Here is a 57,671-nt window from a genome sequence, read left to right as displayed (position 1 = left end):
GCTTTCCACGTCGGGCGTCGTGCCGATGATGGATCGTCTCGGGGCCGAACTGCCCGTGGCGCTCGCCGTTTCCTTGCATGCACCGAACGACGCGCTGCGTGACGAACTCGTGCCGCTCAACCGCAAGTACCCGCTTCGTGAGTTGATGGCGGCCTGCCAGCGTTATCTGGAGGTCGCGCCGCGCGATTTCATCACGTTCGAGTACTGCATGCTCGACGGCGTCAACGACACGGAAGAGCACGCACGCCAGTTGCTCGCCGTGACGCGTGACGTGCCGTGCAAGTTCAATCTGATCCCGTTCAATCCGTTCCCCGAGTCGGGCTTGCTGCGCTCGAAATCGGACCAGATCAAGCGCTTCGCGCAGATTCTGATGGATGCGGGCGTCGTCACGACCGTGCGCAAGACGCGCGGCGACGACATCGACGCGGCCTGCGGGCAACTCGCCGGCGAGGTGAAGGACCGCACGCGCCTTGCTGAGCGCACGGGCCGGGCCGCGGGCAAGGTCATCGAAGTACGGCCGGTTCAGCACTGAACCGGCATCAGGAGGGCCGACGGCGGCGTGCGGGGGAAACGCGCGGCCGTCGGCAGTAGTAAAAGAAACGTTGCAGAAGCGATCGGAAGCGGCACACTGGCCGCGCATTTTGTTATAAACGGTCTGCGAATCGGGTAGAGGCGGGGCGGGACGCGCCAACCGGTTGCAGTATTGAAAAGAATCGACGCAAGGACTTTGGGATGAGCGAGCCGCAGCACCCTTTCGGGACAGACGGAACTGACAGCAACGCAGGTCGTTCGGCGCCGGGCGCCACACCTTCGCCGGTGCAGGCAGTGCCCGACACGCTGGCCGCAGCCGGCGCGCGTCTTGCGCAACTGCGCGAGGCCAAGGGTTGGGCGATCGAAGACGTCTCGGCGCGCCTGAAGGTGTCGGTGTCGAAGCTGCGCGAACTCGAAGCGGGCGATATCAGCCATCTGCCGGACACGACGTTCGCGCTCGGCGTGGTGCGCGCCTACGCGAAGCTGCTCGGTACGGATTCCGCGCCGTTCACGCAGGCGCTGCGCCGCGAGCGCGGCATCGCGCAGCCGGATCTGTCGATGCCGGCTTCGGCGGGCTCCGATCTGCCGCGCGGCCGCGTTTCGCTCTCGCTCGGCGGCAGCGGCGCACGGGCTCCGCGCCGCCGCGCCTCGTGGTTGTGGGGCGTGGCGATCATCGTGATCGCGGTGCTTGCCATCTCCATGTGGCACACGAACAGCGGCGAATCGTCGGCGTGGTTTGCGCGCCTGAAGGCGATGGCCAACGGCGCGAGCGTGCAGACGGGCGCATCGTCGCCGACGGTCCAGCAGGGTGTTGCAACCGGCAGCGCGGATGCATCGGACGCGCAGGGCGCGGATCAGTCCGCAGCGCCGCGGACGGCTGACGCAAACGATGCAGGCGACAACGCCAACGCGGCGCCCGATCAAGGCGCTGCGGCGAGCGCACCGCAAGCTGCGCAACCGGCGCCTCAAGCTGCGCAACCCGCGCCGCAAGCGACGCCACCGGCACCGCAGGCCGCGAAGCCCGCGGCTGCAAGCGCTGCGCCGGCGGCGGCCGTCGCCAACGCGGCCAGCGCTGCGCGCGCTCAGGCGGCGAGCGCGCCGGCCGCAGCGGCAGCGCAGAGCGCGGCAGTCGACAACGGCGCTGACACCTCGACGTTCGCGATCCGCGTGACGCAGGACACCTGGGTCAGCGTGCGCCAGAAGGATGGGAAGGAAGTGTTCTCAGGCATGATCCACGGCAGCGACGCGCGTGAGATCAGCGGCACCGAGCCGCTCAAGGTCACCGTGGGCAACAAGGCCGGCATCGAGTCGATGACCATCGACGGCCAGCCGGTCGACACGTCGAAATACGCGTCGGCGCGTGGCAATGTCGCGCGCTTCGTGCTGCCCTGATCAGGACATGGCATGCGTCGCGGCCTGGCAAGTCTCATTGCCGGCCGCGACGCTTTTTCAATTCACGCAGTGCCGCCGCCGGCTAGCCGGCGCTAGTGCGCGTGAGGCGTAAATGGGTTTTTCGATGCAAAGCGAAACGCAATCCCCGACCAGCAACAGTCAGATCTGCTCGAACGAGCCGGTTCTCGGCGGCCACGCGCCGCGCCGCAAGTCGCATGCCGTGCATGTGCGCTGGGGCGGACAGCTGGTGACGATCGGCGGCGACGCGCCGGTGCGCGTGCAGTCGATGACCAACACCGACACCGCGGATCCCATCGGCACCGCGATCCAGATCAAGGAACTCGCGCAGGCGGGTTCGGAGCTCGTGCGTATCACGGTCAACACGCCGGAAGCGGCGGCGGCCGTCCCGCATATCCGCGAACAGCTCGACCGCATGGGCGTGATGGTGCCGCTCGTCGGCGACTTCCATTACAACGGCCATCTGCTGCTGCGCGACTATCCCGCCTGCGCAGAGTCGCTGTCGAAGTACCGCATCAACCCGGGCAACGTGGGCCAGGGCGCGAAGCGCGACACGCAGTACGCGCAGATGATCGAAGCGGCCATCAAGTACGACAAGCCGGTGCGTATCGGCGTGAACTGGGGCAGCCTCGACCAGGATCTGCTCGCGCGCATGATGGACGAGAACGGCGCGCGCAAGGAGCCGTGGGAAGCGCAAAGCGTGATGTACGAAGCGCTCATCCAGTCGGCCATCGGCTCGGCGGAACGCGCGGTCGAACTCGGCCTCGGTCGCGACAAGATCATCCTGTCGTGCAAGGTGAGCGGCGTGCAGGACCTGATCGCCGTCTACCAGGAACTCGCGAAGCGTTGCGATTTCGCGCTGCACCTGGGCCTCACGGAAGCGGGCATGGGCTCGAAGGGCATCGTCGCTTCGACGGCGGCGCTTTCCGTGCTGCTCCAGCAGGGCATCGGCGACACCATCCGCATCTCGCTCACGCCGGAACCGGGCGGTGCGCGTACGGGCGAAGTCGTGGTCGGCCAGGAAATCCTGCAGACCATGGGCCTGCGCTCGTTCACACCGATGGTCATCGCATGCCCCGGCTGCGGCCGCACGACCAGCACGCTGTTCCAGGAGCTGGCTTCGCAGATCCAGGGCTATCTGCGTGCGCAGATGCCGTTGTGGCGCGACGAGTATCCTGGCGTCGAGACGATGAACGTCGCCGTGATGGGCTGCATCGTGAACGGTCCGGGCGAGTCGAAGCACGCGAACATCGGCATCAGCCTGCCGGGCTCGGGCGAGAACCCCGCGGCGCCGGTTTTCATCGACGGCGAGAAGGTGAAGACGCTGCGCGGCGAGCACATCGCCGAAGAATTCCAGCAGATCGTGAGCGACTACGTCGCGCGCAAGTACGGCAAGGCCGAGGCGACGAACTGAGCAAGCCGGTCGATCCGCTTGTAGTTCGCATGTAGCCCGCTCGTCGCTCGATACGCACAACCGCATAAAGCCAATTCGCAACGCAATGACTGAACAAAAACGCAAGCCCGAAAAGCTCACGGGCGTGAAGGGCATGAACGACATCCTGCCGCAGGAGGCAGGCCTGTGGGAATTCTTCGAAACCACGGTGAAGTCGCTGCTTCGTTCGTACGGCTATCAAAATATCCGCACGCCGATCGTCGAACATACGCAACTCTTCACGCGCGGCATCGGCGAAGTGACCGACATCGTCGAGAAGGAGATGTACAGCTTCACCGACGCGCTCAACGGCGAGAACCTCACGCTGCGTCCGGAAGGCACGGCGGCTGCCGTGCGCGCGTCGATCGAGCACAACATGCTCTACGACGGTCCGAAGCGCCTGTGGTACATCGGCCCGATGTTCCGTCACGAGCGTCCGCAGCGCGGCCGCTATCGCCAGTTCCATCAGGTGGGCGTCGAGGCGCTCGGTTTCGCGGGCCCCGATGCGGACGCTGAAATCATCCTGATGTGCCAACGCCTCTGGGACGATCTCGGCCTGACCGGCATCAAGCTCGAGATCAACTCGCTCGGCGTGGCCGAAGAGCGTGCGGCGCATCGCGTCGAGCTCATCAAGTATCTCGAGCAGCACGTCGATCTGCTCGACGAAGACGGCAAGCGCCGCCTTTACACGAACCCGCTGCGCGTGCTCGACACGAAGAATCCCGCGCTGCAGGAGATCGCGGACAAGGCGCCGAAGTTGATCGACTTCCTCGGCGAAGACTCGCTCGCGCACTTCGAAGGGCTGCAGCGCATTCTCAAGTCGAACAACATTCCGTTCAAGATCAACCCGCGTCTCGTTCGTGGTCTCGATTACTACAATCTGACCGTGTTCGAGTGGGTGACCGACAAGCTCGGCGCGCAGGGCACCGTCGCGGCGGGCGGCCGTTACGATCCGCTGATCGAGCAGCTGGGCGGCAAGCCGACGGCGGCTTGCGGCTGGGCGATGGGCATCGAGCGCATTCTCGAACTGCTCAAGGAAGAAGACCTCGTGCCGGAAGAAGATGGTTGCGATGTCTACGTTGTCCACCAGGGCGAAGCCGCGCGTGAGAAGGCGTTCATCGTGGCGGAGCGTCTGCGCGATACGGGCCTCGACGTTATCTTGCATTGCAGCGCCGACGGTCAGAGCGCGAGCTTCAAGTCGCAGATGAAGCGCGCGGATGCCAGCGGCGCGGCCTTTGCCGTGGTACTCGGCGAGGACGAAGTGGCGAGAGGCGAGGCCGGTGTGAAGGCGCTGCGCGGCACGGCCGCGGAGGCCCGCAGCGAGCAACGAACGGTAGCGCTTGAGGACTTGACCGAATATCTGATCAATGCGATGGTTGCATCCGCCGAAGACGGCGACGATTAACAGGGCCGCCCTGGTGGGGCTGCCGAGGTCGCTGCGCATTCGAAAACAGGCTTCAGAATAAACGAGGAATCGCTACGCGATGAGTTACCACGACGAACAGGAATCGATCGAGAGCTTCAAGGCATGGTGGGGGCAGTGGGGTAACGCCACTACGTGGGTCGTGCTGATCGTTCTGCTCGCGCTCGCAGCGTGGAACGGCTGGAACTTCTGGCAGCGCCGCCAGGCGGCCGAAGCCGCCGTGCTGTACGACCAGGTGCAGCAGGCCGCGAACAGCAGCGACAAGGCCATGCTCACGCGCGTGGCGTCGGACATGGAAGATCGCTTCGGCGGCACGGCGTACGCGCAGATGACGGCGCTCGGCGTGGCCAAGGCGCTCTATATGGCGGGCGACACGGCTGGCGCGAAGGCGCAGCTGCAATGGGCCGCCGACCACGCGAAGGACGACGAATTCCGCCAGATCGCGAAGCTGCGTCTCGCATCGCTCCTGCTCGACGAAAAGGCCTACGATCAGGGCCTCGCGCTGATTCCGCAACCCGATTCGGGTCCGTTCAAGGGCATCGTGGCCGACGGCCGCGGCGATCTGCTGGCTGCGGCCGGCAAGCGTGACGACGCGCGCGCGGCCTACAAGCTGGCCCTCGACAGCCTGCCGAAGAGCGACGCTTCCGAGCGTCAGCTGATCCAGTTCAAGCTGGATGCGCTCGGCGGCTGAGTCGCTGGCTAAATTGCGAAGCGTGCCGGGCGTGCGCGCAGCGTTGCGAAACCATTCAAACCAACTTCATTCATGCGTCGTTCACCGATGAATCTGCTGAAACGAACCGTTGTGCCCGTCGCTCTGGCGATGACCGTCCTGGCTCTCGCAGCCTGCTCATCGACGAAAGACGTGCGCCGCGTGCCGGTGCCGCTGACCGAATTCAAGCCGGCGCTGGACGTCCAGCAGGTGTGGAAGTCGAGTGTCGGCAAGGCGGGGCGCTATCTGTTCGCGCCGGTCGCCGTGGGCGACGCCGTCTATGCGGCGGGCGAAAACGGCTCGGTCGCGAAAATCGACGCCGCATCGGGCAAGGACGTCTGGCGCACCAAGCTTAAGGACGACCTCTCGGCGGGCGTGGGCAGCGACGGCAATCTCACGGCCGTCGGCGGCCTGAAGGGCGACGTCTACGTGCTCGACGCGAACGGCAAGCTCTCGTGGCAAGCCAAGGCGCCGGGCGAAATCATCTCGCCGCCGCTCGTCGGCAACGGCCTCGTGGTCGTGCGCACGATCGACGGCCAGATCGTCGCCTTCAACGGCCAGACGGGCGAGCAGAAGTGGGTCTACCGCAACCGCGCCGTGCCGCTGAACCTGCGCGTTTCGGCGGGCATGACATTCGCGGGCGAACAGGCGGTGCTGGCCGGTTTCCCGGGCGGCTCGTTCGCGGCGATCAACCTGCAAAGCGGCGACGCTTTCTGGGAAACGCCGGTTTCGTATCCGAAGGGCGTGACGGAAGTCGAGCGCATCAATGACGTGAGCGGTCCGCCCACGCTGGTCGGCGCGACGACCTGCGCAGTCACGTTCCAGGGTCAGCTGGGTTGCTTCGACGCCAATTCGGGTCGTCCGATGTGGCAAAAGCCGTTCTCGAGCACGACCGGCATCGCTCAGGATGAAAGCACGGTGGTGGGCGGCGACGACTGGTCGGTCGTGAGGGCCTTCAGCGTGTCGACGGGCGAGCCGACCTGGACGAACGAAAAGCTCAAGAGCCGCGATGTGAGCGTGCCCGCATTGCTGGGCCATGCGGTCGTGCTCGGCGACTATCAGGGCTACGTGCATTTCCTCTCGCTCGACGACGGCAGCTTCGTCTCGCGCGTGAAGACCGACGGCAGCCCGATCATGGCCGCGCCGGTGCTCGCTGGCAATACGCTGGTTGTCCAGACGAAGGACGGCGACCTGTACGGTCTGCGTCCGCATTAAGCGTCGTCTGCGGCGGTGCGCCTCACGAGCGGCGCACCGAGCAGACGCAAGAGGCGCTGGAGCCGCCGGGTTCCGATGCCTCGCCCGCTGGCCGGCTCAAGCCGGCCATGCGCATTTTGGGACAGCGGCGTCCACGACCCCGCCGTTCACCGTTGCGCCACCCAGGCGTTCGCGCGGCGTCCCGCCCCGGCCGCGCCGCGCTTTCGGCGCTGGGCCGCGGCCCGGCTCGTGAATTTCGTGATAATTTGCAACTGATGCAGCCCCGCAGGCGCGGGACTTGCCGCGCAGCGCGCCGGACTCTCCGGCGCTGCGCCTTACTGTAGAAAAGATCAGATGAAACCCGTAATCGCCCTCGTTGGGCGCCCCAATGTGGGGAAATCCACGCTGTTCAACCGGCTCACGCGCTCGCGCGATGCGCTGGTGGCCGACCTGCCCGGCCTCACGCGCGACCGTCACTACGGTGAAGGGCGCACGGGCGATCGCCCGTATCTCGTGGTCGATACCGGCGGCTTCGAGCCCGTCGCGAAGGACGGCATCCTGCACGAGATGGCGCGCCAGACGCGCCAGGCCGTGGAAGAGGCCGATATCGTCGTGTTCATCTGCGACGGCCGCAATGGCCTCGCGCCGCAGGACAAGCACATCGCCGACTACCTGCGCAAGACCGGCCGGCCGATCTTCCTCGTCGTCAACAAGGCCGAAGGCATGAAGTACAGCGCTGTGGCCGCCGACTTCTACGAACTCGGTCTCGGCGACCCGCGCGCGATTTCCGCGGCGCACGGCGACGGCGTGACGGAAATGATCAACGAGGCGCTCGAAAAAGCGTACGCCGACCAGCCCGAGGAGAGCGAAGAGGACGCCGCGAAGCACGGCGTCAAGATCGCGATTGTCGGCCGCCCGAACGTGGGCAAGTCGACGCTCGTCAACACGCTGATCGGCGAAGACCGCGTAATCGCGTTCGACATGCCGGGCACGACGCGCGATTCGATCTATGTGGACTTCGAGCGCAACGGCAAGAAGTACACGCTGATCGACACGGCGGGTCTACGCCGCCGCGGCAAGGTGTTCGAAGCGATCGAAAAGTTCTCGGTGGTGAAGACGCTGCAGTCGATCGCCGATGCCAACGTGGTGATTCTGCTGCTCGATGCGCAGCAGGAAATCTCCGACCAGGACGCGCATATCGCGGGCTTCGTGGTGGAACAGGGCCGCGCGCTCGTGGTGGGCGTGAACAAGTGGGACGGCATGGACGACCACGCGCGCGAGCGCACCAAGCACCACCTTCAGCGCAAGCTGAAGTTCCTCGACTTCGCGGAAATGCGCTTCATCTCGGCGACTGAAAAGTTCGGCATCGGCCCGCTGATGCGCTCGGTCGACGACGCGTACGCCGCCGCCATGGCGAAACTGCCGACGCCGAAGCTCACGCGCGCACTCATCGAAGCTGTGGAGTTCCAGCAGCCGCGCCGCCGCGGCCCGGTGCGTCCGAAGCTGCGCTACGCGCACCAAGGGGGACAGAACCCGCCCATCATCGTCATTCACGGCAACGCACTCGACGCCGTGACGGAGACCTACAAGCGCTATCTGGAGAATCGCTTCCGGGAAACTTTCTCGCTCACCGGCACTCCATTGCGCATAGAGTTTCGCTCCTCGACGAATCCCTATACAGAGAAAAACTAGGCTGTTGCTGAATAGCGTTCGCTACCCCGCAAAGGCCTCCTGGCCGAACCGCCAGGAACCGCGCGGGGGAACGAGAATCGGCTATAGTGTAGCGATTGGTGGTGGATTTCTTTTTCTTCATCCCAATATAAGTTAAACCTGCAAAAAAATACGGAGTTTGCTATGAGCAACAAAGGGCAATTGTTACAAGACCCGTTTCTGAACGCGCTGCGCAAGGAGCACGTGCCTGTTTCGATCTATCTGGTCAACGGCATCAAGCTTCAAGGGAACATCGAATCGTTCGACCAGTACGTCGTGTTGCTCCGTAATACGGTTACGCAAATGGTTTACAAGCACGCCATCTCCACGGTGGTTCCGGCCCGTCCGGTGAACTTCCACCCGGATACGGAAGCGTCCTGACCCATGACGCGGCCGGCCCGGGGCGCCTCGCAGGCTGCTCTGGTCCGGCCGCTTTCATTTTGACATCCTCTAATTTGATCAACGCCGCACTCGTCGGCATCGACTTCGGCAAGACCGAGTTCGAAGCCAGTCTCGAAGAACTCAGCCTGCTCGCCAAAAGCGCGGGCGCCACTCCCGCTGTCACGCTCACCGGGCGACGCTCCAGCCCCGACGCCGCCATGTTCATCGGCAGCGGCAAGGCCGAGGAACTGCGTCTCGCCTGTGAGGCGAACGACATCGAAATCGTCATCTTCAATCACGCGCTGTCGCCCGCCCAGCAACGTAATCTGGAGCGCGCGCTCAATCGCCGCGTGGTCGATCGCACGAGCCTCATTCTAGATATCTTCGCCCAGCGCGCCCGCAGCCACGAAGGCAAGCTGCAGGTCGAACTCGCGCAGCTGCAATACCTCGCCACGCGCCTCGTGCGCGCCTGGACTCACCTCGAGCGCCAGAAGGGCGGTATCGGCCTGCGCGGTCCGGGTGAAACGCAGCTCGAAACCGACCGCCGGCTCATCGGCGAACGCATCAAGATGCTGCAAGGCAAGCTTGCGAAGCTGCGTCGCCAGCACGGCACGCAGCGGCGTCAGCGCGAGCGCAACCGTACGATGTCGGTGTCGCTCGTAGGCTATACGAACGCGGGCAAGTCCACGCTCTTCAATGCGCTCACGAAGGCGCAGGCCTACGCCGCCGACCAGCTGTTCGCGACGCTCGACACGACTTCGCGGCGCGTCTGGCTCGGCGACGCAGTGGGGCAGATCGTGCTGTCCGATACGGTCGGGTTCATCCGCGAACTGCCTCACCAGCTCGTCGCCGCGTTTCGCGCGACGCTGCAGGAAACGGTGCAGGCCGATCTGCTTCTGCACGTGGTGGACGCGTCGAGCGCCGTGCGCCTCGATCAGATCGATCAGGTGAACGGCGTGCTGCACGATATCGGCGCGGACACGATCCGTCAGGTGCTGGTCTTCAACAAGATCGACGCCGTGCCGGAACTGGCGGCCCGCGGCGGAACGGTCGAGCGTGATGAATATGGTAATATTTCGCGCGTCTTTTTGAGCGCCCGCACAGGTGTCGGACTGGATGCGCTGCGCTCCGTCATCGCCGAAATCGCGACTGCCGAGCCGCTTGCCGATGCGCCGCAGTCCCTGGCCGCAGACTGGAGCGCGGTACAGGAAGAACCTCACTGGGAACCTGAACACGAGCGCTGAGGCGCGCCCGGCACTGTCTTGCACGCAAGGCCGGCCCAGCGGCCCCGACGGAATTCGCACGCAATTGACCCGCTGTCTACTCTGGTGAACGAACACAGGTGAACGATTACAACAAGCGGACTGGCTGGCAGCGCGCGCGCGCCATTTTCTCGTTGAACGACCCGCGTTGGGGTCGAGGCGACGGCAATGGCCAGCGTTCTGACGACGGGCGCCGCCCGCCGGGCAATAACGGCAACAAGGGTGGCAACGGCGACAAGGGCGACGGTCCGCCGGATCTCGACGAAATGTGGCGCGACTTCAACCGCCGCGTGTCCGCTTTCTTCGGCCGCAAGGGCAAGGGCCCGGGCGGCTTCGGACCGCGCCCGGACAATGGTCATGGCGCGCGCATCGGCGTGGGTATCGTTCTCGGCGTGCTCATCGCGATCTACGTGGGCAGCGGCGTCTTCGTCGTGCAGGAAGGCCAGGCCGGCGTCGTGCTGCAGTTCGGCCAGTATCGCCACACGGTTGGCCAGGGCGTCCACTGGCGTATGCCGTATCCGTTCCAGACTCACGAAATCGTCAATGTCGGGCAGATCCGCACCGTCGAGATCGGCCGAAGCAACCTCGTGCGTCCGGCAAACGTGAAGGACGCCGCAGTCATCACGCATGACGGCGACATTCTCAACGTGCGCCTGACCGTGCAGTACCAGGTCAAGCAGCCGACCGACTATCTGTTCCGCAGCGTCGATCCCGACCTCACCGTCACGCAGGCTGCTCAGGCGGCGGTGCGCACCGTGGTGGGCGCGCGCAGCACGAACGACATGCTGTACGCGGACCGCGAGCCGATTCGCGCCCAGCTTGCCGACACGATCCAGCACTCGCTCGACGAGTACAAGACGGGCCTCGGCGTGACCGGCGTCGCGATCCAGAGCGTCTCCGCGCCCGATCAGGTGCAGGCCGCGCTCGACGACGAAGCCAAGGCGCGCCAGGACCGCGACCGCGCGAAGCGCGACGCGCAGGCCTATGCCGACCAGCTTCTGCCGCGCGCGCAGGCCGAGGCAGCGCGTCTCGTCGACGACGCGAAGGCTTATAGCGAGCGCGTGGTTTCGCAGGCGCAGGGCGACGCGCAACGCTTCACGCAGGTCTACGAACAGTATGCGAAGGCGCCGGCTGTGATTCGCGAGCGCATGTATCTCGAGACGATGCAACACATCTATTCGAATGCGACGAAGGTGTTCGTCGACAGCAAGTCGGGCAACAACGTGATTTATCTGCCGCTCGACAAGCTCGTCGATACGACGCGTCAGCGCGCCGCCGTGGCGGCGGGCGCAACGGGTGCGGCTGCGGCCTCGGGCGCCGGTGCGGCAACGGCAGGCGCGGCTTCGGACGCCAATGCGGCTTCCGCGCCGGCAGCCGGCAGCGAGCCACAGCAGGGTGCACAGGCAGGGCCTCAACCGGGCGCCCAGCAGCAAGACGCGCAGCAGCAGGGCGCGGCTCCCGCAACTACGGCCAGCGACGCGGCAGCCGCCGCGAGCGACGCCTTCCGTTCACGCGATGCGTTCCGCTCGCGCGGCCGCGAAAGCGACGTGCAATAAGGGGCGCGCCAATATGAACAAGATCATTGCGCTCGTCGTTGCCGTCGTGGTTGTCGTGCTGGTTGCGTCGTCGGCCGTCTTCATGGTCGATCCGCGCCACGTCGCCATCATTTCCTCGTCGGGCGGGGCCAATGCCACGCTCGCCGGTCCGGGGCTGCATGTGAAGCTGCCGCCGCCGTTCCAGACCGTCACGTTCATCGACACGCGCATTCAGGCGTTCGATGCGCCCGACGCCGACCGCTACACGACCTCGGACAAGACCGAGCTGCTCGTGAACCCGGTCGTGCGTTATCGCATTGCCGATCCAATCAAGCTCTTCGCGGCGACCAGGGGCGATGCGCAGACGCTTTCCGATCGTCTCGCCTCGCTGTCGCGCGACGCGCTTGGCGACGCGATTTCGAAAGTCACGCTCACCGAGGCGCTCGCGCAGCAGGAAGCCATCGCCAGCGGCGCGCGCGACGCGCTGAGGCAAACCGCGGCGCCGCTCGGCATCGACGTGATCGCCATCGAACTCACGCGCGTCGATTACCCGCCGGAGCTGGCGCAGACGGTCTTCAAGCGCATGAGCGCCGCACGCGAGCAGGCTGCTGCCGAGATTCGCGAGAAGGGCGCGGCCGAAGCGCAGCAGATCAAGGACGACGCGCAGCGCAAGCAGCAGGGCGTGCTGGCCGATGCCTACGCTCAGGCGCAAGCGATCAAGGGCGAAGGTGACGGCCGGGCCGCCGCGATTGCCGCGGAGGCGTTCGGGCGCGACCCGGACTTCTACCGGTTCTATCAGAGCATGCTCGCGTACCGCGAGAGCTTCCGGCCCGGCGACGTCATCGTGGTCGATTCGTCGAGCGACTTCTTCCGCTTCATGCGTGGTCCGAACGGCGGCGCGAATAGCGGGGATAACGCTCCCGCTTCCGCCACCCCGCGCAAACACTAGACAAAACGAGACACACGCGCCGCGCACTGCGCGGCGTATTTCTTCGCATGGACATAGCTGGCTCCTTCTTGCTCGCGATCGCGCTGATGCTGATTATCGAGGGCATGTTCCCGTTCGTCTTTCCGACGGCGTGGCGTGACACATTCCGTAAAATCGCGGAGCGGCCGCCACATCACATCAGGATCGGCGGGCTCATCGTGATGGGGCTCGGCCTCGTCCTGCTGATGCTGGCGACCTGACGGCCTCGTGCCGCAGTCGCCCTCAGAGGCGGTGTGCGATTGGCGTTTTTGACGGATTCCGAAATATCGGGCCGCGTGGCGTTTGGCCGCGCGCGGCCCTCATTGTGGTAGGACTCAACCGATGTCGACCTGGTTACTCCCCGAGAATATTGCGGACGTGCTGCCGTCCGAAGCGCGCAAGATCGAAGAGCTGCGCCGTCGCCTGCTGGACCGTTTCCGCGCCTATGGCTATGAGATGGTCATGCCGCCGTTGCTCGAGTATCTCGAGTCGCTGCTCGTGGGCAGCGGGCGCGACCTGAACCTGCGCACGTTCAAGCTCGTCGATCAGCTCTCGGGCCGCACGCTCGGCCTGCGCGCCGACATGACGCCGCAGGTCGCGCGCATCGACGCGCACCTCCTGAACCGCCAGGGCGTGACGCGCCTGTGCTACGCCGGCAACGTGCTGCATACGCTGCCGCGCGGTCTGCACGCCACGCGCGAACAGATCCAGACCGGCGCGGAAATCTACGGCCACGCGGGCCTCGAAGCGGACCTCGAAATCCAGCAGCTGATGCTCGATGCGCTGCGCCTCGCGGGCCTCGCGAAGGTGCGCCTCGACCTTTCGCACGCAGGTGTGCTCGCGGCGATCTTCGAAGCGGATCCCGCCGCGGCCGCGCTTGGCGATGCTTTGTATGAAGCGCTCGCTGGCAAGGACGTGCCGCGTCTCGCGGAACTCACGCAAAACCTCGGCGCTGCCACGCGCGACGCCTTGCGAGCGCTGCCGTCGCTTTACGGCGACGAGAGCGTGATCGACGAGGCGCGCACGCGTCTGCCGGCGCTGCCGGGCATTGCTCGTGCGCTCGACGACCTCGCGTTCCTCGTGCGCGAGATCGAGGGTGCGGAGCTGATGATCGACCTTGCGGATCTCGGCGGCTACGCGTACCACAGCGGCGTGATGTTCTCGGCCTACGTGGACGGCGTGCCGAACGCCGTCGCCCGCGGCGGCCGTTACGACAAGGTGGGCGAAGTGTATGGGCGTGCCCGCGCGGCAACCGGCTTCTCACTTGATTTGCGCGAAGTGGCGCGTATTTCACCGGTCGAGGCGCGCAGCAGCGCGATCCTCGCGCCGTGGCGCCATGACGAGGCGCTGCGCAGCGCGGTCTCCGCGCTGCGCGATGCAGGCGAGGTCGTGATCCAGGCGCTGCCGGGTCACGAGCACGACATGGACGAGTTCGCCTGCGACCGCGTGCTCGTCGAGCGCGACGGCGTCTGGGTCGTCGAAAAGCACGCCTGATACCGCACTTGGGGCGGCCGTTCGCGCCGCCCGGCAAGCCTGCGCGCGAGCGCGCCAAAGCACGCTTCGCATCGCGCATGCCGTTGAGTGCAAAAGGAAATTCCGCGAATTTCGGGAAAAAAAGGCGGCCTTGCCGCTGAACCCAGGTAGAATACGTTTTTAACCAGCTAACGAAACACCATGTCTGCCAGCGCAGTGAATGTAACCCCGGGGCGCAATGTCGTCGTCGTGGGCACCCAATGGGGCGATGAGGGCAAGGGCAAGATCGTCGACTGGCTGACGGATCACGCGCAAGGCGTGGTGCGTTTCCAGGGCGGTCACAACGCCGGCCATACGCTCATCATCGGCGGCAAGAAGACCATTCTCCGGCTGATCCCGTCGGGCATCATGCGCGCCGGCGTCGCCTGCTACATCGGCAACGGCGTGGTGCTTTCGCCCGAAGCGCTCTTCAAGGAAATCGGCGAGCTCGAAGATGCGGGCATCGACGTCCAGAAGCGTCTGTTCATCTCCGAAGCCACCACGCTCATCCTGCCGTACCACATCGCCATCGACCAGGCGCGCGAAGCCAGGCGCGGCGCCGCGAAGATCGGTACGACGGGTCGCGGCATCGGTCCGGCCTACGAAGACAAGGTGGCACGCCGCGGTCTGCGCGTGCAGGACCTGTTCGAGCCGGAAACCTTCGCCGAGCGCCTGCGCGAGAACCTCGACTACCACAACTTCGTGCTTACGCAGTACCTGGGCGCGCCGGCCGTCGACTATCAGCAAACCCTCGACACGATGCTCTCGTACGCCGATCGTCTGAAGCCGATGGTCACGGACGTCTCGCGTCGTCTGTATGACGTGAACCACGAAGGCGGCAACCTGCTGTTCGAAGGCGCGCAAGGCACGCTGCTCGACATCGACCACGGCACCTATCCGTTCGTCACGTCGAGCAACTGCGTCGCGGGTGCGGCGTCCGCTGGCGCGGGCGTGGGTCCGCAAAAGCTCAACTACGTGCTCGGCATCACCAAGGCGTACTGCACGCGCGTCGGTTCGGGCCCGTTCCCGAGCGAACTGTACGACGCCGACAACGCCGATCGCCAGGAAGAAGTGGGCCTCACGCTTGCGAAGGTCGGCAAGGAATTCGGTTCGGTCACCGGCCGTCCGCGCCGCACCGGCTGGCTCGACGCCGCCGCGCTGCGCCGCTCGATCCAGATCAACGGCGTGACGGGTCTGTGCATCACGAAGCTCGATGTGCTCGACGGTCTCGACGAAGTGAAGCTCTGCGTCGGCTACAAGGTGGCTGGCCAGGACGTGGACATTCTCCCGCGCGGCGCCTCGCAGGTGGCCGCGTGCGAGCCGGTCTACGAAACGTTTGAAGGCTGGAACGAGAGCACCATCGGCATCACGCAGTTCGACGCGCTGCCGAAGAGCGCGCAGGCGTATCTCACGCGCGTGCAGGAAGTCGCCGGTGTGCCGATCGACATGGTTTCGACCGGCCCGGATCGCGACGAAACGATCCTGCTGCGTCATCCGTTCAAGGTCTAAGTGGTAAGAAGGCAGAAGCAAAAATGATTCAAATGATGGACCCGCGCAACGACGAAAAGAACCTGTGGGTCGGCTGGGACGAGTATCACCGGCTGATCGAACTGCTCGCGCTCAAGGTGCACGAGTCGCGCTGGAAGTTCGACCAGATCCTGTGTCTCGCGCGCGGCGGTCTGCGCGTGGGCGACCAGCTCTCGCGCATCTATGACCTGCCGTTGGCAATCCTCGCGACCAGCTCGTACCGCGAAGCCGCCGGCACGGAGCAGGGCGAGCTCGACATCGCGCAGTACATCACGATGACGCGCGGCCACCTGGAAGGCAACGTGCTGCTCGTCGACGATCTCGTCGACTCGGGTGTCACGCTCGCACGCGTGCAGGAGCACCTCAAGGAGCGCTACCCGGCTGTGACCGGCGTGCGCTCGGCGGTGCTCTGGTACAAGGGCTGCTCGAAGGTGACGCCGGACTATTTCGTCCAGCATCTGCCGACCAATCCGTGGATCCACCAGCCGTTCGAGGAATGGGATACGGTGCGCCCGCACAATCTCAGTGCGTGGATCAAGCGTGGTCTGCAGCGAGCGCAAGACGCGCAGAAGTAAGCAGGGGTTGTGCCGCCGCCAGGGTTCCCATACCCGCGGCGGGCTGATCCAACGACGGAGCCTTCATGGCTCCGTTTTTTTTGTGCGTCGCCCACCGATTCGCCTGCGGCGGCGCAGGCGGGCAGACGGCATCTGGGGCCGGTGCTAAACTGCGCGGGGATCGGGGGATGTCGCAGTGCCGCGACGACCGCTCGGTTTCCGCCGCAGCCCGGTTTAGAATAGCGCTCGTTTTTTCCGCCTCGCAACGGATTACCGCGTATATGACAACTAGCACACACGTGGCCAAGCAGCCGCTACCTACTCTCGCCGTAGCGGCCATCGGCGTGGTGTTCGGCGACATCGGCACGAGCCCGCTGTATTCGCTGAAAGAGGCGTTCAGCCCATCGCACGGCATTCCGCTCAACGACACTTCCATTCTCGGCGTCATTTCCCTGCTGTTCTGGGCGATCGTGATCGTCGTGAGCGTCAAATATGTCCTTTTTGTGATGCGCGCCGACAACAACGGCGAGGGCGGCGTGCTCGCGCTCATGGCGCTCGCCATGCGCTCGTTCAGCCGCAAGAGCAGGTCCGCTGCGCTGCTCACGGCCTTGGGGATCTTCGGCGCGTGCATGTTCTACGGCGATGCCGTCATCACGCCGGCCATCTCGGTCATGTCGGCGGTGGAAGGCCTGGAAATCGCCGCGCCCAAGCTCTCGCATCTGGTGCTGCCGCTCACGATGGTGATCCTGATCCTGCTGTTCTGGATCCAGCGGCACGGCACTGCGCTGGTGGGCCGCCTGTTCGGCCCGATCATGGTGCTCTGGTTCATCACCATCGGTGTGCTCGGCGTCTCGCGCATCGTCCAGGCGCCTGGCGTCATCGCGGCGCTCAGCCCTTATTACGCGGTCAGTTTCATGGGCGCGCACATGCTGCAGGCCTACGTGGTGCTCGGCTCGGTCGTACTGGTGCTGACCGGCGCGGAAGCGCTCTACGCCGACATGGGCCACTTCGGCGCGAAGCCGATTCGCTTTGCCTGGTACGCGCTCGTGATGCCCTCGCTCGTGCTCAACTACTTTGGGCAGGGCGCGCTGCTGATGCAGGACCATCGCGCGATCGCGAATCCGTTCTTCCTGCTCGCGCCGCAATGGGCCTTGCTGCCGCTCGTCGTGCTTTCCACGGTGGCGACCGTGATCGCTTCGCAGGCCGTGATCTCCGGCGCGTATTCCCTGACGAGCCAGGCCATTCTGCTTGGCTACGTGCCGCGCATGAAAGTGCTGCACACGTCGGACCTCGCCATCGGCCAGATCTACGTGCCGGTCGTGAACTGGATGCTGCTCTTCATCATTCTGTGCATCGTGGTCGCCTTCAAGAGTTCGGACAATCTGGCGGCCGCATACGGTATCGCCGTGACCGCGACGATGGTGATCACCACGGTGCTCGTTGCCGTCGTGATGACGAAAGTGTGGAAGTGGAACAAGGCGCTCGTCACCTGCATCATCACGGTGCTGCTGGCCGTCGATCTGGGCTTCTTCGGCGCGAACCTGCTGAAGGTCGAGGAGGGCGGCTGGCTGCCGCTCGGCATCGGCGCGCTGCTGTTCTTCCTGCTGATGACCTGGTTCAAGGGCCGCATGATCGTGAAGGATCGCACGGCCGCCGACGGCATTCCGCTCATGCCTTTCCTGCAGGGGCTGCTCGCGCATCCGCCGCATCGCGTTTCGGGCACGGCGATCTATCTCACTGGCAGCGAATCGCTCGTGCCGGTGAGCCTGCTGCACAATCTCAAGCACAACAAGGTCCTTCACGAACGCACGATCTTCCTCACGTTCGTGATTCGCGACATTCCGTATGTGGGCGACGCAGAGCGCGTGACGGTCAAGGATATCGGCGGCGGGCTCTATCTCGTGAAGGCCGATTACGGCTTCAACGAAACGCCGGACGTGCAGGCCGTGCTCGACGAAATTTCGCGCACGCACAACATGATGTTCGAGATGATGGACACGTCGTTCTTCCTCGCACGCGAGACGGTCGTGCCGACGCAGCTTCCGGGCATGTCGATTTTCCGCGAGCGTGTCTTCGCGTGGATGCATCAGAATGCCGCGAAGCCCACCGACTTCTTCAGTATTCCTGCGAACCGCGTGGTCGAACTCGGGACGAAGATCGAAATCTGACCGCGTCGATTCGACCAGTAAAAAAGGCACCCGGGGTGCCTTTTTTTGTTGCGCACGCAACGTGAGCCGTTGCGGCCCACGTTGCGTCATGCGGACATCAGCGTTGCTTGAGCTTCGCGAATGCCGCCGCCATCGCGCCTGCCGGTTCCGCATCGCGCGAACGCTGGCCGCCGCGGTTATCGCGATTGCCGCCGCCGCGATTGTCGCGGTTGCCCGACTGGCCCGCGCTGCCGCCGCTGCGCGACGCGCCGGCGCTCGCGGGGTCGTCGTCCAGACGCATCGTGAGCGCGATACGCTGACGCTTCACGTCGACGTCGAGCACCTTCACTTTCACGACCTGGCCGGCCTTGACGACTTCGTGCGGGTCCTTGATGAACTTCGTCGACATGGCCGAGACGTGCACGAGCCCGTCCTGATGCACGCCCACGTCGATGAATGCGCCGAACGCGGCCACATTCGTCACGACGCCTTCGAGCAGCATGCCCGGCACGAGGTCGGACACCTTTTCGACGCCGTCGCGGAACGTCGCCGTCTTGAACTCGGGGCGCGGATCGCGGCCCGGCTTTTCCAGTTCGCTCAGGATGTCGCGCACCGTCGGCAGACCGAAACGTTCATCCACGAACTCGGTGGGCGCGAGGCCCGAAAGCGCTTCGCGGCTGCCGAGCACGTCGCCGATCGTACGCTTGATCTTCGCGAGCATGCGTTCGACGACGGGGTACGCTTCCGGGTGCACCGACGAGCGATCGAGCGGATTGTCGCCGCCGTTGATGCGCAGGAAACCGGCGGCCTGCTCGAAGGTCTTGTCGCCCAGACGCGGCACCTTCTTCAGATGCTCGCGCGAGGGGAACGGGCCGTTCGCATCGCGGTAATCGACGATATTGCGCGCGAGCGTCGAGTTCAGGCCCGACACGCGCGCGAGCAGGGCGACGGAGGCCGTGTTCGCGTCGACGCCCACAGCGTTCACGCAGTCCTCGACCACGGCGTCGAGTGAGCGTGCGAGTTCGCGCTGGTTCACGTCGTGCTGGTACTGCCCCACGCCAATCGCTTTCGGCTCGATCTTCACGAGTTCGGCGAGCGGGTCCTGCAGACGGCGCGCGATGGAAACCGCCCCGCGCAGCGACACGTCGAGCTCGGGGAATTCCTTTGCAGCCAGTTCGGATGCCGAATAAACCGAAGCGCCGGCTTCGGAAACCACGATCTTCTGCAGCTTCAGTTCGGGATGCTTCGAAATCAGCTCGCTCGCGAGCTTGTCGGTTTCACGCGAGGCCGTGCCGTTGCCGATGCTGATGAGTTCCGCTTGCGTCTGCGCGGCGATGCGCGCGAGCTTGGCGAGCGAGCCGTCCCAGTCGCGGCGCGGCTCGTGCGGGTAGATCGTGTCGGTGGCGAGCAGCTTGCCCGTGCGGTCGACCACTGCGACCTTCACGCCCGTGCGCAAGCCCGGATCGAGGCCGATCACGGCCTTGGGGCCGGCCGGCGCGGCAAGCAGCAGATCCTTGAGATTGCGCGCGAACACGCGAATCGCTTCGTTTTCCGCCTGCTCGCGCAGGTGGGTGAGCAGCTCGTTTTCGATATGCGGCTGCACCTTCACGCGCCAGCACCAGCGGCAGACATCGGATAGCCATTTGTCGGCCGGGCGATTCTGGTTCGCGATGCCGAAGTGGCGCGCGATCATCGCTTCGCCCGGATGCGGCACCTGCGCATCCAGCTCGCCGCCAAGGCCGAGCTTGACCATCAGCACACCGGCGTTGCGGCCGCGGAACAGCGCGAGCGCGCGGTGCGACGGCACGGTCTTGATGGTCTCGGAATAGTCGTAGTAGTCGCGGAACTTCTCGCCTTCCTCGTTTTCCTTGCCCTCGACCACGCTCGACATCACCACGCCCTGGTTGTGCAGCCAGTCACGCAGCTTGCCCAGCAGCTCGGCCGTTTCACCGAACTGCTCGGAGAGGATGTCGCGCGCGCCGTCGAGCGCAGCCTTGACGTCGGCGACACCCTTTTCGGCGTCGACGTACTGTGCGGCTTCCGTTTGCGGGTCGAGCAGCGGGTTCGCGAGCAGCGCCTCGGCGAGCGGCTGCAGGCCGGCTTCGCGCGCGATCTGCGCGCGCGTGCGGCGCTTGGGCTTGTAGGGCAGATAGAGGTCTTCGAGCACCTGCTTGCTGTCGGCCGCTTCGATGGCGCTGCGCAATTCGTCGGTGAGCTTGCCTTGTTCCTCGATGCTCGCGAGGATCGCCGCGCGGCGGTCTTCGAGTTCGCGCAGATAAAGCAGGCGCTCTTCGAGCGTACGCAGTTGCGTATCGTCGAGATTGCCCGTGACTTCCTTGCGGTAACGGGCGATGAACGGAACGGTCGAGCCTTCGTCGAGAAGCTGCACGGCGGCTGCGACCTGGCGCGGCTGCACGCTCAGTTCAGTGGCGATACGCTGGACGATCTTGAGTGCTACGGTTTCCGTCATAGGGTCTGGATATTCCTGCGAGGATCGGATTGCGGTCCGGGTTTGCGGTCCGGCGGCCGGTGCGGGCTCGAGCGCCCGGGGCGCCCGGTGTGCGAAAAGGCACGTCGCCGGGTGCCTGCGCCGGCCGGTGGAGCGGGGCATTTTGCCATAAATGGCCGAGCGCTCAACCCGGGGGGTGTTAGAATTTCCCCCATGTTCCGCTGCCCACAGAAGACGTTGACGACCTCCCGCTTCTCCCCTGATTTGCCCCTTGCCCGGTTTCGCACGCCTCATGGCGTCATGCGGCGGTTCCCCGCTCTTGGGGCAATTTGTGCCGTCGCGTTGAGCCTCGGTGCGAGCGTTCCGGCCCTCGCGCAGGCGGTCGGGGTGACAGGGCCGCTGCAGCAGCAAGGTGCGGCAACGGCGCCGGTGCAGCCGGCGCCTTCGGGCGACGCGCCGCTCGCAGCGTCCGACGCGGCTGGGGCCGCCGGCGCGCAACAGTCGCAGCAGAGCGACTTCGACGCGCGGCAGCAGGTGCTGGACCGTCGTACCGCGGAGAACGACTATCAGTTTGCAGTCGCGCAGCACAACTGCTACAGCACGTTCTTTGTGAATCATTGCATCGGCAAGGCGCGCGACAAGATGCGTGTCGTGCAGGCCGATATCCGCCGCGAGCAACTGGCGCTCGACGACGAAAAGCGCGCCGCGCATGCGCAGCAGCGCGACCAGCAGGCCGCCTTGCAGCGCGCGCAGGACGCAGCCAATGCGCCGCAGCGCGCCGCCAACGAAGCGGCCAGCGCGCAGGCGTACGAACAGAAGCAGCAGCAACACGCGCTCGATCAGGCGCAGCGCCAGGCCGAAGCGCCGCAGCGTGCGGCGAACGAGCAGGCGTATCAGGAAAAGCAGCGGCAGCATGCGCTGGCCCAGGCACAGCGTCAGGGCGAGCAATCGCAGCGCAACGCGAACCAGGCGGCGTACGACCAGAAGCAGGCGAACTACCAGAACCAGCTCGACGAAGCGCGCCGCCAGGGCGAACAAAAGGCTCAGGAGCGCGCCGACAAGGCCCAGCGCTACCAGCAGAAGCAGGAAGACGCGGCGAAGCACAAGGCCGATGTCGCCGAGCGTCAGAAACAGGCGGCCGAGAAGGCGCAGCAAAAGCAGCAACAAGAAGAACAGCAGAAGCAGCAGGAAAAACAGCAGCAGGAAGAACAGCAGGACCAGTAGCACGAGTAGCACGCTTTTTCAGCCGGACTGCAACCTCAGGCGCGTCGTCCTTCGCAAGCGCGCGCCGCATATGTCGAGGAGGCGAGCATGCGCGAGCATCGTGAAGTCAAGACCGAGGTCCTTCGTGACCGCATTCTGCAACTGGAATCGGAACATGGCGATCTGGACCGCCTGATAGACAGGATGTCCGACACCCCGGACTATGACGATCTCGAACTGCAGAGGCTGAAGAAGCGCAAGCTCAAGGTCAAGGACAACATCCTCCTGCTGCAACTGCAGCTGGACCCCGATTCAACGAAGACTTCGGACGGGCACGCCTGATTCCGGGTCCTGGCAGGCGCCGGGGCGCGGCAGTCGGCGCGTTGCGCCGTTCCGGACCGAGCAGGAACCGCTTGCCTTGAATTCAACGACCGTTTCCCGTTCCCGGCCCGCGCGCGAAGGCGGCGCGCCGGAGGCCGACGCGCGCGCGGCGCAAACAGCCGCTGCACCCATGTTGAGCGCACGCCGCGCCGCCGAGCTCGAGGAGCTCTTCGCGGCCGACGGCTTGCTCGCCCGCGAGATCGACGGCTATCGCCCACGCGCTGCGCAGATCGAAATGGCGCGCGCGGTCGCGGCCGCGATGGAAGCCGCCGCGCAATCCCTGCCCGATCCTGCGGCGTTCGAACTTCAGTCGCGCCCGGCGCGCCGGGTCGAACGTGGTGCGCCGGCGCAGCCCGCCGCCGGGGAAGCGGCGCGCGCCACAGCCGAAAACGGCGACAACACGCTGATCGTCGAGGCGGGCACGGGCACGGGCAAGACCTATGCGTACCTCGTGCCGGCCATGCTGTGGGGCGGCAAGGTGGTCGTCTCGACGGGCACGAAGCATTTGCAGGACCAGCTCTTCGCGCGCGACATCCCCACGGTGCGCGACGCCCTCGCGGTGCCCGTGAGCGTGGCGATGCTCAAGGGCCGCGCCAACTATCTGTGCCACTACTATCTGCAGCGCACGGCCGACAACGGTCGGCTGCCGTCGCGCCAGGAAACCGCGTATCTGCAGGAAATCGTGCGCTTCGCGAAGATCACGCGCTCGGGCGACAAGGCCGAGCTCGCGAGCGTGCCCGAGACGGCGGCCGTCTGGTCGATGGTCACATCGACGCGCGATAACTGTCTTGGCCAGGAGTGCCCGCATTACAAGGACTGCTTCGTGATGCAGGCGCGCCGCGAGGCGCAGCAGGCCGATATCGTGGTGGTCAATCACCATCTATTCTTCGCCGACATCATGCTGCGTGACACCGGCATGGCCGAACTGCTGCCGAGCGCGAATACGATCATCTTCGACGAAGCGCACCAGCTGCCCGAAACGGCGACGCTCTTTTTCGGCGAAACGCTCTCGACGGCGCAGTTCCTCGAGCTCGCGCGCGATTGCGTGGCCGAAGGCCTGAGCCACGCGCGCGACGCGGTAGAGTGGGTCAAGCTCGGCGCGGCGCTGGAGCGTGCTGCGCGCGACGTGCGGCTCGCGTTCAAGGAAGACTCGCTGCGCCTGTCGATTACGCAGTTGCCCGAGGATCACCCGCTCTTCGATGCGCTCGATGCGCTGCAGACCGAACTGGGCACGCTTGCCACGGCACTCGCCGGGCAGGCCGAGCGCGCCGAATCGATTGGTGCCTGCCTGCGCCGCGCGCGGGAGCTGCAGGGCATCCTCGCGGGCTGGACCGCGCCGCAGGGCGTCCCGCCAGCGCGCGAAACGCACGAGGCCGACGCGGACGGACAAGGCGATAACGCTCACGCGACCGACGACGCGGACGAGAAGGTCCGCTGGGTCGAGGTGTTCTCGCACACGGTGCAGTTGCACGAAACCCCGCTCTCCGTGGCGCCGATCTTCGCGAAGCAGCGCGCCGGTGTGCCGCGCACGTGGGTCTTCACGTCGGCCACGCTTTCGGTGCGTGGCGACTTTACGCACTACGCGGCGCAAATGGGCCTGAGTTCGCGCCGTTCGATGACGCTGCCGAGCCCGTTCGACTATCCCACGCAAGGGCTGCTTTACGTGCCGCGCAACATGCCGCAGCCGTCGTCGCCGCAGTTCACCGACGCCGTGTTCGAGGCGGCGTTGCCGGCGATCGAGGCGTCGGGCGGCGGTGTCTTCATGCTATGCACGACGTTGCGTGCCGTCGACCGTATTGCCCAGAAGCTGCGCGACACGATCGAGGCGCGTGGATGGAATACGCCGCTGCTCGTGCAGGGCGACGCGAGCCGTACGGAGCTGCTCGAGCGCTTCCGCGCCTATGGCAATGCGATCCTCGTGGGCAGCCAGAGCTTCTGGGAAGGGGTGGACGTGCGCGGCGACGCGCTCTCGCTCGTGGTCATCGACAAGCTGCCGTTCGCGCCGCCCGACGATCCGGTGCTGGCGGCGCGCCTTGACGCGCTGGCGAAGAAAGGTCTGAGCCCGTTCGCGGTCCACCAGCTCCCGCAGGCGGTGATCACGCTCAAGCAGGGTGCGGGGCGACTGATTCGCGCGGAAACTGACCGCGGTGTGTTGATGATTTGCGACACCCGTCTCGTCGACAAGCCGTATGGGCGACGTATCTGGCAAAGTCTGCCGCCGTTCAAGCGGACCCGGGAGATCGAAGTCGTGCAGGCGTTCTTCGAAGAGAAGAACGAGCAGGCAGGGGAGCCTGGCGAAGCGCATTGAGCTTCATGCGCGCCGCATAACAAAAAGCCACGAACGTGAGTTCGTGGCTTTTTTGCTTGCCCGCCGTATGTCTGAAGCGCGTTTGACGCAAGCAGCAGACCGTACGGCGATTCGCTGCGGTGCCCACTGGGACCGAGGTCCCGGGTGAGCGTCGCGCGAACGCAACTTACTGGCTTGCGCCCGAAGCAGCAGCCGGAGCCGAAGCGCCTGCGTCCGAAGCAGCAGCGCCAGCGTCCGAAGCAGCGGCGGTAGCCGAAGCAGCAGCGTCGCTCGCAGCAGCAGCAGCGCCCGAAGCAGCAGCTGCCGAATCCGAAGCAGCAGCAGCCGGTGCCGAAGCAGCAGCAGCATCGCTAGCCGGCGCAGCAGCTTGGTCGCTGCTCTTGTTGCACGCAGCGAGTGCAACAGCTGCCAGCAGGGATGCTACGAGGAGGGATTTCTTCATGATCACGTCCTTTTATGGTTAAAGGTAAGCAACAGCGCAAAATAATACCGGTAAATGTGCCCCAACACCGACCTGAGCCGCTGGTGGAGACGCACTGCAAGAGCGTGAATCTTCCCTACGGCCTGGCCGGAAATTATAGGCACTTTCGTATCGACCGTCGACAAATCCGGGGACAATACGTTGTCTTTCTCATACAAGCACTATTTTAGTACGGTATAACAGTCCGAAGCGCTTAGGCAAGCACCCCGGTCCGAATCCAGCCCGCACGATACCACTCGTGTAGCAACGCTGTCACACACGAATCGTGTGAGAGTGTTACAAAGCGTTTCCCGTCCATAGAGCGCCTGTCGGCCAGTGCCGGCAGCCACTTTCTCGCCTCTTTGAGCAAGTACTGTTCCCCATTCAGGTAATACGACCGCGAATCGTAAAGCAGGATTGTCCTGCGGTCGAGTGTTATCCCGTTTTTTGCCGCTTGCGCAACGAAACGGGCTTCGTCGAGCGGTTTTTCGGGGGTGTCGAAGACCACATTGGCTTTCGGTTCCGACAGCCACGAGCCCACGAACGAGGAGACGTCGGCGTCGCTCCAGCGCACTTTAGCAAGCACGCCGCCAACCCGCTCTACGAGTGCCACAGGAAGCTGCGCCGGGTGCGCCACGGCCGGCTGGTCGGGGTCGCGGTACAGTGTGTCCTTGCCGTTGCCGTTATCGGCGCCGCGCTCGGCAAGCCAGTAAAGAAACTGGCTCGTCAATTCGTTCGTGGAAGGAGAACGAAAGCCGATCGAGCAGGTCATGCATTCGCCTTCAGCGATGCCGTCGTGCGCGATGTGCGGCGGCAGGTAGAGCATGTCGCCCGGCTCCAGCACCCACTCCTCTTCAGGCTGGAAGTTCGCGAGAATCTTCAGCGGCAGGCCTTCCTGCAGCGAGAGGCCGCGCTGTGCGCCGATGCGCCAGCGGCGCTTGCCGTGCACCTGCAGCAGGAAGACGTCATACGAATCGAAGTGCGGGCCGACACCGCCGCCGTCCGATGCGTACGAGATCATGAGGTCGTCGAGCCGCGCGTCGGGCGCGAAGCGAAAGCGCTCGAGGAGGGCACGCGCGCGGTCGTCGTGCAGGTCGGCGCCCTGCACGAGGAGCGTCCACTGGCGGGTCTTCGGCGAAGGCAGTTCGTCCGGCGAGAACGGGCCGTGTTCGAGCGCCCAGCGGCGACGAAAATGTGTGATGAGACGCGATTCGACATCGTCGTTGTCTGCCAGCGCGAAGAGGGCTTCGCGCGAGAGCGGCGCTTCGATGTCGGGAATCGCCTGGCGGATCAACAGTGGCTTTTTCTGCCAGTATTTGCGCATGAACTGCGCCGGTGTCAGGCCGCCCAGAAGCGGCGTGGCAACATCGGGCGCGGGGCATGCCGGGGGGAGGGAGGCGCGCCGCTTGCGCGCGTCCACCGGGTGGTCTGGGGACCGCTTCGGCATCGTATAATGTGGTCTGTAATCTGGAGGATCGAATGAAAATTGCAAAGGACACCGTCGTGTCGGTCGCTTACAAGCTATCGGATGCGCAGGGCAATCTGATCGAGGAAAGCGACGAGCCGATGGTCTATCTGCACGGCGGCTATGATGGCACGTTCCCCAAGATCGAGGAAGTGCTGGACGGGCAGGAGCCGGGCTTCGAGACCCAGATCCAGCTTGATCCGCAGGACGCTTTCGGGGAGTACGATCCCGAGCTCGTGAAGATCGAGCCGCGCAACCGCTTCCCCGAGCCACTCGAAGTCGGCATGCAGTTCGAAGGTACGCCCGAAGAAGGCGACGAAGATCTCGACACGCTCATCTATACGGTCACGGATGTTGCCGAAGACAAGGTCGTGCTCGACGGCAACCATCCGCTAGCGGGCATGGCGCTGCGTTTCGCGCTGACGGTCAAGGAAGTGCGCACCGCCACCGAAGACGAAATCGAGCATGAGCACGCGCATGGCGCGGACGGCCTCGAAATCATCGACGAAGACGAAGAAGACGACGGCGATGAAGGCGCCTCGAAACCCACCCTGCACTAATCGCCGCTCAATGCGCGAAGCCGCCTGACGCCGGTGCGCCGGGCGGCTGCAGCTGGACTGGCGGCAGGCCATTGCCGCTGCTGCTTTCACCGCTGTTTGCACCACCCAGGCCGTTCTGGCCATTCGCATCATTCCGACCGTTTAAGCCATTCTGGCCACCCTGCGTGGGCCACGCCGGCACGAGCACGCCGTTGCCGGACGGCGGCAAGGCGGGAGGCACGGCAGTTCCCGATGCGCCAGGCGTGGCGGGCGCGACGTCAGGCGACTGCGGCATGCCGGGAATCTCGGTCACATCCGGCATCGACGACACTTCAGGCATTTCCGGCATCGCGGGCGACGAACCCGCGCCTGGCGTGAACGGCGACGGCTGCACGGGCAACAGCGGTAGATGCTTCGGCACATCGTGCACGCTCACGCGCAGCGGCGTGCGGCGCGCCATGTCGGCGTCCACCTGCAGCCATTGCGTAAGCGGATCGCGCAGTGAGAACGCGATGCGCGTGACGTTTTCTATCTTTGCGCCCTTGTCGTTGCGCAGCGGCTGATCGATCGTGAAGCCATGTGCGAGCTTCGAGTCGTCGGTATTCACGACGATGATCTGGCCGCGGAAAATCTCGGCGAGCTTCACGAGGCTGCGGCGCAGCTCGAGATAGCCGTCGCGCGGTGCGCGGTGAAAGCGCAGCCACGCGAAGCGGTCGGGACGCTCGTAATGCTCGGGCATCGCGTTGCCTTGCATGAAGATGACGATCGCGCGCGCGTTGCGGCGCTTCGCATACTCGGCTGCGTGTTCGAGCCAGAAGCCGTTGGCGATCACGCGATCTTCGAACTCGCCGTTGCGTCCACCCGCATTGAGATAGTGATTGTTGCCGTCCGGCACGTTCAACCCGATGAACACGGTGTCGCCGAGCTGCCAGCGCACGTTTTCCCGGTACGGCCGGAAGCGCGAGACTTCGCTCTCGCGCGTGAGCGTCAAGGGAGTTTGGCCGAGCGCGTTGGGATCGGAGAAGAAGTTCTGGCGCAGGAAGTCGAGCCGCTCAGCGGGATCGTAGGCGCCCGAGCCGTTCATGCCGCAGGTGACCCAGTCGCGTTCGCCGGGTACGAACACGAGCGGCGCACGTGACGCATCGAGCAGGTCGTGACGCTGCTCGTAAAGATGGTCGGCACAGGTTTCGCGTGCGCCTTTGAGATTGCCGTCGTAGACCGTGAACGCGATTTGCGGATCGCGTCCGATGGCGTCGATGAGCCGCTGCGCCGACGCTTCCTCGGACTGCGAGGTGAGCGCGTTCGCCACGACCGCGAAGGCATAGCGCGGTGCTTGCGCGAACGCCGCGAGCGATGAACCCAGTGACGCAACCAGCATCAACGTGCACGACGCACGGCGCATGATTTTCAGATAGCGCGAGCGGCGACTGCCGCGGCCCGCCGGTTGCGGCGGCCGCGGCAGCGTCGCGAGGCGACGCTTAGCGCTTGGCGTCCGGCGCTGTGGCCAGCTCATGCAGTTCGTACAACAGGTCGAGCGCGTCACGCGGGCGCAGTTCGTTCGGATCGAGTTCGCGCAGCCGCTGAGCGACGAGCGACGCGCCACGATCCTCTTCGACCGGCGCGGCGCGATCCTCCACGAAGGGCGCCACGTCGTCGTATTCGGCGGCGGGGGCGGCGAACAGGTCGAGTTGCGGCGTGGGCTGCCCCGCCGATTGCTGCTCGAGATGCACGAGATGTTTGCGCGCAGCGCGGATCACAGCGGCAGGCACCCCCGCGAGCTGTGCGACCTGCAGGCCGTAGCTCTGGTTCGCCGGGCCTTCCTGCACCGCGTGCAGGAACACGATGCCGTGGCCATGCTCGACTGCCGAAAGATGCACGTTCGCCGCCTGCGCAAATTCGGCCGGCAGTTGCGTGAGCTCGAAGTAGTGCGTGGCGAAGAGCGTGTGGCAACCGTTGTGCGCGAGCAGATGCCGCGCGATGGCCCACGCGAGCGCGAGGCCGTCGAACGTCGATGTGCCGCGCCCGATCTCGTCCATGAGCACGAGGCTTTGCGGCGTGGCGTCGTTGAGAATGGCCGCGGCTTCGGTCATCTCGACCATGAAGGTCGAGCGGCCGCCCGCGAGGTCGTCGGCGGCGCCGATGCGCGTGAAGATGCGGTCGATCGGCCCGAAGCTCGCGCGCTTTGCCGGCACGTAGCTGCCCACGTAAGCGAGCAGGGCGATGAGCGCGGTCTGTCGCATGAAAGTCGATTTACCGCCCATGTTCGGGCCGGTGATGAGCAGCAGCTTGCGCTCGGCCGAAAGCAGGCAGTCGTTGGCGATGAACTGCTCGACCTGCGCTTCGACCACGGGATGGCGGCCTTGCTCGATCTCGATGCCCGGCGCCTGCGCAAACGTGGGCGCATTCCAGTCCAGCGCGCGGGCGCGTTCCGCGAATGCAGCAAGCAGGTCGAGTTCCGCGAGTGCGGCAGCCACGCGCTGGCAATCGGGAATGAATGGCAGCAGCGACTGCAGCAGCGCGTCGTAGAGCGCCTTTTCGCGCGAAAGCGCGCGTTCCTGCGCCGACAGCGCCTTGTCTTCGAACGTCTTCAGTTCCGGCGTGATATAGCGCTCGGCGTTCTTGAGCGTCTGGCGACGGCGATAGTCGTCGGGAACCTTGTCGGTCTGGCCGCGTGTGACTTCGATATAGAAGCCGTGCACCTTGTTGTACTCGACGCGCAGATTGCCGATGCCGGTGCGCGTACGCTCGCGCGTTTCGAGGTCGAGCAGGAACTGACCGCAGTTCTCGGAGATGTCGCGCAGTTCGTCGAGATCCGCATCGTAGCCGCGTGCGATCACGCCGCCGTCGCGCACCATCGCCGCCGGTTCCGGCGCAACCGCGCGCTGCAGGAGCGCCGCGCACTCGGCGGGCGGTTCGAGCGCCTCGGCAATATGCGCGAGCGACGTGGCCGCGCCGCTTGCGGCTGCGACCTGTTCGCGCAGCGCGGGCAGTGCGGCAAAGGTGTCGCGCAGGCTGGACAGATCGCGCGGGCGCGCGGAAAGCAGCGCAAGGCGCCCGGTAATGCGCTCGACGTCGGCGATCTGGCGCAAGACGCTGCGCAAGGTATCGACGCTCGCGTGCGGCGGCGCCTCGAGCAAGGCGCCGATGGCCTGCTGGCGCATTTGCGCAATCGCGGCTTCGCGCGGCGGGTGATGCAGCCAGTGACGCAGCAAGCGGCTGCCCATGGCCGTGCTGCACGTGTCGAGCAGCGAGCAGAGCGTGGGCGATTCGGTGCCGCGCAGCGTTTCCGTGAGTTCGAGGTTGCGGCGCGTGGCCGGATCGAGTCCGATGTATTCCGATTCGGCTTCGACCTTCAGGCTGCGCACGTGGCGCAGTTGCTGGCCTTGTGTGGCCGCCGCGTAGAGCAGCAGCGCGCCCGCCGCGCCGCATGCGCTCGTGAGCGTTTGCGCGCCGAAGCCGTCGAGGCTTGCCACGTCGAGCTGGTCGCACAGGCGTTGCTTGCCCGAGCCGACGTCGAAGTGCCAGGCCGGCACGCGTGTGAGCGCGCCCGAACCGGCGGGCGGCGCCCAGGCAGCGGTTTCCGCCGGCATTTCCGCGACGAGGATTTCGGCAGGCCGAATGCGCTCGAACGCCGTGGCGACCTGTTCCGGCGCGACTTCCGCGAGACGCAAGGCGCCGCTGGCGAGATTGAGCCACGCGAGGCCCACGTTGACGGTCACGCCGCGCCGGTTGTGGCCGGGGCACACGGCCATCAGGTAGACGTCGTTCTTGTCGGAAAGGAGGGCGGCGTCGGTCAGCGTGCCGGGCGTCACCACGCGCACGACCTTGCGCTCGACCGGACCCTTGGAGGTGGCGGGGTCGCCGATCTGTTCGCAGATCGCCACCGACTCGCCCAGCTTCACGAGCTTCGCGAGATATTGCTCGACCGCGTGATGCGGCACGCCCGCCATCTTGATCGGATTGCCCGCAGATGCCCCGCGCTGCGTGAGCGTGAGGTCGAGCAGGCGCGCGGCCTTCTCGGCGTCTTCGAAGAAGAGCTCGTAGAAGTCGCCCATGCGGTAGAACACGAGCGTGCCCGGATGGTCGGCCTTGATGCGCAGATACTGCTGCATCATGGGGGTATGTTGCGCGATGTCGGCTGCGCCTGCGGTGTGTGTAGCCATCCTCGGTGTCTTGCTAGGGGTTCAGGGCGTGAGTTTAACGCGCGCCGATTGCATGTAAAGCCAGCCTTTCGGCTAACGCCGTCACAGTGGCTCCCGTCATTCGTCGACCAGCGCCTGCATGTCCACGGTGCGCGCGTTTGCCGCACTGTGCCGCATGGCGAGCCAGATCATCGTGGAAACGAACAGGCCGAACACGACGATGATCCACTGCACGGGAACCTTCGCGGTGAGCAGCAACGCATACGCGCCGAGCATGAGCAGCACCGCGAGATTCTGGTTGAAATTCTGCACCGCGATCGAGTGGCCCGCCGAAAGCAGCGTCGCGCCGCGATGCTGGAGCAGGGCGTTCATCGGCACAATGAAGAAACCGGCGAGCACGCCGAGCAGCACCATCAGCGGGTACGCGAAAAGCAGGTAGAAGGGCACGATGAACGCGCCGAAGCGCACGCCAACGCCTTGCGGGAAAAGGCCTTTGCTGTAGAACGCCATGCCGATCGCCACCGCGCCGCACAGTACGCCTACGGGCAGCACGCGCAACGAGGCGCGCAGCGACACCCATGCGGCTGCCGCGCCCGCGCCGAGCGCGATGCCGAGTCCGGTCACGCCCTGCATCACGGCGGCTTTCGAGAGCGAGAGTCCGAGATTCACGTCGGCCCACTTGAGCACGAGCAGTTGCAGCGTGACCGCCGCGCCCCACATCAGGGTCGTGACCCAGAGTGCGATCTGCGCGAGCTTGTCGGTCCAGAGCACGTTGAAGCTATGCGTGAAATCGCCCATGAGACGAGCCGGTTCGCTGAGCCGGTTCTCGTAGCGCGCGCCCGTGTCGGGAATGCCGATGTTGATGATCGCGGCGATCACATACGTGACCATGACGGCGAGCATCGCGAGGTCGGCGGCCGAATGGATCGCCGGCCACGGATGGCGCGTGACGAAACGGTCGGCGTAAGTGGAAACGAGTGCGCCGCCCATCATCGTGCCGACGATGGTGGAAAGCACCGTGGCCGATTCGAGCCACGCATTGGCGGCGATGAGCTTTTCGGCCGGCAGCAATTCCGTCAGGATTCCGTACTTTGCAGGCGAGTAAGCCGCCGCGCCGAAGCCGACCACGCCATACGCGATCATCGGATGCACGCCCGCGATCATCAGCAGACAGCCGCACGCCTTGAGCGCGTTCGAGACGAACATGACGTGGCGCTTTTGCAGGGCGTCGGCAAACGCACCCACGAAAGGCGCGAGCAGTACGTACGAGATCGTGAAAAAGATCTGCAGCAGTGGCGTCACCCAGGCGGGCGAAGCAATCACCGTGAGCAGCGCAATCGCCGCGATGAGGAGCGCGTTGTCGGCGAGCGACGACACGAACTGCGCGGCGATGATCGTGTAGAAGCCTTTTTTCATCGGATGCGTGCGTGGTCCTCTTGCAGCAGGGCGGCGGGCGAAACAAAAAAGCGGCCGAAGCCGCTCGATGCGCATGCGTGGGTCAGGCGTGACCTGGCGTGCGCTTTGCACGCATCGCGGCGGAGCCAGGCGTGCACCGCGACGCGCACGGGCGCTTACGCCGCCTTGGGCACGCGCGTGTACTTCGAGAGGATCGGCACCATCTGCGCGTAGATCTTCGGGTTGCCCGCGACGACTTCGCCCATGTGCAGGAAGTCCGAGTCGCCCGTGTAGTTGCCGATCAGGCCGCCGGCTTCCGTCACGAGCAGGCCGCCTGCGGCGACATCCCACGGGTTGAGGCCCTGCTCGAAGAAGCCGTCCATGCGGCCGGCGGCGACGTTGGCCAGATCGAGCGCGGCCGCGCCCGGGCGGCGCAGGCCCGCGCACGCGTTGGTCATTTCGGCGAACAGTTCGCAGTAGCTGTCGAGGCCGTCCTTTTCGCGGAACGGGAAGCCGGTGCCGATCAGGCCGTCGGCGAGACGGTCGCGGCGGCCCACGCGGATGCGGCGGTCGTTCAGGAACGCGCCGCGGCCGCGCGATGCGGTGAAGAGATCGTTGCGCGTCGGGTCATAGACCACGGCCTGCGTGACGAGGCCCTTGTGTGCGAGCGCGATCGAGACGCAGTAGTACTGGAAGCCGTGGATGAAGTTGGTGGTGCCGTCGAGCGGATCGATGATCCACTGGTACTCGGACTCGTTCTCCGACTGGCCCGATTCCTCGGCAAGGATGGCGTGGTCGGGGTAGGCGGTCTTGAGCGTTTCGATGATGGCGGCTTCAGCCGCCTTGTCGACTTCCGTGACGAAATCGTTGTGCTGCTTCTTCGCGACCTGCACGAGGTCGAGGTCGAGCGACGCACGGTTGATGATCTGTCCGGCGCGGCGCGCGGCCTTGACAGCGATGTTGAGCATGGGATGCATGAGCCAGGATCCTTGTTGTCCGGCGCTCGCGAAGGCGGGACGCGCGCCGGTGGTGCAAAAGATAAAAGCGTCTAACGATTGGACAGGGCGCGGGCCTCGAATGGACCTGCGGAACCTGTCCCGTCAACGGAGACGAATTGGATAAGAGCGGGGCGCGGCGGCGCTGTTGGCCAGCGACTTGCCGGGCGCCTGGCGGTCAGCAACACGGCTGCACGATTCGCCCGACGCGCGCGAAACCGCCATTTTACCCGAGTATCGGCGATTCCATGGCTTCTCTCGGGCGGGATATCGGGATTTCTATGGATATGACGTTCGCGGCAGGAAGCGCATGAGCACACATCGCCGCGGCGCCGGGCGCGCTAACATAGACATTTCAATCTCCTTTTCGCGGTTAGAGAACCATCTTGGCGCACCCCGATTCACCCGATTCCCACGCAACTTCCCACGCTGCGGCGCCGGCTTGCGGCGACGCCCACGAGCCGCTGCGCGGCGGCTTCACGTCTACCCGCTTCGTGCTCGTCGAGCCGAGCCACCCCGGCAACGTCGGCGCGGCCGCGCGCGCGCTGAAGACCATGGGATTCTCGCGCCTCGTGCTGGTGGCGCCGCGCGTGCCGCAGGTCCACTGCGACCCGGAAGCCATTGCCATGGCGAGCGGCGCCGACGACGTGCTCGCGGCCGCCCACATCGTGCCGACGCTTGCCGATGCGCTGGCGGGCGTGCAATGGTCGCTCGCGCTCACAGCGCGCACGCGCGAGTACGGGCCGCCGCCCGCAGCGCCGCGCGAGGCGGTGCAGGACGCCTGCCGCCAGGCGGTGCACGGCGGCGACATCGCGCTCGTGTTCGGCAACGAACGCACGGGCCTGTCGAACGACGACGTCGAGCGCTGCAGCGCGCTTGCGCATATTCCGGCCAATCCCGCCTATAGCTCGCTCAATCTGGCCCAGGCGGTTCAGGTGCTCGCCTATGAGCTGCGCCTCGCGTACCTCGGGGAGAGCGCACCCGCCGCCGCGCTGCCGGCGGCTGGCGGTGCGGGCGGCGCCGCCCCGCTTCCGGCCGGGTCGCCGCTCGCGACCAGCGACGACATCGAACGCATGTACGTGCACCTCGAGAACGCGCTCATCGCGCTCGAGTTTCTCGACCCCGCCAATCCGAAGAAGCTGATGTCGCGGCTGCGGCGGCTCTTCGCCCGCTCGGGGCTCGAGCGCGAGGAGGTCAATATCGTGCGTGGCATCGCCAAGCACATCCTCCTGCTCAAGGGCAAAGGCGACGGCAAGGGCGAGATCCGCTGATCCTCTGTGTCGGCGCGGCTGCGCGCGCCGGCGCAAACCTTGCCGCCGACGGGGGCTTCCGACCTCGAATCGGCTTTGCGCCTACAATCGGCTGAAAACCGGCGAAAAATTCATAAGCAAATGCGCGCGGCTGCAATAGCCGTTGCGTCGCTTGCACGCACGCTGCGGCGTCGCGCGGCCGCCATTCCCATGTTTCATCCGTTTTTAGCGTGACAGCCATGTTCAAGAGACTTCGCGAAGACATTGCCACGATCCGCGAGCGCGATCCCGCCGCCCGCAGCGCGTGGGAGGTCCTGACCTGTTATCCGGGTCTGCACGCGCTCGTGCTGCATCGCTTCGCGCATGCGTGCTGGCTCGCCAGGCGCCGCTGGCTCGCGCGCTACATTTCGCAGATCGCGCGTTTTCTGACGGGCATCGAGATCCATCCGGGCGCGACCGTCGGCAGGCGCGTGTTCATCGATCACGGCATGGGCGTGGTGATCGGCGAGACGGCCGAGGTCGGCGACGACTGCACGATCTACCAGGGCGTGACGCTCGGCGGCACGTCGCTCACGCGCGGCGCGAAGCGCCACCCGACGCTGGGGCCGGGCGTGATCGTCGGTGCGGGCGCAAAGGTGCTCGGCGGCTTCACGGTGGGCGCCGCGGCGAAAATCGGCTCGAACGCCGTGGTCGTGAAGCCGGTGCCGGAAGGGGCTACGGCGGTAGGCAACCCCGCACGCGTCGTCGCGCCCGCGAAGACCGCGCCGGTGCAGGCCAAACCGGCCTCGGCGCGAGAGGGCTTTTGCGCCTATGGCATCACGCCCAATGCCGACGACCCGGTTTCGCTCGCGATTCACGGCCTGATCGACCACGCGGCTACGCAGACGCAGCGCGTCGATGCGATCGTCGTCGCGCTCGAGCGTCTCGGCGCGCGACTCGAGGCGCTCCATGGCGCCGATGCGGCGCTCGCCGAATTGCGGCGTCTATCCGAGGGGCTCGAATGTGTCGGCCCGCAAGCCGAAGCGTCGAGCCGCGAAGAGGAGAAGGCGCCTGCGCGCGTTTGAGACGTGGCGCCAGGAGGGCGCTAAGAGCAAGCGCTAAAAGTAAAGGCGGCGCACCTCAGTCCAGCGGCAAGACCCTGAAGCCTTCGGCATCCACGCGCAGATAGCCGCCACGCGGCTTGCCGTGATCGAGATCCCAGTCGGGCAAGACCCAACGCGTGCCGCCGGGCTCCTGGTGGCGCGCCGGCCGGTGCGTGTGGCCGTGCACGATGGTGTTCGCGCGCGCACGCTTGAAGAGCGCCGCAACGCCTTTGACCGTGACGTCGTACTTCGGCAGGCGCGGGCCGCTGCGTTTGCTTTCGCTCGCGCGACGCGCGCGCTCGGCGATCGCTCGCCGCCAGCGAAACGGCCAGGCAAGAAACAGCAGCTGCACGAGCCGGTTGCGCGCGAGCTTGCGGAAGACCTGATAGCCGTGATCGTCGGTGCACATCGCGTCGCCGTGCGCGAGTGCGAGGCGCGTGCCGAACGCGGTGATCGCGATGGGGTCGGGCAGCCAGATCGCGCCCGCGGCTTTCATGAAGCGCTTGCCCATCAGAAAGTCGCGGTTGCCGTGCATGATGTAGAGCGCGATGCCGCGCTCGGAGAGCGTATGCATCAGCGCAGCCATGCGCGCGGGGAACGGATCGGTGAGCATGTCGTCACCGATCCAGTATTCGAAGAGGTCGCCGAGTATGAATACCGAGTCGGCCTGATCGGCCGTGACCCGGATGAAGCGCTCGAACGCGGCGACCGTACGCGGAATCCCTTCATTCAGATGCACATCGGAAATGAACAGAAACGGACGAGCCGCGTGGGGGCGCTTGCCCTCGCCGGGCACGCCCGCGGCAGCGTGTCGTAAAGCCTTTTCCTGCAGCATCGATGAAGGGTGTGCGTGAGAGTTGTACGAAGCTTATTCGACGACGACAGCCTTCTCGATCACGACGTCGTCGACCGGCACGTCCTGATGGAAGCCCTTCGAGCCCGTCTTGACCTTCTTGATCTTGTCGACCACTTCGAGGCCTTCCACGACCTTGCCGAACACGGCGTAGCCCCAGCCTTGCGGCGTCGGCGACGAGTGGTTCAGGAAGTCGTTGTCGGCGACGTTGATGAAGAACTGCGCCGACGCCGAGTGCGGGTCGTTGGTGCGCGCCATGGCGATGGAGCCGCGCTCGTTCTTCAGGCCGTTGTTCGCTTCGTTTTCGATCGGCGCTTCGGTCGGCTTTTGCTTCATGCCGGCGTCGAAGCCGCCGCCCTGGATCATGAACCCGTCGATGACGCGGTGAAACACCGTGCCGTCATAGTGGCCGCTCTTCACATAGTTGAGGAAGTTGGCGACCGTCTTCGGGGCCTTCTCGGCGTTCAGTTCGAGCTTGATGACGCCGTGGTTCGTGTGCAGTTCGACCATGATGGAATCCTTTGCCTGTGGCGGGGGGAATGAACGTCGCTGCATCGGCAAGAGGCGGGGCGTGTTGCCCAACGCGTGTGCCGGCGCCGCGACGTGCGACGGGTGAGGGCGGCGCTGCCGCCCGGTTAGTCGATGATTAACTGGCGTGTTGCCGGCGTGCTTACTTGCCGACGACGGTCGCCGACTCGATCACGATTTCCTTTTGCGGCACATCGGACATCGGGCCGCGCGAGGTGGTGGGCGCCGCTTCGATCTTCTTCACGACGTCCATGCCTTGCGTGACCTTGCCGAACACGGCATAGCCGTTGCCGTCCGGGTTCGGATAGTCGAGGCCGGCGTTATCCACCGTGTTGATGAAGAACTGAGCGGTGGCCGAATTCGGGTCGCTCGTGCGCGCCATCGCGATCGTGCCCGTGAGGTTCTTCAGGCCATTCCTGCTTTCGAGCGCGATCGGCGCGCGCGTGGGTTTCTCGACGAAGCTTTGCGTGTAGCCGCCGCCCTGGATCATGAAACCGCGAATGACGCGATGAAAGATCGTGCCGTTGTACTGGCCAGCCTTCACGTACTGCAGGAAATTGTCGACGGTCTTCGGCGCTTTCTCCGGATAGAGCTCGACGCGAATGTCGCCTTCACTGGTCTTGAAGAGCACTTGCGGATGCGCGGCGGCCGGCTGGCCGTTTTGTGCAAAGGCGGGTGCGTTCGCGATCAGGGCGGCGCTGCCGAGCGCCAACATCAACCATTTCATGAGTATCCTCGGAAGTGCGGGAAAAACGTGTCGCGGCGCGCACGCTGCGCGCCAGATGTTAGTTCGACGGCGCCACGAAAGGCGGCATCGCGAGCGATCCCGTCGAGCCGCCGAACTGGTACGCCGGGTTGCTGAGCGCGGGCACGATGGCCGACGGGCTCGCTGCCGATGCGCTTTCTGCCGCTGCCGCGGCCGACTTCTTTTGCGCGGGCGGCGGCGAGATGATCTTCGCGATGTCGGCCTGGCGCTGCTGCGTGGTGCCGCTTGCATGGCCAAGCGTTTGCGCGCGGCGGTATGACGCGTCGGCCAGACGCAGGTAAAGGTCGCCGAGATTTTCCCACGCGAGTCCGTACGACGGGTTTGCCTTCACCGCGGTTTCGAGCGCGACGCGCGCCTCGTCGTAGCGGCCATGCTTCGCGTAAAGCGCCGCGAGATTGTTGTAAGGCTCGGGCAATTCGGGGTAGAGCTGCGTGAGTTCGGTGAACGCCTCGATCGCGTCGTCGTCGCGGTTCAGGCGCGCGAGAATGGTCGCGCGCTTGAACTTCGCCTGCACGTCGCGCGGGTTCGTCTTGATGCGCGCGTCGAGCTGGCTGAGCGCGCCAGCCCAGTCGTGCTGGCTGATCGCGGCGTCGGCGCCGGGCGTGGCGTCGGAGGTCGCCGGAGGCGCGGCATGCGCGATGCTGACACTGCACAGCACGATCGCGACGCTCGAGAGAGCCGACGCGGCAAGGGTCGCAGCACGGGGCGCGCGGCCGCTGGAAGGTTTCATAGGGTGAGGTCGCGGTGTTATACTCCGAGCCATTCTAACAAAAGGTCTGTGCGTTTCGTCGCGCGCTTTGTCCCTCGCCCGTTTCATTCGTATTCCGGGCGCGCTGCGCGAGTCGCCGGGCTTTCCAACGCCACTCGTGGTCGTCTCCGCCCCGATAGCAACCTGGTTGCAGTCCGGTCGCCGACAGACAGCAGCCTGAGCAATGCGGGCATCACCCGCTGGCTGCGGTCGGCGCCGCCGCGGATTTCTTTCGACCCACGTATCCATCGCCTTTATGGAATCACTGCGCATCTACAACACGCTCGCGCGTGACAAGCAAAATTTCGTGCCACTCGAGCCCGGCGTCGTGCGTATGTACGTCTGCGGGATGACGGTGTACGACTATTGTCATGTCGGGCATGCGCGTGTGATGGTGGTGTTCGATATCGTGCAACGCTGGCTGCGCGCGCTCGGCTACAACGTGACCTATGTGCGCAACATTACCGATATCGACGACAAGATCATTCGTCGTGCGGTAGAAAACGGCGAGACGATCAAGCAGCTCACCGACCGTTTCATCGCAGCGCTGCACGAAGACGCGGACGCGCTCGGCATCGAGCGTCCCGATCACGAGCCGCGCGCGACGCAGTACATTGCGCAGATGCTCGACATGATCGGCAAGCTCGAGCGCAACGGCTACGCGTACCAGGGCGCGGACGGCGACGTGAACTACGCGGTGCGCAAGTTCGCGAACTATGGCGCGCTCTCCGGCAAGTCGATCGAAGACCTGCGCGCGGGCGAACGTGTGGCGACGAACGATGCCAAGCAGGATCCGCTTGACTTCGTGCTCTGGAAACAGGCAAAACCGCAAGAGCCGGCCGACACGAGCTGGGATTCGAAATATGGACGCGGGCGTCCGGGCTGGCATATCGAATGCTCGGCCATGGGCTGCACGTTGCTCGGCGAGCACTTCGACATTCACGGCGGCGGTCAGGATCTGCAGTTTCCGCACCATGAGAACGAGATTGCGCAGAGCGAAGGCGCGACCGGCAAGACGTTCGTCAATACGTGGATGCATAACGGCTTCGTGAATATCGACAACGAGAAGATGTCGAAGTCGCTCGGCAACTTCTTCACGATCCGCGAAGTGCTGGCGAAGTACGATGCCGAAGTGGTGCGCTTCTTCATGGCGCGCGCGCATTACCGCTCGCCGCTGAATCACAGCGACGCGCATCTCGACGACGCGCGCAACGCGCTCACCCGTCTTTACACGGCGTTGAAAGACGTGACGCCGGACGCGGGCGAGCTTGACTGGAACGAGCCGTACGCGCAACGTTTTCGTGCGGCAATGAACGACGATTTCAACACGCCGGTGGCGATCGCCGTGCTGTTCGAACTCGCGAGCGAGGTGAACCGTACGCGCGACGCCATGCTCGCGCGTCAGTTGCAGCGTCTCGCACGTGTGATCGGGCTGCTCGTGCGCGAGCCGCGCGTGTTCCTGCAACAGGCCGCGGGCGCACAAGATGCAGGCGCGCTCGACGTGGCAGCGATCGAAGCGAAGATCGCGGCGCGCACGGCGGCCAAGCAGGCGAAGCAATATGCGGAGGCGGACCGGATTCGGGCCGAACTGCTCGAAGCCGGTGTCGCGCTCGAAGACAAACCGGGCGGGTTGACCGAGTGGCGCCGCGTGTAAGCGGGCTGTCCAGTTTCCACTGATCGATTCGCGAGGCAGGAGGCAGGATGGCAACGGCCACGAAGACGCAGACCAGGCGGTCTGCGTCGCTAACGGGCGGAACTGCGGGCGCACCCGCAGGTGCAAAGCGTGCGCTCAATGGAGCGGGCGGCAAGGCAGCGACAAAGCCGGCTGCGAAGACGGCGCGCGGGAAAACCAACGGCGCGTCCGGCTCGCACGAAGTGCTCGACGGCGCGGCAATCGAGGCTGCGCTCTCCAATGGTCCGGCGGCACTCGAAGGCGTGGAGCCCGCGGCGAACGCGCTGGGCGATCTCGAATTCGAAGTGCAGCGTCCCGACTATTGGGACAAGGCGTGCGCGGACCTCGTCAAGCGCGACCGCATTCTCAAGAAGCTGATTCCGAAGTTCGGTCCCGTGCATTTGTTGAGCCGCGACGATCCGTTCGTCACGCTCGCACGCTCGGTGGTCGGCCAGCAGATTTCGACGGCGGCGGCGCAGGCGCTGTGGCAGCGTGTGGAAGCCGCATGCCCGAAGCTCATGCCGCAGCAGTTCCTGAAACTCGGTCACGAGAGGCTCGCCGCGTGTGGCCTCTCGAAACGCAAGACGGAATACATCCTCGATCTCGCGCAGCATTTCGTCTCGGGTGCGCTGCACGTCGGCAAGTGGACGTCGATGGACGACGAAGACGTGATCGCGGAGCTCACGGCGATTCGCGGCATTGGCCGCTGGACCGCCGAGATGTTCCTGATCTTCAATCTCGCACGCCCGAATGTGCTGCCGCTCGACGATCTGGGCCTGATCCGCGCGATCAGCGTCAACTATTTCAGTGGCGAGCCGGTGACGCGCAGCGAAGCGCGCGAAGTCGCGGCCAACTGGGAGCCGTGGCGTACCGTCGCGACCTGGTATATGTGGCGCAGCCTCGAGCCGTCGTGAGGCCCGGGGCTGTCGTCAGCGTCTGAGAAAAATGCTATCGATCGAAGAAATCGATAGTTCTGAGCCGATTTCGGCGCGGGCTGGCGCGGTTAGAATACGCGCTGCCGCAAAGTGAAGGATTCCCACACATGAAGACCACGTTTCTGGATTTCGAACAGCCGATCGCTGAACTGGAAGCGAAGATCGAAGAACTGCGCTTCGTTCAGGACGATTCGGCCGTCGATATTTCGGAAGAAATCGAGCGGCTGTCGAAGAAGAGCCAGCAACTCACGAAGGACCTCTATGCGAACCTGAGCCCGTGGCAGGTTTCGCAGATCGCGCGTCATCCGCAGCGTCCGTACACGCTCGATTACGTGCACGAGCTTTTTACCGATTTTCACGAACTCCATGGCGACCGCTCGTTCGCGGACGACCTTTCCGTCGTCGGCGGCCTCGCGCGCTTCAATGGCCAGGCCTGCATGGTGATCGGCCACCAGAAGGGCCGTGACACGAAGGAGCGCGCCGCGCGCAACTTCGGCATGCCGCGCCCGGAAGGCTATCGCAAGGCCGAACGCCTGATGCGTCTCGCCGAAAAATTTGGCCTGCCCATCTTCACGTTCGTCGACACGCCGGGCGCGTACCCGGGCATCGGCGCGGAAGAGCGCGGCCAGTCGGAAGCCATTGGCCGCAATCTCTATGTGATGGCCGAACTCAAGACGCCGATCATCACGACGATCATCGGCGAAGGCGGTTCGGGCGGCGCGCTCGCTGTGGCCGTGGCCGATACCGTCATGATGCTGCAGTTCTCGACCTACTCGGTGATTTCGCCGGAAGGCTGCGCGTCGATTCTCTGGAAGAGTGCCGCGAAGGCGCCGGAAGCTGCGGAAGCGCTGGGCCTCACGGCGCACCGTCTCAAGGCGCTGGGCCTCATCGACAAGATCGTGAACGAGCCGCTCGGCGGCGCGCATCGGGACCCGAAGGGCATGGCCGCGCTGCTGCGCCGCGCGCTCGCCGACTCGCTGCGCCAGTTTCAGGGCATGAGCATCGCCGATCTGAAGCAGCGCCGTTTCGAGCGCCTGATGGCCTACGGCAAGTTCAAGGAAACGACGCCGGGCGCCTAAGGCGCGCGACGTCAACGTTCCTCGACGTCTGCGGTCGTGCTGTGACCGACCATCCCGAATCCGACGCCGGGCGCATCGTTCTCGATGCGCTCGGCGTTGTGCTTTCCACGCTTGCCGACGACGCACGCATCGCGATCGCGTATAGCGGCGGGCTCGACTCGTCCGTGCTGCTGGACGCCGCGGTGCGGGCGGCGGGCGCACAGCGTCTCGTCGCACTGCATGTGCATCACGGCCTGAGCCCGAACGCCGACGCATGGCTTGCCCATTGCGAGGTAACCGCGCGCGCGTACGGCGTGACGTTCGACGCGAGGCGCGTAGAGTTGGCGCGCGACGACGCGGCCGGCGTCGAGGCGGCTGCCCGCGACGCGCGCTACCGCGCGCTCGACGCGATGTGCGCGGCGCACGGCGTGCAGGCGCTCTGGCTCGCGCAGCATGCGGACGATCAGGCGGAGACGGTGCTGCTGCAGTTGCTGCGCGGCGCCGGGCTCGCGGGGCTCGCGGCGATGGCGCCGGCACGTGCGAGCGCGAATGGCGTGGCGCGCATGCGGCCACTGCTCGCGCTGTTGCGCATGCAACTGGAGCGCTATGCGCGCGCGCACGGCCTGCACTGGATCGACGACGAATCGAACGACGACACGCGCTACGCGCGCAACGCCTTGCGTCACGACGTGATGCCGGCGCTTTCGGCTCATTTTCCTGGCTATCGCGATGCGCTCGCGCGCACGGCGGCGCATGCAGCTGCTTCGCAGCGTCTGCTCGACGATCTCGCGCGCATCGATTTGCGCGACGTCGGACGCGAGGGCGACCGCGCGCTTTCACATGCCGCGCTGCTCGCGCTCGACGATACACGCGCCCTCAATGTGCTGCGTTACTGGATGCGCTCGCTTGGCCTGCCGGCGGCGTCGACCGCGCGGCTTGCGGATCTGTTGCGGCAGTTGCGCGAGGTTGCGCGCGATGACCCGAATGGCCATGCGTTGCGCGTCGATCACGCCGGACATCGCTTGCGCGCGTATCGCGGCATCGTTTCGTGGGAAGCCATGCGGGCGCGCGACGAACGCGCAGGCGAGGGCGCCGCTCATGCACGCGCGCCCGTGTCGTTGAACTGGCGCGGCGAGGAAGTCTGGCGGCTGCCGTCATGGCGCGGGAGCTACGTTTTCGCGCCCGCCGCTCCTGACGATGCCGACGCCGTTCCCGAGCACGTGCTCGCGAGCGCGCCGCTCGTCGCGCGCGAGCGCAGCGGCGGCGAGCGCTTGCGCGACGAAGCCGCGCACGTGAGCCGCACGCTCAAGAACCTGTTCCAGACGCGCGGCGTGCCGGCATGGGAGCGCGACGTGCCGTTGCTCTATGTGGGCGAGACGCTGCTGTTCGTGCCCCGTATCGGCGTGAACCGGCCGGCGTTCGGCGCGACGCCCGGCGAGCCTGACGCGGCCTGGCGACGCATCGAATGGCGCAAGGATGTGCTGATCGCCTGAAGTCGCGTCGCCGTCATCGATCAATTCGCCGACTGGCATCGCGATCGTTCCCCCGCAAATCCTTGCCACACAAGCCTTTTTCGGCCTCTGCGAGCGTGTGCTGTCTTGTAATTTTGGCGTCAATCGGGTAGTGTAAGTCGTTTGTCCAGCCCGCTTTTTCGCGTTCACGGACGCCGTCAAAAGCGGCGTGTCTCGTGAAGGCGCGATTTTTCCTTCGAGCGGTATCCGACGGTTGCAGGGACGTCGTAGCGGCATGCGGGCAGGGCGCGAGTGCAAGGCACCAGCGCGCGTCGACACGATGCGCCGGCCTTCGCGCCCCTGAGGCAAAACCCCGCGCGTGCTGCACGCGCTGAAGCCGCCGCCGTGGCCCCAAGGCGTCCGGGCGGCCCGGTTCTTCAGTGCGCCAGCGCGGTAACATCTCCAGTTCAGAACGACAATGGCACTCATCGTACACAAATACGGCGGCACCTCGATGGGCTCGGTCGAGCGCATCAAGAACGTCGCCAAGCGCGTCGCCAAATGGCACAAGGCCGGCCACAAGATGGTCGTCGTGCCTTCGGCGATGTCCGGCGAAACCAATCGTCTGCTCGGTCTCGCGAAAGAAATTTCGCCGCAGCCCAGCCCGCGCGAGCTCGACATGATTGCGTCGACCGGTGAGCAGGTGAGCGTCGGTCTTTTGTCGATCGCCCTGCAGGAAGCAGGCGTCGACGCCATCAGCTACACCGGCTGGCAAGTGCCGGTCAAAACCGACAGCTCGTTCACCAAGGCCCGCATCAACGACATCGACGGCGAGCGCGTGCTGGCCGATCTCGACGAAGGCAAGGTGGTCGTGATCACGGGCTTCCAGGGCATCGACCCGGAAGGCCACATCACCACGCTCGGGCGCGGCGGCTCGGACACGTCGGCAGTTGCAGTCGCAGCGGCGCTGAAGGCCGACGAATGCCTGATCTATACGGACGTCGACGGCGTCTACACGACCGACCCGCGTGTGGTCGACGACGCACGCCGTCTCGACCGCATTACGTTCGAAGAGATGCTGGAAATGGCCAGCCTCGGCTCGAAAGTGCTGCAGATCCGCTCGGTGGAATTCGCGGGCAAGTATCAGGTGAAGACGCGTGTGCTCTCGAGCCTGACCGACCCGATGATGAACCTCGACGAGGAGATGTCCTCGGGCACCCTGATTACTTTTGAAGAAGACGAGACCATGGAAAAAGCAGTCATCTCGGGTATCGCGTTCCAGCGCGACGAGGCCCGCATCATCGTGATGGGCGTGCCCGACAAGCCCGGTATCGCGTATCAGATCCTCGGCCCGGTGGCGGACGCTAACATCGACGTCGACATGATCATCCAGAACCAGAGCGTGGCCGGCAAGACCGACTTCACGTTCACGGTGCCGCGCGGCGACTATCAGCGCGCCATCGACGTGCTGAACAACCAGGTGAAGGGTCACGTGAGCGCGGAGCAGGTGCTCGGCGACGCGAAGGTGTCGAAGGTTTCGGTGGTCGGCGTGGGCATGCGTTCGCACGTGGGCGTGGCGAGCAAGATGTTCCGCACGCTTTCGGAAGAGGGCATCAACATCCAGATGATCTCGACCTCGGAAATCAAGATTTCGGTACTGATCGACGAGAAGTACATGGAGCTGGCAGTGCGCGCGCTGCACAAGGCGTTCGACCTCGAGCACGCGTAAACCGTGCCGTGTTTGCGCGGCCATTGCGCCGCGTTTGTGTTGTGTGACGAGGATGTGACGCGGTTTTTCCGCTCGATTCCGATGCACGATGCCGCGCCCGAGGTTCGTTGTGCGCTTGCAGAAAAAACTTTGCAAAAAAGCGTCGTATGAATTGACCGGAAGGCGCTAACCCGCTATTATCTTGGCTTCGTTGCGCTGCCTCCCTGGCGCGAACGAAGTTTTTGGGAGACGTGGCCGAGAGGTCGAAGGCACTCCCCTGCTAAGGGAGCATCTGGGCCAAAACCTGGATCGAGGGTTCGAATCCCTCCGTCTCCGCCAGTAATGGCGGTGGAAACCCCGCAAGTCTCGGCTTGCGGGGTTTTTGTTTTTTGGGTCGCAAATTACTCGATGTGAGGAGGCAATAAGTCGTCGCTCGAAGGCAGGGAAGAAGCACTGCGAGAATCGTCAGGAATGCCAGGCAAATTGCGGTGGCGCACCGGAGCGCAAAGGTTTTGCATTGAGGCGCCGATAAATGGACTGGGGTTCGCGAGTCGTGCGAAGTCTCCTGCACACCGGCGCAAGCGATGCTATTCTGCCCGGCGCTGTTGGCCATCCGCCGCCCAGTGTAACGAGACGTAACGACATCGAACGCAGGCCAGGTTCGTGCATCAGTTATTACAAGTTTGAAATACGCGGGCGAAAGCCGTGCGTTATATTGGCTTGAACAAAACATCAAATCCGAAAGGTGAGTCCATGAAGTTCCCACGTGTTGTTGCAATGCTGCTCGGGGGCGTGGCTATCGGCGCATCGAGCGTTGCTATGGCTGGCGTGAGCGTTGGTGTCAACATCGGTATTCCGGCCCCGGTTTATGTCGCTCCGCAACCGGTCTACGCGCCGCCTCCGCCGCCGGTCGTCTATCAGCCGGCTCCTGTTTATGCCGCGCCGCCGGCCATCGTCATCGGCTGGCACGGTGACCGTTACTGGGACGGCCGCCGCTACTGGGGGCGCGACGACTGGTATCGCCACCACGGCGGCTATGACGGCCCGGGCCGCGGCCACTACGACCGCGGCCACTACGACCGCGACCACGGCGGTCCTCCGGGACACTGGCACTAAGCCGCGAGGCTCGTTGCCGGCGTGGTGCGCGTGACGCGGCGCGCATGGCACATCGAACGCCACGCCAAAAGAAAAGCCGCCCAGTGGGCGGCTTTTGCATTCTTGCCGTTGCGCGCGCAACGATGCGCGCGCAACGCGAAGAGAGGCTTACTCGAGGCCGGCCATGCCGCCAACCACCGCGTTGAAGCCGGAGTCGACGTGCATGATCTCGGCGGTCACGCCGGCTGCCAGATCGGAGAGCAGGAACGCGGCGGAATTGCCGACCTGCTCGATGGTCACGTTACGCTGCAGCGGGGCGTTCTGTGCGACGAAGTCGAGAATCTTGCCAAAGCCCTTGATACCGCTTGCCGCGAGCGTCTTGATCGGGCCGGCGGAGATGCCGTTCACGCGCACGCCTTGCGCACCGAGCGCCACCGCGAGATAACGCACGCTCGCTTCGAGTGCGGCTTTCGCGACGCCCATGGTGTTGTAGTTCGGGATCGCGCGCTCTGCGCCGAGATAGGTCAGCGTCAGCAGCGAAGCGTTCTGGGCGAGCATCGGCTTGGCGGCCTTGGCAAGCGCGGGGAAGCTGTATGCCGAAATGTCGTGCGCAATGCGGAAGTTCTCGCGCGTCATGCCGTCGAGGAAGTCACCCGCAATCGCCTCGCGCGGCGCGAAGCCGATCGAGTGGACGAGGCCGTCGAGCGTATCCCAGTGTTGCTTGAGGTCCGTGAAGAGCGCTTCGATTTGCGCGTCGTCGGCCACATCGCAAGGGAACACCAGGTTGCTGCCAAATTCCTGTGCGAACTCGGTGATACGGTCCTTGAAGCGGTCGCCGACGTACGTGAACGCCAGTTCCGCGCCTTCGCGCTTGCATGCCTGCGCGATGCCGTACGCGATCGAACGGTTCGACAGCAGGCCGGTCAACAGGATACGTTTGCCAGCGAGGAAGCCCATGAATTCTCCTAAATCAGGTCAATGCGCCAGCGCCTGTGGGGGCGGCGCCGCGTGGTTTGGGTAGAATTCTCTCACAACTGACAAGGCAGCCTGGACAATTACCGATCTATGACGACAGGAACGCGAGGCAGGACGGCGCTCGGCGCGCTTGGGGCAACCGTTCCTGCGGTTCGGTTCGCACTTGCCAAAAGGCTGGCGGCGATGTGTCTTGCGCTCGGATGCGGGCTGCTGGCCATGCCGAGCGCGCACGCGGTCTACGCCATTGCGCAGTACGGCGAGCCCAAATATCCGCAAGGATTCCCGCACTTCGACTACGTGAATCCGGATGCGCCCAAGGGCGGCACGCTCGTCCTCGCCAATCCCGACCGCCTCACGAGTTTCGACAAGTTCAACCCGTTCACGCTACGCGGCAACGCGGCCCCGGGGCTCGGCATGCTGTTGGAGAGCCTCACGACGGGGAGCCTCGACGAAGTGGCCTCGGCCTATGGTTTGCTCGCCGACGACATCCGCATCGCGCCCGACGGGCTTTCGGTGACCTTCCACATCAACCCGAAGGCGCGCTTCTCGAACGGCGACCCGGTGACTGCCGAAGACGTGAAGTTCTCGCTCGACACGCTCAAGAGCCGCCAGGCCGCGCCCTCCATGCAGGCGTATTTCAGCGAGATCACGCGCGCGGTGGTGGTCGATCCCGCGACGATCCGCTTCGAGTTCCGCAGTAACAACCGCGAGCTGCCGCTCATCGCGGGTGGCATGCCGGTGTTCTCGCACAAGTGGGGCTTGCGCCCGGACGGCAGCCGCGTCGCCTTCGATCAGCTCGCGTTCGAGCAGCCGATCGGCAGCGGCCCGTATGTGATCGACCGCTACTCGAACGGTCGCACGATCACCTACAAGCTCGACCCCAACTACTGGGGCAAGGACCTGCCGGTGCGCGTGGGCACCAACAACTTCGAGCGTGTTACCTACAAGCTCTATTCGGATGACGTGGCCCGCCTCGAGGCCTTCAAGGCGGGCGAGTACGACGCGCTCGTCGAATACGTCGCGCGCAACTGGGTGCGGCGCGATGTCGGCAAGCGCTTCGACAGCGGCGAGCTCATCAAGCGCGAGTTCCCGCAGCACAACGGCACCGGCATGCAGGGCTTCGTCATGAATCTGCGCAGGCCCGTGTTCCAGGACGTGCGCGTGCGCCGCGCCCTCGATCTCGCGCTCGACTTCCCGTGGCTCAACCGCATGCTGTTCTATAGCCAGTACCGTCGCATCGACAGCTGGTTCGCGAACACGCAGCTGCAGGCAAAGGGGCTGCCATCGCCTGGCGAACTTGCCTTGCTCGAGCCGTGGCGCAAGTCGCTCGATCCCGCCGTGTTCGGGCCGCCGCCCTCGCAGCCCGATACGACCCCGCCGGGCTCGCTGCGAGCAAATCTGCTCAAGGCGCGTGCGCTGCTCGCCGAAGCCGGTTGGACCTATCGCGACGGCGCGCTGCGCAACGCGAAGGGCGAGCCGTTCACGTTCGAGGTGCTCGACGACACGAGCGCTTCGGCGCAGTGGGCGCCGATCATGGCGCAGTACACGCAGGCGCTCAGGCGCCTTGGCATCCAGGTGAACTATCGCTCGGTCGATTTCGCGCTCTACCAGAAGCGGCTCGACGCCTTCGACTTCGACATGACGACCATCAAGTTCCCCGACGTCCAGGTGCCGGGCGCGGAGCAGGTCGATCGCTTCGGCAGCAAGGCCGCCGACGAGCCGGGCTCGGGCAATCTGCTGGGCCTGAAGTCGCCGGCCGTCGACGCGATCCTCAAGGCGCTCACGCGGGCGCAGACGCTCCAGCAACTGCTCGACGCCACGCATGCGCTCGACCGGGTGCTGATGCACGGCTACTATGTGGTGCCGCAGTGGTACAGCGCGACGCACCGGGTGGCGTTCAAGAACACGCTGGCCTATCCGGCGAAGTTGCCGCTGTACTATGGCGCGAACGACTGGATCATCTCGACGTGGTGGTTCAAGCCGCAGTCCGCGCCACAGGCGACGGGTCATTAACGACGGACACGACGGAAAGCATCGAAATCATGTGGAGCTACATCGTCAAACGCCTGCTGCTGATGATCCCGACGCTGCTCGGCGTGCTTACGCTGACCTTCGGCGTGATCCAGTTCGTGCCGGGCGGTCCCGTCGAACAGGCGGTGCGCGAATTGCGGCGGGGCGCGGAGCAGGGCATGCCGTTCGGCATGCGCGCGCATTCGGGCGTGGACGCGCAGCAGATCGCGCAGCTCAAGCAGCTTTACGGCTTCGACAAGCCGCCGCTGCAACGCTATTTCCTGATGCTCGGGCGCTTTGCGCGCTTCGATCTCGGACAGAGCTATTTCCATCACCAGAGCGTGTGGTCGCTGATCATTTCCAAGCTGCCGGTGTCGATCAGCATCGGCCTCTGGACCTTCTTTCTCACTTATCTGATATCGGTGCCGTTGGGCATCGCGAAGGCGGTGCGCAACGGCTCGCGGTTCGACCTCGTGACGAGTCTCGTCGTGCTCGTCGGTTACGCCATTCCGGGCTTCGTGCTGGGCGTGCTGCTGCTCGTGCTGTTCGGCGGCGGCTCGTTCCTGCAGCTTTTCCCGCTGCGCAATCTCACGTCTGACAACTGGGACACGCTCTCGCTCGGCGGCAAGATTCTCGACTATCTCTGGCACATCACGCTGCCCGTGACGGCGTCGGTCGTGGGCAGTTTCGCCGTCACGACGATGTTGACCAAGAACGCCTTTCTCGAAGAGATTCGCCGCCAATACGTGCTGACCGCGCGCGCGAAAGGGCTCTCGGAGCGCACCGTGCTCTGGAAGCACGTCTTTCGCAACGCGCTGCTGCCGCTCGTGGTGGGTTTCCCGGCGGCGTTCATCGGCGCGTTCTTCACCGGCAGCCTGCTGATCGAAACGTTGTTTTCGCTCGACGGGCTCGGCCTGCTTTCGTACGAATCCGTCGTGCGGCGCGACTATCCGGTCGTGCTCGGCACGCTGTACCTCTTCACATTGATCGGACTGCTAACCAAACTGATTTCCGATCTGTGCTACGTGTGGGTCGATCCCCGCATCCAATTCGAACAACTGGAGCGCTGAGTTGAACCGAGTCCGCGCTGGCGCTGAACCCGAACTGCGTACCGAGAGCGTGCGCGCCTTCAAGTCGCCCACGCCCGCCCGTCGCGTGTGGCTGCGCTTCAAGCAGCAGCGCCTGGGCTACTGGAGCCTGATCGTGTTTCTTGTCGCGTTTGCGGCGAGTCTCGCGGGTCCGCTCTGGTGCAACGACAAGCCGCTTGTCGTGCGCTACGACGGGCACCTGTATTTCCCGCTGTTCAAGGACTATCCTGAAACCGCGTTCGGCGGCGATTTCCCGACGCCTGCCGACTACCTCGATCCGTACATTCGCCACCGCTTCGACGCGCCGGGCAACTTCGCGATCTATCCGCCGAATCCGTACTACTACGACACACTCAACTACTTCGCGAAAGTGCCGAACCCCGCGCCGCCGTCGCGCCAGAACTGGCTCGGCACCGACGAGAGCGGCCGCGACCTGTTCGCCCGCTTGCTGTACGGCTTTCGCGTGTCGGTGGAGTTCGCGCTCGTGCTGACTGCCATCGGCACGCTGCTCGGCGTGCTGGCGGGTGCGGTGCAAGGGTACTTCGGCGGCAAGATCGATATCTTCGGACAGCGTCTCATCGAGATCTGGAGTTCGCTACCCGAGCTTTATCTGCTGATCATTTTCGCGGCGATCTTCGAGCCGGGCTTCGTGCTGCTGATCGTGCTGCTTTCGCTGTTCGGCTGGATCGGTTTGTCCGACTATGTGCGCGCGGAATTCCTGCGCAACCGCAACCAGGACTATGTGCTCGCCGCGCGTGCGATGGGCCTGTCGAACTGGCAGATCATCTGGCATCACGTGCTGCCCAACAGCCTCACGCCGGTCATCACGTTCCTGCCGTTTCGCATGAGCGGCGCGATTCTCGCACTCACGAGTCTCGACTTCCTGGGCCTTGGCGTGCCCGCACCCACGCCGAGCCTCGGCGAGTTGCTCGCACAGGGCAAGCGCAATCTCGACGCATGGTGGATCGCGCTCTCGACTTTCGGTGTGCTCGTGGCGACGCTGCTGCTGCTCACGTTCATCGGCGACGCGCTACGCAACGCGCTCGATACGCGTATTTCCGACGCCATGAAGGCCGGAGGCAACCAGTGAGCGCCGTGCCTCAGGACGCCGCCGCGCCGCTCCTCTCGATCGAGCACCTGAGCGTGCGCTTCGACGAGACGCTCGCCGTCGATGATGTCACGCTCGCGATCGGGCGCGGCGAGCGCGTGGCGCTCGTCGGCGAGTCGGGCTCGGGCAAGACCGTCACCGCGCTCGCGGTACTGCGCCTGCTGCAGGACGCGCAGATCAGTGGAAGCATCCGCCTCGACGGCGACGATCTGCTCGCGAAGAGCGAGCGCGCGATGCGCGGTCTGCGCGGCAACGACGTCGCGATGATCTTCCAGGAACCGATGACGGCGCTCAATCCGCTCTACACGATCGGCGAACAGATCGCGGAAACCATCGTGCTGCACGACGGCGTCTCGAAGAAAGCGGCCTACGAGCAGGCGGTGGGGCTGCTCGAGCGCACGGGCATTACCGAGGCGCGGCGGCGCGTGTCGAGTTATCCGCATCAGCTCTCGGGCGGCCAGCGCCAGCGCGTGATGATCGCGATGGCGCTCGCGTGCCGTCCGCGTCTGTTGCTCGCCGACGAGCCGACCACGGCGCTCGACGTGACGATCCGCGGCCAGATCGTCGATCTGCTGCTCGAGCTGCAGCGCGAGGAGGCGGCACGGCGCGGCATGTCGGTCTTGCTCATCACGCACGACCTGAACCTCGTGCGCCGCTTCGCGCAGCGCGTGGCCGTGATGGAGAAGGGCAGGCTCGTGGAGTCGGGCAGCGTCGAGCAGATTTTCGAGGCGCCGCAACATCCGTACACGCAACGGCTCATCGCGAGCCGTCCCGAGCGCCACGTGCTGCCCGTCCTGCCGATCGCGCCGGTTCTCCTGCAGGCGAAGGACGTGATCGTCGACTTCGCAACGAAGTTGCCGGGTTTTCGCGGCTGGTGGCAAAAGGGGCGTTATCGCGCCGTGAACGACGCGAACCTTGCGGTGCGCCAGGGTGAGACGCTTGGCATCGTCGGCGAGTCCGGATCGGGAAAAACGACGCTTGCGATGGCGATGTTGGGGCTGCAGCGAACGGCGAGCGGTATCGTCCAGTTCCAGGGGCGGCCCATCGCGAGCTACACGGGCCGCGACAGGCTGTCGTTGCGCTCGCATCTGCAGGTTGTCTTTCAGGACCCGTTCAGTTCGCTTTCTCCGCGTCAAACCATCGAGCGCATCGTGGGGGAGGGGCTCGCGCTGCATCGGCCCGATCTTTCTATCGAGGAGCGGCGCAAGCGCGTTGTCGGCGTGCTGCGCGAAGTGGGCCTCGATCGCACCGCTTTGCACCGATACCCGCACGAGTTTTCGGGTGGCCAGCGCCAGCGTATCGCCATTGCGCGCACGCTGGTGCTGGAGCCTCGCGTGATCGTGCTCGACGAACCGACCAGCGCGCTCGACGTGTCAATCCAGCAACAGGTGTTGAGATTGTTGACGGATTTGCAACGCAAGTACAACCTGGGCTACGTGTTCATCAGCCACGACCTGGCGGTGATCGGCGCAATGGCGCACCGGGTGGTGGTGATGCAGGACGGGGCGATCGTCGAGTCGGGAGAGGTCGCGAATATCTTCGACAGACCCGCCCATCCTTACACCCGAAAATTGTTGAAAGCTGCATTCGATCGCTAGGCTTTGGCGGAACTTTAGAGCGAATTTCGGTGAAATTCACCAATGAGGTGAATGTCGCGATTGAATTTTTCTATTTGTTTTGACACACAAATACTTACTGGCTAGTATCGTCCAAACTTTTCCACTAACTCCCTGATTTACGGGCAATTTCTACCGACCAATGCAGCACCGATACTTGACCCAGGCTTGCACGCGCGTCGTCGCCGGGATGTTCATCGGCGTACTGATGGCCGCAGCTCCCGGCGCGTTCGCCGACGAAGTAAGCAGCTTTAGCCAGAATGCCTCATTTTCGCCGAGCAATTCGGCGAATCCGCAGTCCATCCCAGCAGTTCAGAACGCCCTCCAGAATGCCAACCAGGCGACCCCGGCGGCGGCTCCGGCCCCGACCGAAGGCGGCGCCAAGGCGTTCCTGTCCGGCATGGCCGGCAAAGCCGGCGACGTCGTTGTCGGCGCACTTAACATGATTGGTGTGCGTTACCGCTGGGGCGGCAACACGCCCGACTCCGGCCTCGACTGCAGCGGCTTCGTGCGCTACGTGTTCCAGGACACGCTCGGCATGTCGCTGCCGCGCCGCGCCGAGGAAATGAGCCGCGTGGGCGAGAAGGTCAGCATGAGCAACCTGAAGCCGGGCGACCTCGTGTTCTTCAACACGATGCGCCGCACGTTCTCCCACGTCGGCATCTACATCGGCGACAACAAGTTCGTGCATTCGCCGTCTACCGGCAGCACCATCCGCGTCGACGACCTCGACGACGGATACTGGGAAAAGCGCTTCACCGGTGCACGCCGCATCGAGACGTCGTTCACGGCGGATCAGCAGCAAAACCTCAAGCGCGTGAGCGCGCAGTTCGAGGGCAACGGCGGCAACTGATCGGGGTTTTGTAGCGAACAAAAAGCCTGCTTCTTGCGAAGCAGGCTTTTGCGTTTTTTGCGCCCGTGCGCCCGCTGAAGGAGCGCTCAGGTCAAGCGATCAGGCCGTCAGGCGCGCTGTAGCGAGCTTGCGCTCGAGTTCCGGCATGATGCGCGCCGCCGCTTCCTCGCCCGCGAGAATCGCCGCGTTGCGCTGAGTGAAGTCGCTGGACGACATCGCGTTGAGATTCGGGCGGATCACGATGTCGGCGTACTTGTCGAGTTCGTAGGACTTGATCGTCTGGCCCATGATCGTGAAGGTCTGCATCAGCACGTCGAACTGGCTCAGCGTCGAGGCCGTTTCAGGGCGCGCCGAGATGTCCACGGCGATCACGAAGTCGGCGCCCATCTTGCGTGCGAACGAGGCCGGCACCGGGCTCACGAGGCCGCCGTCCACGTATTCGTGGCCCGCAATCTTCACCGGCTCGAAAATCGACGGAATGCTGCACGATGCCCGCACGGCAATGCCCGTGTTGCCGCGCTGGAACAGGATAGGCTGGCCAGTGCGCAGGTCGGTCGAGACGACGCCGAGCGGCTTCGCCATCTTCTCGATGGGCCGGTCGTGCAGCGTGGTGTTCAGATAGTTCTGGAGCGCCACGCCCTGCAGGAGACCGCGCGTGCGAAACGGCATCGCCCAGTCGCTGATCGAGGCTTCGTCCATCGTCAGCGCGAGCTTGTTGAGCGCGAAACCGTTCATGCCCGAGGCGTAGAGCGCCGCGACGACTGAGCCCGCGCTCGTGCCGACCACGAAGTCGACTTGCACGTTGCGCGCCTCGAGCGCCTTGATCACGCCGATATGCGCAAAGCCACGCGCCGCGCCGCCGCCGAGCGCGAGGCCCACGCGAACCGGGCGCTGCGGCCTGGCGACGGGCGGCGGGGGCGCGGTGGTGACGGGCGGCGGGACACTGGCGGTTTGCGTGCCCGCGGTCGTGCAGGCGGCCAGGACGGAGGAGGCGGCCGCAAGCGAAAAGTGCCGGCGGCTCAATGAGGGCGATGACTGCTTCAAGAAGGTTCTCCATGCGGTCCGCGTGTGTGTCCGGCAAGGAACGATGCGGTACCCCGGTCTGCTCGCGCGGGCGGCCGAGTATCTGTGTTTGCGCGCGCGACGCCGCATCGTGGTGGCGGCGCGCCGACATCATAAGGCAAAGCGCGCCCGGTTTAGCAGGCGTGCATGTAACGCGATGTGACGCCAGATGACAACGCGCTCGACGGTTTGCGAGCGCATACACGTTTGCATGAGAGAAACGGGCGCCCGCACGCGCACCCCGGGCCTCGCCCCCCAGGCCGAAGCGGTGCATGGCGGGTATAATCCCGTCTCTAATTTTCCGGATTCCCGTTCGTGTGCGCGAGGCTGCGCGCGCCCCCGGCGCTCCCGCGCTAGCCGCGCGGGCCGAACGCGCCGCGAACCCCGGCCGTCCGCCGCCGTCGCTGCTTTTGTTGCCAGCGCCGCGCTCCGGATGGCATCGTCTTCGAGTAATCGCCCATGACTACCTCTGTCGTCCGTACCCGCTTCGCGCCGAGCCCGACCGGCTTCATCCATCTCGGCAATATCCGTTCCGCGCTCTACCCGTGGGCGTTCGCGCGCCACAACAAGGGCGTCTTCGTGCTGCGGATCGAAGATACCGACCTCGAGCGTTCGACGTCGGAATCGGTCGATGCGATCCTCGAAGGCATGGAATGGCTCGGCCTGAATTTCGACGAAGGTCCGTTCTACCAGATGCAGCGCATGGACCGTTATCGCGAAGTGCTCAGGCAGATGCAGGAGCAGGGCCTCGTGTATCCGTGCTACATGTCGACCGAAGAGCTCGACGCGCTGCGCGAGCGTCAGCGCGCGGCCGGCGAGAAGCCGCGCTACGACGGCACGTGGCGCCCGGAGCCGGGCAAGGTGCTGCCCACGCCGCCGGCGGGGGTGCAGCCGGTGCTGCGCTTTCGCAACCCGCTCACGGGCGTGGTGGCATGGGACGACGCCGTCAAGGGCCGCGTGGAGATCTCGAACGAAGAGCTCGACGACCTCGTGATCGCGCGCCCGGACGGCACGCCGACCTACAACTTCTGCGTGGTCGTGGACGATCTCGACATGAAGATCACGCACGTGATTCGCGGCGACGATCACGTGAATAACACGCCGCGCCAGATCAACATCCTGCGCGCGCTCGGCGGCGAGCCGCCGGTCTACGCGCACCTGCCTACCGTGCTCAACGAGCAGGGCGAAAAGATGAGCAAGCGCCACGGCGCGATGAGCGTGATGGGTTATCGCGATGCGGGCTATCTGCCGGAAGCGGTCCTCAACTATCTCGCACGTCTGGGTTGGTCGCACGGCGACGCCGAAGTGTTCACGTGCGAGCAGTTCGTGGAGTGGTTCGATCTCGAGCATCTCGGCAAGTCGCCCGCGCAATACGACCACAACAAGCTCAACTGGCTCAACAACCACTACCTGAAGGAAGTGGACAACGCGCGCCTCGCCGCGCTCTCGAAGCCGTTCTTCGCTGCCCTCGGCGTGGACGAGGCGGCGCTCGCCAAGGGGCCGTCGCTCGAAGGCGTGGTCGCGCTTTTCAAGGACCGTGCGAACACGATCAAGGAGATCGCCGAGAGCGCGATGATGTTCTACCGCGAGCCGCAGCCGGAAGCCGAAGCGCTCGCACAGCACATCACGGAAGCCGTACGCCCCGCGCTCGCCGATCTCGTCGTCGCGCTCAAGGGCGCGGAGTGGACGAAGGAGGGCGTCTCGGCAGCGCTGAAGGCGACGCTCGCCACACACAAGCTCAAGATGCCCCAGCTCGCGATGCCGGCCCGCCTGCTCGTGGCAGGGACGACGCATACGCCTTCGGTCGATGCGGTGCTCGTGCTGTTCGGCCGCGATGCGGTGGTGAGCCGCCTCGAGAAGGGCATTTCGGCTGCAAAGTAAAAACTTTGAAGAATATTTCGCCCGCACCCTAGCGCCCGGGCGGCAGTTCTTGTAGTATTCGGGCTCCGTTGAATACGGAGCGCGAGAGAGTCGCAAACAAGCGGCAAATAAGCAGCAAATCTCACGCAAAGAGCCGCAGAATCGGGCAACGATGTTTCAAGGAAACCTCGAAGCGCTTCAAAAAACGATTCAAAAGCTCTTGACGAAAGCGAAATTGATGTTTAAAATCTCGCTTCTGTTCTGCAAGGGGGTATAGCTCAGCTGGGAGAGCGCTTGCATGGCATGCAAGAGGTCAGCGGTT

Annotated in this window: 47 protein-coding genes and 1 tRNA gene (1 of these 48 running past the window's edge); 35 read left to right on the top strand and 13 right to left on the bottom strand. The window is 65.1% G+C overall.

The features are described 5' to 3' along the window. The 16 genes from rlmN to ACOJB8_RS31680 all read left to right on the top strand — a co-directional run. A protein-coding gene (gene rlmN / locus ACOJB8_RS31755) for a dual-specificity RNA methyltransferase RlmN (RefSeq protein ID WP_069265734.1) crosses the window boundary here: on the top strand, nt 1–532 show its end. Its footprint begins 632 nt before the window's first position; 532 of the gene's 1,164 nt are visible here — the last part of the coding sequence; the start codon falls outside the window, past its left edge; it ends in the stop codon at nt 530–532. Nucleotides 533–732: 200 nt separating this feature from the next. Beyond that, a complete protein-coding gene (locus ACOJB8_RS31750; RefSeq protein WP_475016123.1) occupies nt 733–1,923 on the top strand; it encodes a RodZ domain-containing protein in 1,191 nt (396 codons plus the stop codon). Between the two features lie 124 nt (nt 1,924–2,047). Beyond that, nucleotides 2,048–3,355: a flavodoxin-dependent (E)-4-hydroxy-3-methylbut-2-enyl-diphosphate synthase gene (gene ispG / locus ACOJB8_RS31745; RefSeq protein WP_176732906.1), complete on the top strand. Its 1,308-nt coding sequence runs from the start codon at nt 2,048–2,050 to the stop codon at nt 3,353–3,355. A gap of 85 nt (nt 3,356–3,440) precedes the next feature. Further along, the gene (gene hisS / locus ACOJB8_RS31740; protein ID WP_475016121.1) at nt 3,441–4,778 is read left to right on the top strand and encodes a histidine--tRNA ligase; all 1,338 of its coding nucleotides are present in this window, start codon (nt 3,441–3,443) and stop codon (nt 4,776–4,778) included. Between the two features lie 79 nt (nt 4,779–4,857). Then, nucleotides 4,858–5,487, top strand: a complete 630-nt coding sequence (locus ACOJB8_RS31735; protein ID WP_342925031.1) for a YfgM family protein — start codon at nt 4,858–4,860, stop codon at nt 5,485–5,487. Between the two features lie 87 nt (nt 5,488–5,574). Next, on the top strand, nt 5,575–6,720 hold the full coding sequence (gene bamB / locus ACOJB8_RS31730; protein WP_475016119.1) for an outer membrane protein assembly factor BamB: 1,146 nt from the start codon (nt 5,575–5,577) through the stop codon (nt 6,718–6,720). A 333-nt stretch (nt 6,721–7,053) separates the two neighbouring features. Beyond that, nucleotides 7,054–8,391 carry a ribosome biogenesis GTPase Der gene (gene der / locus ACOJB8_RS31725; RefSeq protein WP_324160615.1) on the top strand — a complete coding sequence of 446 codons (1,338 nt, stop codon included), beginning with the start codon at nt 7,054–7,056 and terminating at the stop codon, nt 8,389–8,391. Between the two features lie 162 nt (nt 8,392–8,553). Beyond that, complete coding sequence (hfq, locus tag ACOJB8_RS31720; RefSeq protein WP_027793540.1) at nt 8,554–8,790, top strand: RNA chaperone Hfq; 237 nt, start codon at nt 8,554–8,556, stop codon at nt 8,788–8,790. 59 nt (nt 8,791–8,849) lie between these two features. Further along, entirely contained in the window at nt 8,850–10,034 is a 1,185-nt protein-coding gene (hflX, locus tag ACOJB8_RS31715) for a GTPase HflX (RefSeq protein WP_083245311.1), read from the top strand. Between the two features lie 98 nt (nt 10,035–10,132). Further along, the gene (hflK, locus tag ACOJB8_RS31710) at nt 10,133–11,608 is read left to right on the top strand and encodes an FtsH protease activity modulator HflK (protein WP_368728409.1); all 1,476 of its coding nucleotides are present in this window, start codon (nt 10,133–10,135) and stop codon (nt 11,606–11,608) included. A 13-nt stretch (nt 11,609–11,621) separates the two neighbouring features. Next, a complete protein-coding gene (gene hflC / locus ACOJB8_RS31705; RefSeq protein ID WP_368605036.1) occupies nt 11,622–12,536 on the top strand; it encodes a protease modulator HflC in 915 nt (304 codons plus the stop codon). Between the two features lie 47 nt (nt 12,537–12,583). Next, entirely contained in the window at nt 12,584–12,775 is a 192-nt protein-coding gene (locus ACOJB8_RS31700; RefSeq protein ID WP_368605037.1) for a DUF2065 domain-containing protein, read from the top strand. Between the two features lie 121 nt (nt 12,776–12,896). Further along, a complete protein-coding gene (locus tag ACOJB8_RS31695) occupies nt 12,897–14,048 on the top strand; it encodes an ATP phosphoribosyltransferase regulatory subunit (RefSeq protein ID WP_475016116.1) in 1,152 nt (383 codons plus the stop codon). A gap of 180 nt (nt 14,049–14,228) precedes the next feature. Continuing rightward, nucleotides 14,229–15,575 (top strand): adenylosuccinate synthase, encoded by a 1,347-nt coding sequence (locus tag ACOJB8_RS31690; RefSeq protein WP_069265559.1) that lies wholly within the window; start codon nt 14,229–14,231, stop codon nt 15,573–15,575. Between the two features lie 23 nt (nt 15,576–15,598). Continuing rightward, the gene (locus ACOJB8_RS31685; RefSeq protein WP_028204126.1) at nt 15,599–16,168 is read left to right on the top strand and encodes a phosphoribosyltransferase; all 570 of its coding nucleotides are present in this window, start codon (nt 15,599–15,601) and stop codon (nt 16,166–16,168) included. A gap of 260 nt (nt 16,169–16,428) precedes the next feature. Further along, a complete protein-coding gene (locus ACOJB8_RS31680; RefSeq protein ID WP_368617663.1) occupies nt 16,429–18,315 on the top strand; it encodes a potassium transporter Kup in 1,887 nt (628 codons plus the stop codon). 97 nt (nt 18,316–18,412) lie between these two features. Here ACOJB8_RS31680 and ACOJB8_RS31675 read toward each other — a convergent pair whose 3' ends face one another. Beyond that, nucleotides 18,413–20,764, bottom strand: a complete 2,352-nt coding sequence (locus tag ACOJB8_RS31675) for a Tex family protein (RefSeq protein ID WP_342945872.1) — start codon at nt 20,762–20,764, stop codon at nt 18,413–18,415. A gap of 279 nt (nt 20,765–21,043) precedes the next feature. Here ACOJB8_RS31675 and ACOJB8_RS31670 point away from each other — a divergent pair, with 279 nt between their 5' ends. From ACOJB8_RS31670 to ACOJB8_RS31660, 3 genes are all read left to right on the top strand, one after another. Continuing rightward, nucleotides 21,044–21,967, top strand: a complete 924-nt coding sequence (locus ACOJB8_RS31670) for a colicin transporter (RefSeq protein WP_342946007.1) — start codon at nt 21,044–21,046, stop codon at nt 21,965–21,967. An 87-nt stretch (nt 21,968–22,054) separates the two neighbouring features. After that, entirely contained in the window at nt 22,055–22,288 is a 234-nt protein-coding gene (locus ACOJB8_RS31665) for a DUF465 domain-containing protein (protein ID WP_028204122.1), read from the top strand. Between the two features lie 76 nt (nt 22,289–22,364). Next, a complete protein-coding gene (locus ACOJB8_RS31660; RefSeq protein ID WP_069265563.1) occupies nt 22,365–24,635 on the top strand; it encodes a DNA repair helicase YoaA in 2,271 nt (756 codons plus the stop codon). A 166-nt stretch (nt 24,636–24,801) separates the two neighbouring features. Here ACOJB8_RS31660 and ACOJB8_RS31655 read toward each other — a convergent pair whose 3' ends face one another. Next, complete coding sequence (locus ACOJB8_RS31655) at nt 24,802–25,077, bottom strand: hypothetical protein (RefSeq protein ID WP_081771656.1); 276 nt, start codon at nt 25,075–25,077, stop codon at nt 24,802–24,804. Nucleotides 25,078–25,309: 232 nt separating this feature from the next. Continuing rightward, nucleotides 25,310–26,542: a ribosomal protein uL16 3-hydroxylase gene (locus ACOJB8_RS31650; protein WP_475016113.1), complete on the bottom strand. Its 1,233-nt coding sequence runs from the start codon at nt 26,540–26,542 to the stop codon at nt 25,310–25,312. A 32-nt stretch (nt 26,543–26,574) separates the two neighbouring features. Between ACOJB8_RS31650 and ACOJB8_RS31645 the strand changes: the two genes are divergently transcribed. Continuing rightward, the gene (locus tag ACOJB8_RS31645; protein WP_069265565.1) at nt 26,575–27,120 is read left to right on the top strand and encodes an FKBP-type peptidyl-prolyl cis-trans isomerase; all 546 of its coding nucleotides are present in this window, start codon (nt 26,575–26,577) and stop codon (nt 27,118–27,120) included. 7 nt (nt 27,121–27,127) lie between these two features. Here ACOJB8_RS31645 and ACOJB8_RS31640 read toward each other — a convergent pair whose 3' ends face one another. From ACOJB8_RS31640 to ACOJB8_RS31625, 4 genes are all read right to left on the bottom strand, one after another. Next, on the bottom strand, nt 27,128–28,612 hold the full coding sequence (locus ACOJB8_RS31640) for a hypothetical protein (RefSeq protein WP_475016111.1): 1,485 nt from the start codon (nt 28,610–28,612) through the stop codon (nt 27,128–27,130). After that, nucleotides 28,578–31,262, bottom strand: coding sequence for a DNA mismatch repair protein MutS (gene mutS / locus ACOJB8_RS31635; RefSeq protein WP_475016109.1), 2,685 nt, complete (start codon nt 31,260–31,262; stop codon nt 28,578–28,580). Before mutS ends, ACOJB8_RS31640 begins: the two co-directional genes overlap by 35 nt. 96 nt (nt 31,263–31,358) lie before the next feature. Continuing rightward, entirely contained in the window at nt 31,359–32,657 is a 1,299-nt protein-coding gene (gene lplT / locus ACOJB8_RS31630; protein ID WP_475016108.1) for a lysophospholipid transporter LplT, read from the bottom strand. A gap of 155 nt (nt 32,658–32,812) precedes the next feature. Continuing rightward, nucleotides 32,813–33,613: an inositol monophosphatase family protein gene (locus ACOJB8_RS31625; RefSeq protein WP_266227414.1), complete on the bottom strand. Its 801-nt coding sequence runs from the start codon at nt 33,611–33,613 to the stop codon at nt 32,813–32,815. Nucleotides 33,614–34,017: 404 nt separating this feature from the next. Here ACOJB8_RS31625 and ACOJB8_RS31620 point away from each other — a divergent pair, with 404 nt between their 5' ends. Further along, a complete protein-coding gene (locus tag ACOJB8_RS31620; RefSeq protein ID WP_069265570.1) occupies nt 34,018–34,902 on the top strand; it encodes an RNA methyltransferase in 885 nt (294 codons plus the stop codon). Between the two features lie 218 nt (nt 34,903–35,120). Beyond that, nucleotides 35,121–35,945, top strand: a complete 825-nt coding sequence (cysE, locus tag ACOJB8_RS31615; RefSeq protein ID WP_368682979.1) for a serine O-acetyltransferase — start codon at nt 35,121–35,123, stop codon at nt 35,943–35,945. 55 nt (nt 35,946–36,000) lie between these two features. On the opposite strand, the gene ACOJB8_RS31610 is transcribed toward cysE, so the two are convergent. The 4 genes from ACOJB8_RS31610 to ACOJB8_RS31595 form a co-directional block, all read right to left on the bottom strand. Next, on the bottom strand, nt 36,001–36,798 hold the full coding sequence (locus tag ACOJB8_RS31610; RefSeq protein ID WP_069265572.1) for a UDP-2,3-diacylglucosamine diphosphatase: 798 nt from the start codon (nt 36,796–36,798) through the stop codon (nt 36,001–36,003). A gap of 33 nt (nt 36,799–36,831) precedes the next feature. Next, nucleotides 36,832–37,326 (bottom strand): peptidylprolyl isomerase, encoded by a 495-nt coding sequence (locus ACOJB8_RS31605; protein ID WP_069265573.1) that lies wholly within the window; start codon nt 37,324–37,326, stop codon nt 36,832–36,834. A 160-nt stretch (nt 37,327–37,486) separates the two neighbouring features. Next, entirely contained in the window at nt 37,487–38,071 is a 585-nt protein-coding gene (locus ACOJB8_RS31600) for a peptidylprolyl isomerase (RefSeq protein ID WP_069265574.1), read from the bottom strand. Nucleotides 38,072–38,129: 58 nt separating this feature from the next. Beyond that, nucleotides 38,130–38,840, bottom strand: a complete 711-nt coding sequence (locus tag ACOJB8_RS31595) for a tetratricopeptide repeat protein (protein ID WP_069265575.1) — start codon at nt 38,838–38,840, stop codon at nt 38,130–38,132. A gap of 274 nt (nt 38,841–39,114) precedes the next feature. Here ACOJB8_RS31595 and cysS point away from each other — a divergent pair, with 274 nt between their 5' ends. The 7 genes from cysS to ACOJB8_RS31560 all read left to right on the top strand — a co-directional run bounded on the left by cysS (nt 39,115) and on the right by ACOJB8_RS31560 (nt 46,798). Continuing rightward, nucleotides 39,115–40,512, top strand: coding sequence for a cysteine--tRNA ligase (gene cysS, locus ACOJB8_RS31590; protein ID WP_368682980.1), 1,398 nt, complete (start codon nt 39,115–39,117; stop codon nt 40,510–40,512). 47 nt (nt 40,513–40,559) lie between these two features. Continuing rightward, nucleotides 40,560–41,444 (top strand): DNA-3-methyladenine glycosylase family protein, encoded by an 885-nt coding sequence (locus tag ACOJB8_RS31585; protein WP_475016105.1) that lies wholly within the window; start codon nt 40,560–40,562, stop codon nt 41,442–41,444. A 128-nt stretch (nt 41,445–41,572) separates the two neighbouring features. Next, entirely contained in the window at nt 41,573–42,544 is a 972-nt protein-coding gene (locus tag ACOJB8_RS31580) for an acetyl-CoA carboxylase carboxyltransferase subunit alpha (protein WP_028204107.1), read from the top strand. A 41-nt stretch (nt 42,545–42,585) separates the two neighbouring features. Continuing rightward, nucleotides 42,586–44,016, top strand: a complete 1,431-nt coding sequence (gene tilS / locus ACOJB8_RS31575; RefSeq protein ID WP_475016103.1) for a tRNA lysidine(34) synthetase TilS — start codon at nt 42,586–42,588, stop codon at nt 44,014–44,016. 436 nt (nt 44,017–44,452) lie between these two features. Continuing rightward, nucleotides 44,453–45,703 carry an aspartate kinase gene (locus ACOJB8_RS31570; RefSeq protein ID WP_069265579.1) on the top strand — a complete coding sequence of 417 codons (1,251 nt, stop codon included), beginning with the start codon at nt 44,453–44,455 and terminating at the stop codon, nt 45,701–45,703. Nucleotides 45,704–45,927: 224 nt separating this feature from the next. Next, nucleotides 45,928–46,021 (top strand) — tRNA-Ser (locus ACOJB8_RS31565). 414 nt (nt 46,022–46,435) lie between these two features. Then, on the top strand, nt 46,436–46,798 hold the full coding sequence (locus tag ACOJB8_RS31560) for a hypothetical protein (protein ID WP_342945862.1): 363 nt from the start codon (nt 46,436–46,438) through the stop codon (nt 46,796–46,798). A 147-nt stretch (nt 46,799–46,945) separates the two neighbouring features. On the opposite strand, the gene fabI is transcribed toward ACOJB8_RS31560, so the two are convergent. Next, on the bottom strand, nt 46,946–47,734 hold the full coding sequence (fabI, locus tag ACOJB8_RS31555; RefSeq protein ID WP_069265581.1) for an enoyl-ACP reductase FabI: 789 nt from the start codon (nt 47,732–47,734) through the stop codon (nt 46,946–46,948). A gap of 108 nt (nt 47,735–47,842) precedes the next feature. On the opposite strand from fabI, the gene ACOJB8_RS31550 reads away from it, so the two are divergent. The 5 genes from ACOJB8_RS31550 to ACOJB8_RS31530 all read left to right on the top strand — a co-directional run bounded on the left by ACOJB8_RS31550 (nt 47,843) and on the right by ACOJB8_RS31530 (nt 54,427). Further along, on the top strand, nt 47,843–49,765 hold the full coding sequence (locus ACOJB8_RS31550) for an extracellular solute-binding protein (RefSeq protein ID WP_475016101.1): 1,923 nt from the start codon (nt 47,843–47,845) through the stop codon (nt 49,763–49,765). A 29-nt stretch (nt 49,766–49,794) separates the two neighbouring features. Continuing rightward, the gene (locus tag ACOJB8_RS31545) at nt 49,795–50,832 is read left to right on the top strand and encodes a microcin C ABC transporter permease YejB (protein ID WP_028204101.1); all 1,038 of its coding nucleotides are present in this window, start codon (nt 49,795–49,797) and stop codon (nt 50,830–50,832) included. A 1-nt stretch (nt 50,833) separates the two neighbouring features. Continuing rightward, a complete protein-coding gene (locus ACOJB8_RS31540; RefSeq protein WP_475016099.1) occupies nt 50,834–51,940 on the top strand; it encodes an ABC transporter permease in 1,107 nt (368 codons plus the stop codon). Further along, the gene (locus ACOJB8_RS31535; protein ID WP_475016097.1) at nt 51,937–53,556 is read left to right on the top strand and encodes an ABC transporter ATP-binding protein; all 1,620 of its coding nucleotides are present in this window, start codon (nt 51,937–51,939) and stop codon (nt 53,554–53,556) included. The genes ACOJB8_RS31540 and ACOJB8_RS31535 overlap by 4 nt, the downstream gene beginning before the upstream one ends. Before the next feature lie 160 nt (nt 53,557–53,716). Further along, complete coding sequence (locus ACOJB8_RS31530) at nt 53,717–54,427, top strand: C40 family peptidase (protein ID WP_342945859.1); 711 nt, start codon at nt 53,717–53,719, stop codon at nt 54,425–54,427. Nucleotides 54,428–54,526: 99 nt separating this feature from the next. On the opposite strand, the gene ACOJB8_RS31525 is transcribed toward ACOJB8_RS31530, so the two are convergent. Further along, complete coding sequence (locus tag ACOJB8_RS31525) at nt 54,527–55,471, bottom strand: patatin-like phospholipase family protein (RefSeq protein WP_475016095.1); 945 nt, start codon at nt 55,469–55,471, stop codon at nt 54,527–54,529. A 477-nt stretch (nt 55,472–55,948) separates the two neighbouring features. On the opposite strand from ACOJB8_RS31525, the gene gltX reads away from it, so the two are divergent. Further along, on the top strand, nt 55,949–57,370 hold the full coding sequence (gene gltX, locus ACOJB8_RS31520) for a glutamate--tRNA ligase (RefSeq protein WP_475016093.1): 1,422 nt from the start codon (nt 55,949–55,951) through the stop codon (nt 57,368–57,370). The last annotated feature ends 301 nt before the right edge of the window (nt 57,371–57,671 follow it).

The organism is Paraburkholderia sp. BR10141 (assembly GCF_056155635.1).
The sequence above is the reverse complement of the archived record's forward strand: the minus strand, read 5'-3'. Positions and strand labels throughout refer to the sequence as shown.

Coding starts and splice junctions, on each gene's coding strand:
- ACOJB8_RS31750 (WP_475016123.1), top strand. CDS start 733: ATGAGCGAGCCGCAGCACCCTTTCGGGACAGACGGAACTGACAGCAAC.
- ispG (WP_176732906.1), top strand. CDS start 2,048: ATGCAAAGCGAAACGCAATCCCCGACCAGCAACAGTCAGATCTGCTCG.
- hisS (WP_475016121.1), top strand. CDS start 3,441: ATGACTGAACAAAAACGCAAGCCCGAAAAGCTCACGGGCGTGAAGGGC.
- ACOJB8_RS31735 (WP_342925031.1), top strand. CDS start 4,858: ATGAGTTACCACGACGAACAGGAATCGATCGAGAGCTTCAAGGCATGG.
- bamB (WP_475016119.1), top strand. CDS start 5,575: ATGAATCTGCTGAAACGAACCGTTGTGCCCGTCGCTCTGGCGATGACC.
- der (WP_324160615.1), top strand. CDS start 7,054: ATGAAACCCGTAATCGCCCTCGTTGGGCGCCCCAATGTGGGGAAATCC.
- hfq (WP_027793540.1), top strand. CDS start 8,554: ATGAGCAACAAAGGGCAATTGTTACAAGACCCGTTTCTGAACGCGCTG.
- hflC (WP_368605036.1), top strand. CDS start 11,622: ATGAACAAGATCATTGCGCTCGTCGTTGCCGTCGTGGTTGTCGTGCTG.
- ACOJB8_RS31700 (WP_368605037.1), top strand. CDS start 12,584: ATGGACATAGCTGGCTCCTTCTTGCTCGCGATCGCGCTGATGCTGATT.
- ACOJB8_RS31695 (WP_475016116.1), top strand. CDS start 12,897: ATGTCGACCTGGTTACTCCCCGAGAATATTGCGGACGTGCTGCCGTCC.
- ACOJB8_RS31690 (WP_069265559.1), top strand. CDS start 14,229: ATGTCTGCCAGCGCAGTGAATGTAACCCCGGGGCGCAATGTCGTCGTC.
- ACOJB8_RS31685 (WP_028204126.1), top strand. CDS start 15,599: ATGATTCAAATGATGGACCCGCGCAACGACGAAAAGAACCTGTGGGTC.
- ACOJB8_RS31680 (WP_368617663.1), top strand. CDS start 16,429: ATGACAACTAGCACACACGTGGCCAAGCAGCCGCTACCTACTCTCGCC.
- ACOJB8_RS31675 (WP_342945872.1), bottom strand. CDS start 20,764: ATGACGGAAACCGTAGCACTCAAGATCGTCCAGCGTATCGCCACTGAA.
- ACOJB8_RS31670 (WP_342946007.1), top strand. CDS start 21,044: ATGCGGCGGTTCCCCGCTCTTGGGGCAATTTGTGCCGTCGCGTTGAGC.
- ACOJB8_RS31665 (WP_028204122.1), top strand. CDS start 22,055: ATGCGCGAGCATCGTGAAGTCAAGACCGAGGTCCTTCGTGACCGCATT.
- ACOJB8_RS31655 (WP_081771656.1), bottom strand. CDS start 25,077: ATGAAGAAATCCCTCCTCGTAGCATCCCTGCTGGCAGCTGTTGCACTC.
- ACOJB8_RS31650 (WP_475016113.1), bottom strand. CDS start 26,542: ATGCCGAAGCGGTCCCCAGACCACCCGGTGGACGCGCGCAAGCGGCGC.
- ACOJB8_RS31645 (WP_069265565.1), top strand. CDS start 26,575: ATGAAAATTGCAAAGGACACCGTCGTGTCGGTCGCTTACAAGCTATCG.
- ACOJB8_RS31640 (WP_475016111.1), bottom strand. CDS start 28,612: ATGAGCTGGCCACAGCGCCGGACGCCAAGCGCTAAGCGTCGCCTCGCG.
- mutS (WP_475016109.1), bottom strand. CDS start 31,262: ATGGCTACACACACCGCAGGCGCAGCCGACATCGCGCAACATACCCCC.
- lplT (WP_475016108.1), bottom strand. CDS start 32,657: ATGAAAAAAGGCTTCTACACGATCATCGCCGCGCAGTTCGTGTCGTCG.
- ACOJB8_RS31625 (WP_266227414.1), bottom strand. CDS start 33,613: ATGCATCCCATGCTCAACATCGCTGTCAAGGCCGCGCGCCGCGCCGGA.
- cysE (WP_368682979.1), top strand. CDS start 35,121: ATGTTCAAGAGACTTCGCGAAGACATTGCCACGATCCGCGAGCGCGAT.
- ACOJB8_RS31610 (WP_069265572.1), bottom strand. CDS start 36,798: ATGCTGCAGGAAAAGGCTTTACGACACGCTGCCGCGGGCGTGCCCGGC.
- ACOJB8_RS31605 (WP_069265573.1), bottom strand. CDS start 37,326: ATGGTCGAACTGCACACGAACCACGGCGTCATCAAGCTCGAACTGAAC.
- ACOJB8_RS31600 (WP_069265574.1), bottom strand. CDS start 38,071: ATGAAATGGTTGATGTTGGCGCTCGGCAGCGCCGCCCTGATCGCGAAC.
- ACOJB8_RS31595 (WP_069265575.1), bottom strand. CDS start 38,840: ATGAAACCTTCCAGCGGCCGCGCGCCCCGTGCTGCGACCCTTGCCGCG.
- cysS (WP_368682980.1), top strand. CDS start 39,115: ATGGAATCACTGCGCATCTACAACACGCTCGCGCGTGACAAGCAAAAT.
- ACOJB8_RS31585 (WP_475016105.1), top strand. CDS start 40,560: ATGGCAACGGCCACGAAGACGCAGACCAGGCGGTCTGCGTCGCTAACG.
- ACOJB8_RS31580 (WP_028204107.1), top strand. CDS start 41,573: ATGAAGACCACGTTTCTGGATTTCGAACAGCCGATCGCTGAACTGGAA.
- ACOJB8_RS31570 (WP_069265579.1), top strand. CDS start 44,453: ATGGCACTCATCGTACACAAATACGGCGGCACCTCGATGGGCTCGGTC.
- ACOJB8_RS31560 (WP_342945862.1), top strand. CDS start 46,436: ATGAAGTTCCCACGTGTTGTTGCAATGCTGCTCGGGGGCGTGGCTATC.
- fabI (WP_069265581.1), bottom strand. CDS start 47,734: ATGGGCTTCCTCGCTGGCAAACGTATCCTGTTGACCGGCCTGCTGTCG.
- ACOJB8_RS31550 (WP_475016101.1), top strand. CDS start 47,843: ATGACGACAGGAACGCGAGGCAGGACGGCGCTCGGCGCGCTTGGGGCA.
- ACOJB8_RS31545 (WP_028204101.1), top strand. CDS start 49,795: ATGTGGAGCTACATCGTCAAACGCCTGCTGCTGATGATCCCGACGCTG.
- ACOJB8_RS31530 (WP_342945859.1), top strand. CDS start 53,717: ATGCAGCACCGATACTTGACCCAGGCTTGCACGCGCGTCGTCGCCGGG.
- gltX (WP_475016093.1), top strand. CDS start 55,949: ATGACTACCTCTGTCGTCCGTACCCGCTTCGCGCCGAGCCCGACCGGC.